This is a genomic window from Leuconostoc fallax, from assembly GCF_004354645.1.
Taxonomy (GTDB): domain Bacteria; phylum Bacillota; class Bacilli; order Lactobacillales; family Lactobacillaceae; genus Leuconostoc_B; species Leuconostoc_B fallax.
On sequence record NZ_PUFI01000016.1, the window covers coordinates 2,501 to 60,171 of the forward strand.

Consider the following 57,671-nt stretch of genomic DNA (forward strand, 5'->3'; position numbering starts at 1 on the left):
TCATTCTACAAAAGGCACGCCATCACTCATTAACGAGCTCTGACTTCTTGTAGGCGTCATGGTTTCAGGAACTATTTCACTCCCCTTCCGGGGTGCTTTTCACCTTTCCCTCACGGTACTGGTTCACTATCGGTCACTAGGGAGTATTTAGCCTTGGGAGATGGTCCTCCCGGATTCCGACCGGATTTCACGTGTCCGGCCGTACTCAGGATCCTGTCTAGAGGTAATCATATTTCGGTTACGGGATTATCACCCTCTTTGATCAAGCTTCCCAACTTGTTCACCTATATCATTACTTGGTAACTCAACGACAGTCCTACAACCCCAACATGCAAGCATGCTGGTTTGGGCTCTTCCCACTTCGCTCGCCGCTACTATGGGAATCGATTTTTCTTTCTGCTCCTGCTGCTAATGAGATGTTTCAGTTCACAGCGTATTCCTCTAATACACTATGTATTCATGTATTAGTAACATCCTAAGATGTTAGGTTTCCCCATTCGGAAATCTCCGGATCATAGCGTACTTACCGCTCCCCGAAGCTTATCGTAGTTAGTCACGTCCTTCATCGGCTCCTAGTGCCAAGGCATCCACCATGCGCCCTTATTAACTTAACCGGATAACACCTCACAGTGCTATCGATCAGTTTATGAGTTGGTTGCTTTAACACAACCTGCGATTAAACCGTTCTTTATTAAAGAACTTGATGTTGTTTCTCGGTTCAATTTTTTTGATATCTTTCGATATCTTTCAAAAAAAGAATTTGTTACTATTCAGTTTTCAATGTTCATCACGCCAACATCTTACGACATCGGCTATGGAGAATAGCGGGATCGAACCGCTGACCCCCTGCTTGCAAAGCAGGTGCTCTCCCAGCTGAGCTAATTCCCCATAGGCATTCTTGACTATGATACCTATTTAAAAGTACCACACTCAAAACTAAACAAAACTTTTGATTACAAATTTGACATTTAAGTCAGCGTCGGTTTCCGTTTATCCTTAGAAAGGAGGTGATCCAGCCGCAGGTTCTCCTACGGCTACCTTGTTACGACTTCACCCTAATCATCTGTCCCACCTTAGACGGCTACCTCCCGAAGGTTAGCCCACCGGCTTTGGGTGTTACAAACTCTCATGGTGTGACGGGCGGTGTGTACAAGACCCGGGAACGTATTCACCGCGGCATGCTGATCCGCGATTACTAGCGATTCCGACTTCATGTAGTCGAGTTGCAGACTACAATCCGAACTGAGACGTACTTTAAGAGATTAGCTTACCGTCGCCGGTTCGCAACTCGTTGTATACGCCATTGTAGCACGTGTGTAGCCCAGGTCATAAGGGGCATGATGATCTGACGTCATCCCCGCCTTCCTCCGGTTTGTCACCGGCAGTCTGTCTAGAGTGCCCAACTAAATGCTGGCAACTAAACATAAGGGTTGCGCTCGTTGCGGGACTTAACCCAACATCTCACGACACGAGCTGACGACGACCATGCACCACCTGTCACTTTGTCTCCGAAGAGAACAATATTATCTCTAACATCTTCAAAGGATGTCAAGACCTGGTAAGGTTCTTCGCGTTGCTTCGAATTAAACCACATGCTCCACCGCTTGTGCGGGTCCCCGTCAATTCCTTTGAGTTTCAACCTTGCGGTCGTACTCCCCAGGCGGAGTGCTTAATGCGTTAGCTCCGGCACTAAGAGGCGGAAACCTCCTAACACCTAGCACTCATCGTTTACGGTGTGGACTACCAGGGTATCTAATCCTGTTTGCTACCCACACTTTCGAGCCTCAACGTCAGTTACAGTCCAGCAAGCCGCCTTCGCCACTGGTGTTCTTCCATATATCTACGCATTCCACCGCTACACATGGAGTTCCACTTGCCTCTACTGCACTCAAGTTCGCCAGTTTCCAAAGCCATTCCACAGTTGAGCTGTGGGCTTTCACTTCAGACTTAACGAACCGTCTGCGCTCGCTTTACGCCCAATAAATCCGGATAACGCTCGGGACATACGTATTACCGCGGCTGCTGGCACGTATTTAGCCGTCCCTTTCTGGTATGGTACCGTCACATTAACATCATTTCCTACATTAACTATTCTTCCCATACAACAGTGCTTTACGACCCGAAAGCCTTCATCACACACGCGGCGTTGCTCCATCAGGCTTGCGCCCATTGTGGAAGATTCCCTACTGCAGCCTCCCGTAGGAGTTTGGGCCGTGTCTCAGTCCCAATGTGGCCGATCAGTCTCTCAACTCGGCTATGCATCATCGTCTTGGTAAGCCTTTACCTCACCAACTAACTAATGCACCGCGGATCCATCTCTAAGTGAGGCCGAAGCCCCTTTTAAACACACTTCATGCGAAATGCGTTGTTATACGGTATTAGCATCTGTTTCCAAATGTTATCCCCTGCTTAGAGGCAGGTTGTCCACGTGTTACTCACCCGTTCGCCACTCTAGCCATATGCTTTACGTCTCACCGAAGTGATCAGGTCCGCGACTAGCGTTCGACTTGCATGTATTAGGCACGCCGCCAGCGTTCATCCTGAGCCAGGATCAAACTCTCATTTTAAAAGTTTGAAGATTGCTCTTCAATGTTAACTGACTTGCTATATTGCTATAGCGTATCCGTTTATTGTTTGTTACGAATTGACTTCGCAAATTGTTTCTTTACACTATTTCGTAAAATAGTGACCCGACACATTTGTTTATCAAAGTTTTGTTCAGTTTTCAATGTGCTACCTGACATCTTGCGATGTCGTTGTTTCCTTACGAAACAACTTTTATATCTTACCATCTAATCAAACGCTTGTCAACACCTTTTTGAAATGTTTTTGCATTTCTTGGTGCGCCCTAGTCGCTCAATCCGTTGGCCTGCTTGACGTTTCCGCCAAACAACATATATTACTATACCAACCCTGTGCGCTACCGTCAACACCTTTTTTCCCTTTTTTCGCCCTTTTTACCCCCTTTTCTTTTTTACTCGATAATCGAATTAACTAGCTACTCATCAATCGCCTTTTATCATTTAAAAACACCATCAATAACTCTATTGTTCGTGTATTTATTATTCTTCAAAACCAATAAATGATGACATTTGTACTGTTTCTAGTAATGTATGTAACTTATTAGCTGGTACAAACTTCAATTTTTCATGAAAAGCAGTTGTAATTAAATGCATATTTTCTGGTTCAACCTCAAATGAATAAAAAGACATAGGTCCCTCATGATCACTTTCTAGTGTACTAAGTTCACCTAAACGCCAATTATCAAAATCAATATCGCCGTCTTGTTGTAATCCTCTTAAAACTGCACCTAATGATGTATCTTGCTTGTGCTTATGCATCTTTGTGGTATAAAAACGATACCCATTTTCAATTGGTTCAACCAAGAAATAAGGCATACTATCTTTGATGGCTATTGCTGTTGCTGCTACTAATGACATAATTTCCTTCTATCTAATTTAAATTCTATCCAAAGCTTCAGTGATCCATTCACCTTGCTTATTTGCAATTGATGTAAAACCATATTCTAAATGATAATTCGTCCAATAACGCTTCCGTATATTATGATACTTAACTGGTAGTTGATCATCGTGTCGTTGCATTTGGCTCTGACGTAATGACAAACTGATTTTTCCATTGTATTGTTCTATATCTAATACAACCACATCAACTTCTTTACCAACTGCCAATTCATTAGCAAGGTTTTTGACAACACCAGATTTACATTCCGATATATGAATCAACCCTTGTTGATGATTATTAAGCATTACAAAAGCGCCGTATGGTTGAATACCAGTAACTTTTCCTCGTAATTTTTGGCCAATCTTATAATTCATTTCTCACCTCCAATATCTACATCTTAAATTATATCAAAAAAAGCAGGCATAACGCCTGCTTTTCACTAAGCTTCAATTGTAATTGTTTTAACGACAATGTCCTGACGTGGTCGATCGTACATGTCCACCTTTGCCTTAGCAATATCATCTACAATGTCTAATCCTTCAATAACTTGCCCAAACACCGTATGTTTACCATCAAGCCAAGGTGTTCCGCCATCTTTCCGATATGCTTCAGCAATTTCAGCAGGTACATTTTTCAATGCGCTTGCCATCTGTGAGGGGAAATTAGCAGCCTGCACAATGAAAAATTGACTACCATTCGTATTGGGACCAGCATTAGCCATTGACAATGCACCACGTAAATTAAATAGTTGGTCACTAAATTCATCTTCAAAACTGTTGTTCCAAATACTCTCGCCACCCATACCAGTACCAAGTGGATCACCACCTTGAATCATAAAATCTTTGATAACACGGTGAAAAATACCGTTGTTATAATAGCCATTTTTAGCGTGTGTTATAAAATTTTCTACAGTCTTCGGTGCAATATCAGCGAATAATTTGATGCGAACATCACCCTTATTCGTTGTAATTGTTGCAACTGGTCCTGTATAGTTTTTAGCATCTAGTTGTGGATATATCATCTTATTCTCCTAATATAATGAAAAGCGCCTGTTGAGGCGCTCATAATTGGCTTAAACTTTATCTTCAAAAACAGGATCGATAATGACGTTGCCTTCTTCAATTTCTTCAAGCGCTTTACCGACAGACTTATTAGATTCAAAGACCTCTTCTGTTGCAGGTAAGCCAGCATCAAGTTCACGCGCACGCTTTGCTGCTAAAGCGATCAACTTATATCTTGAATCAACCTTTTCTAATAATTTGTCAACTGATGGATATAGTAACATTGTTCTCTCCTTAAAAGGTTTTTTCTACAACACGGCCTACACGTAAACGCTCAGCTGTAATAATAGCTTTGATACGCTCTACTGCCTTACTGACTTCATCATTTTCAACAGCATAATCATAATTAATCATCATCTTGAGCTCTTCACGCGCTGCATCAACACGTTTGTTGATTACTTCTTGTGAGTCAGTACCACGACCCACTAAACGTTCTCTAAGATTAGTTAGATTAGGTGGTGTCAAAAAGATATAAATACCTTCTGGCATTTTTGACTTAACCTGCAATGCACCTTGAACTTCAATTTCTAAGAATACATCACGCCCACTGTCTAGCGTCTGGTCAATAAAGCTTTTGGGTGTACCATAATAATTATTGACATACTGAGCATACTCAAGCATATCACCATTGTTGATTTTGTTCTTAAATTCTTCTTCACTTATAAAAAAGTAATCGACCCCATCTACTTCACCTGGGCGGGGTTGGCGTGTCGTCGCTGAAATTGAATACTGAAAGTCTACACCTTCTTCTTCAAAAATCGCCTTACGGACTGTTCCCTTACCAACACCAGAGGGACCGGATAATACAATTAATAAACCACGTTGCGTCACAATGCAAACCTCTTTATGAATTCAATAAATTTATCATACCAAGTTACTACTAATTATTCAAACTGAACATGATGTCTCTTTGAAATTAATCAAATCAATGTACGAACAAATGTTCAAGAAAATGTTAAATACAATTTTGGACCTTGCGCTTTTGAACATTTGTTCGTATGATTACATTTGAAAGATCCGTTAGATTGAGAGGTTAAAAAATGCAGAATTTCATCATGCGCCGTCAACCAAATAATCCATTTCAAGTCATACATCAATACTTTACTAAGTTATTTTCTAGACGACCATTCAACCACTATCCCATTCAAAGCCAGTTAACTGCGGAAGAGATTATTACGCGCCTTGAATATGGTATAAATTCTCGTGAAAATATTATAATCCAACTCAATCAAAACAATATAAGTGAGTATGTGATGAACTACCATGGTGTCATATACCAAACACATACCAATCATCTCATCGTCAAATCTTATGATTCACATCACATTTGGCAAATTAATCCGCAAATGATTCGCCATATTACGCTAAATTAAAAATTAGTCTTTATTCTTTTCTTCTTCAATTACTTCTTGTAAAAACATCTTTTCCTGATCATTCAATTGCTTACTGTGAATTAAATCTGGACGTCTTAGATACGTTCTACGAATTGATTCTTTTAAACGCCACTTAGCTATTTCTGCGTGATTACCACTGGTCAATACTGGTGGCACTTCTCGATCACGAAAATTTGCTGGGCGGGTGTATTGTGGGCTTTCTAACAAACCATTTTCAAAAGAATCATCGACTGCACTCACTTGATTACCTAACACATCAGGCAAGAAACGGACCGTCGCATCAATAATGACCATGGCACCTAATTCACCACCAGTTAATACATAATCCCCCAAAGAAATTTCATCGTCTACTAACTCACGAATTCGCTCATCATACCCTTCATAATGTCCTGCAATAAAGGTCAGATGATCATAATGAGATAATTCCTGTGCTACTTGATGATTGAATTTGCGTCCAGCAGGATCCAAAAGAATAACATGTCCTTTATCTCCAGCCTCTTCTTTAATGTGGTCCACAGCATCAAATATTGGCTGAGGCATTAATAGCATACCTGCACCACCACCAAAAGGATAGTCGTCAACATTATTATGCTTATTATTCGTAAAATCTCTGAAATCCGTTACATTAAAAGACAATGCTCCACGATCAATAGCTTTCCCAATGATGGATTGGCGCATTGGTGAAAACATATCAGGAAATAAGCTTAGAACATCTATTCTCATTAGTCCAATAACCCTTCCATTTCATCAATCGTGATAATTTGATTTTCAATATCAACAGCTTTAATCACATCATCAATAACTGGCAAAAGGGCATCTTTTTTATTGTCTCTTGCTACGACCCAGACATCATTGGCACCTGTTACCATAATTTCTTTTACTGTACCAATTTCATCATGCGCCATGTTGATAACTTGGCTACCAATAATTTGATCATAATAATATTGACCTTCCGTCAATGTATCTCTTTGTTCAGCACTAACTAGTAAATCAGACTGCTTATATTTCTCAACTTCGTTAATATTATTAAATGCTTCAAAAGTCAACAAATACATACCTTTATGAACTCTGGTACTTTGAATAACCACAGGAATTTTTTCATCGTTAAATTGAATAAAAAGTGTATTGCCCTTTTGAAAACGCTGTTCAGCAAAATCGGTTATCGCAGCAACCTTTACTTCTCCACGAATACCATGCGTATTCACAATAGTTCCAACTTTATAATATTCCATGATACTCCCTTATATACGTTGCCATAATCAGTCGGTTAATCGTCAAAAGAAAAGGTCATAACAAGACTACTTGTTATGACCTAAAAAATGAATTAAACCAATGCTAACAAATCTGCCTTCTTTGCTGATGAAGGATATGCAATACTTTGTGCATCCAAATATGCTTTGATTTCAGCAACAGTATTCTTTTCTGTTGGCTTCTTAGCTGCAGAAGCTGTCTTTGTTGTAGCAGCTTTCTTACCTGACTTGCTTTCAGCATGCTTTGCAATAATACCAGCATTACTTAACAAGTTACGTACTGTATCTGATGGTTGTGCACCATTAGCTAACCATGACAAAATCTTTTCTTCATCCAACTTGATTTCTGATGGTTGTGTAACAGGGTTGTATGTTCCCACGATTTCGATAAAACGGCCATCACGTGGTGAACGTGAATCAGCAACAACAACACGGTAGAAAGGACGCTTCTTGGCACCCATGCGCTTCAAACGGATCTTTACTGACATAATAAATTCCTCCAAATAATAAACTTTTTAAGTTATGCTAAACTCTAAATTACTTAACTACTACAGTATGCCATTTATCAAAAACAATGTCAAGGTTTTTCACTTGACATTGTTTTTTAAAAAATACCATAACAATAAGTAACTCAATAAATAGATAAAACCACCAAGTAATCCAGCTACTGCAATAGCCCAAATATAATCTATAGGCTGATGATGATGCATATTCAACAAATTAGATAATAAGACAACAATAAAAACAAGCATGGATAAACTAATACCTAAACGTTTCATCATTACTTACGCTTACGCTTCTTTTTGGCCTTTTGTAACTTACGCGCCATTTGCTTCATGGCAAACTTCTGAACCTTTTGTCCAAAATTACCTTGAGGGAGACCACCGCCACCCATGCCATTCATCATACTACTCATATCCATACCAGTAGCACCCATCATCTTTTCCATACCACCAAAGTTACCATTAGTCGCTTGACCCATCATTTTTCGCATTTGGTCAAATTGCTTAATCATGCGATTCACTTCTACAATGGGGCGACCGGAACCAGCAGCCAATCGTCTTCTCCGAGATGGGTTAATCAAATCTGGATCTTCACGTTCTGCTGGTGTCATTGATTGCACAATAGCCTCTAAGTGAATAAATTGTTTCTCATCTACATTGAGATTAGCTAGGGCTGGGTTATTCGCCATCCCTGGAATCATCTTTAAGATATCTTCCATGGGCCCCATATTTTGGACTTGTTTGAGTTGTGCCACGAAATCATTAAAGTCAAACGTATTTTCACGAAGCTTTTCGAGTTGTTTCTCGGCGGCTGCTTCATCAAAATCCTTTTGCGCTTTTTCAATCAGCGTTAACATATCCCCCATACCGAGGATACGGCTAGCCATACGATCTGGATAAAAGACATCTAAATCAGTTGGCTTTTCTCCTTGTCCGACAAACTTAATGGGTTTACCGGTAACGTCACGAATTGAGAGTGCTGCACCACCACGTGTATCACCATCTAATTTCGTCAAAACGACACCTGTTAGATCAAGTGATTCTGAGAATCCCTTAGCCGTTTCAGTCGCATTTTGACCTGTCATAGCATCAACCGTTAACAGAATCTCATCAGGATGTGCAATCTCTGCAATATCCTTTAATTCTTGCATCAAAACTTCATCAATTTGCAAACGACCAGCCGTATCGATAAAGACATAATCATTACGATGTTGCTTGGCCTCCTCTAAACCAGCTCTAACAATATCGCGTGGATCAGTATCCGTCCCCAAGCTAAATACCGGAATATCCAAATCTTTTCCCAGAATTTCCAATTGGTCAATAGCGGCAGGACGATAAATATCCGCCGCAATTAACAAAGGTCGAGCTTTATTTTCCTGCTTCAACTTGTAGGCTAATTTAGCAACTGTTGTTGTCTTACCTGCACCTTGTAGCCCAGCCATCATAATAATCGTTGGAATTTGTGGTGATTTGTTCAAGGGAACAGCTTCATCCCCCATCATCTTGGTTAATTCTTCATTAACAATCTTAACAACTTGTTGTGGTGCATCCAGCCCTTCAAGAATGTCTGCGCCACTGGCTTTACCACGCACATTAGCAACAAAACGCTTAACTGTACCATAATTAACATCAGCTTCCAATAATGCTAAACGGATTTCACGCATAGTTGCATGTAAATCTTCTTCACTGACACGGCCACGGCCTGTCAGATTTTTCATTGCCTTACTTAGGCGTTCGGTTAAATTTTCAAAGGCCATTTTTATCTCCAAATTTATGACATGCTATAGTTAAGACCGATTGCATTTAATCCGTCTCTTCATAATTAATTAACATATTTAATCGTTGTTTTAGTGTGGCATCATCATTATAATGCGCGTCAATCCAATGTTCTAACTGATGTTCCATACCACGTCGTGCCACGTAATCTCGTTGCAAATGCAAAATAGTTTCATAATGCTTTAGTAAATCCACGCCACGATGAATATTGTCTGAAACTGCTTGGCGACTCACTTGCTCATTTTCAGCAATTTCAACAATGGAAAGATCGTCTGCAAAGTAAGCAACCAAATACCGACGTTGCTTTAACGTCAGTAGGCCACCATAAAAATCTAACAGCGCATTGACATCATTTTTCTTTGTAATATCCATAATTATGATTCGACCAAATCCTTGAAGAGACCATATACAAATTCTTCTGGTTTAAATACTCTCAAATCAGTTGCTTTTTCACCAAAGCCAATCCATTTAACAGGTAAATGCATTTCACTACGAATAGCAAATACAATACCACCCTTGGCTGTACCGTCCATTTTCGTTAATACAATGCCCGTGACATCAGTTGAATCCTTGAATAATTTTGCCTGTTGAATAGCATTTTGTCCAGTCGTTGCGTCCAGTACCAGTAAAACTTCATGCGGTGCATCAGGGATTTCACGCTGAACAACGCGCTTCATCTTCTCTAATTCTTGCATTAAGTTAAAATTATTCTGTAAACGACCGGCTGTATCAATAAAGAGGACATCGTACGCTTCATCCCGTGCTCTTTTCACGGCTTCAAAAACCACACTCGCCGGATCAGATTTATCCTTACCAGCGACAACTGGTACTTGCGCAATGGCTCCCCACTCCTGCAACTGCTTTGTTGCGCCAGCTCTAAATGTATCCGCTGCAGCTAACAAAACCCGCTTGCCAGCCTTTTGATACTGACTTGCTAATTTACCGATCGTTGTTGTTTTACCAACACCATTAACGCCAACAAACATAATGATTGTTGGCTGACCAGTAGGGGCAAAATGCATTTGGTTATCTTCGCCACTACCTTCTTCTTCGTAGATATCAACTAATTTCTTAATGATAACATCACTAACATCTTCTTTACGCTTAGCATTCTTAAGCTTCACTTCTTCACGAAGCTCATCACTAATTCGAATCACCATATCAAAACCAACATCAGAACCAATTAACGTTTCTTCTAAATCGTCAAAAAAATCTTCATCAACTGTTCTAAAATTGGCCAAAAAACGATTAAACCGTTCCGCAAATCCACCACGGCTCTTCGTTAATCCTTTATTATAAAGAGCTTGCTCATCGGTTGATGTGTGCGCTTCATCATCAGAAGTTGTGCTAACAATATCTGCCTTGTCAGCAACTTCTGACACATCAGCGTCATCGGTATCAATCGTTGGCGCAGTAGTAGCAATAGTTTCATCAGCCACTACTGTTTCGTTTGTTATATTTTCATCTGATGTTGCGGTGTCATCTGATACTACAGTGTCATCGACTGTCTCTTCCTCAGACGTTGTGCTAACGATATCTGTCCCATCAGTAACTTCTGATACATCAGTGTCATCGGTTATTGGTGCTTGCTCCTGAACATTCTGCTGCTTATCAGCCTGTTCTAAATTATCTTGTGTTGCTTCATTTTTTTCGTCCGTTTTCTTTTTACGAAAAATATCAAATAATCCCATTGTTCACTCCTTTAACTGGCATCAATGTGATCTAAATCAATAGCTACCATCTTGGAAACTCCCGCCTCTTGCATTGTCACACCATACAAAAGATTAGCCTGCATCATTGTCCCTTTACGGTGTGTAATGACAATAAATTGGGTATGTCCACCAAAATCATGCAAATAACGTGAAAAACGTGCAACATTTGCTTCATCCAAAGCTGCCTCCGCCTCATCCAAAACGACAAAGGGAACAGGACGAACATGCAGAATAGCAAATAACAAAGTGATAGCAGTGAGTGCTTTTTCACCACCGGACAACAAGCTCATCTGCTGGAATTTTTTCCCTGGTGGCTGTGCAATAATATCAATTCCTGTTGTCAATAAATGTTTAGCATCTGTTAACTGAATTTCTGCACGACCACCACCAAACATTTGCGAAAATATTTTAGAAAAATGATGGGAAACAGCATCAAAGGTTGTTTTGAAACGCGTTTGTACCTCATCGTCCATTTCTTCAATGGTTTGCATTAAATTATCTTTGGCAGTATTCAAGTCATCACGCTGTTGTGTTAAGAAATCATAACGTTGCTTAACCTGCTCATACTCTTCAATCGCACCAATATTAACATGACCTAGTTCATTAATGCTCTTTTTCAAAAGCGTCAGCTGTTCTTCAATATCTGAAATAGTCTGTGTGACCCGCTCAATTGGTACTTGGGTGTATTTAACATTATACTCGGCCATTAGTTGTTGCTCAAAATGCTCTATTTTAGTCTGTAAACTCGCTTGTCGCGTCAAGATAGCGCCTTGTTCTTCTGTTGCTAATCTGACGTTGCCTCGTGCAATCATTAACTGCTGTTCAATCTTTTGTATCGTTACTGCTAACGTCGCTGTTGTCGCTTGCAATCTTTTTTGCTTACCTTGCAGTGTCTGTAATTCATGACTAATCGTTGAAACCTTATCCTCAGTTAAGGTTTCAGTTAAAATACGCATATTATTTTGCAATGTATCAATATGTACTTGCAAACGCTCTTTTTCTGCTTGTTGCTGCACTTGTTGTTGCACTAACTGCGCAGTTTGCTCTGAAAGATTTTGTGATTGGGCTTGATACTTTGTCCATTCAGAACGAGCCGTCACACGCTTTTCTTGTGTTGAATGATAATTTTCAGATAATTGCGTAGATTGCTGTGTTAATTCATTATAAGCTAATTCTGTCTCAGCCTGTTTCTTAGATAACTGTTGCAGTTCACTCTGAGACGTATCATATTCTTGCTGTCTTTCAGCCAACAGTTGTATCAAATCAGATTGTTCATATTCTAATGCCTTAAGTTGTCGTTCATGTTCAGTAACGATACTCTGATATTTTTCCAGTTCATAATCAGTTTGATTTGATTGTGATTTTGCTGCTTGTAATGCTTGCTGTGCAGTATCTAAATCTTGTGTTGTTACTGTGATTAAATCACGCTGATTTTGTAATTTTTTTTCTTGAGTATCTGCTGTATGTTTTAATTCAGTTAGCTTATTCTCTAATTCTGAGAGAGCTTGTTGCCGGCTCAACAATGTATGGCTTTGTTTATGTTGCATACCACCCGTCAAAGAACCGCCGGCATTAACAATTTGCCCATCCAAGCTAACTACTCGAAAATGATATTGAGCTGCTTTGGCAATCTGTGTCGCTGATTCAAGGTCTTTTGCAATGACCGTTGTCCCCAAAATATTATATTTAATTGCCGTCATATCTTTTGGCATCTTGACAAGATCTGCAGCAAGACCAACAAATCCCTCCAGATGTTCTACCATACTAGTATCAATGTGACGTGATTTAATAGCTTCTATTGGTAGCAATGTTACACGGCCAGCCTTATGTTGCGATAAATACTTAATAGCATGTTTAGCTGTTGTAATATAATCAACCACCACGTGCTGTAAAGTACCACCTAAAGTGATTTCAATTGCATAGGCATAGTCAGCTGGAACCGTTATCAAGTCTGCAATGACACCTTTAATGCCCTTGAATTGTTGCCGAACATTATCCTGCATTAGCGTTCGAACACCTTGATAAAAGCCAGCGTATTCATCCAATGCTGTTCTAGCTTGAAGATCTGTCTTAACCCGACTGACTGTTTTTAATGTCTGATACCAAACCTGCTCTTGCTCATGATAATCTTTTTGCTGTTGCTTTAATAATTGATCATGCTTCGTAACAGTTGTTGTTAATTGTTGCATATCAATCAGCTCACCATGTTCAGCTTGATAAGTCTTTAATGCTTGCTGATGTTCAACTAAATCATGTTGTACTTGCTCATATTTAACGACTAACGTTTTTTGGCGTTGCTCTAGACGTTTTATTTCTTTTTGCGTCGTTTGGCTGTTATTATGTGCCCCAGCAATCGCTTGCATAATTTCAATATAAGCTGCCCGATTACTGTTAATTTTGGCTTGCAAAGTTTCTTGCTGGTTTTCACTAGCTTGTTGATCTAATTGAGAGACTGTTTGTGACAATTCTTGATACTTTTGATCTGCAGTTAATTTGCGCTGCTCTAATGTTTCCAAATATATGGCATTGGCATCTAGTGTTTCAGTTAGCTTTTCTAAACGAGATTGCGTATCATGCAGTTCACTCGTTAAATTTTGATATTGCTGTTGTTTTAAATTTTGTGCGCCAATGAGTTGTTCTTTTTTTTGTATTAAAGTCACAACCTGCTGTTGCGCCTGTTCTTGTTGTTGACTCAAATCAGCTTGCTCTTGACGCTGATCTGCTAATCTGGTTTCTAAATCGTCTGCTGCTTGCTTTGCTGACTTAACTTGTGTCTGCTGATCTGCCAAAGCTCGTTCAGTTGTCACCTGCTTATCATTTAACTGTTGAATTAATAACGCTAAACGAGATTGATCTAATAATTCATAACGTTCTTTTTGAGATAAATAATCTGTTGCTTGTGCACTTTGCTGCGCCAACCCGTCTAAGCGTTGTTCAATTTCATAGATAATATCACCCACACGAGACAAATTATCATTCGTTTGTTCTAGTTCGCGTTGTGCTTTATCTTTATTTTGCTTATATTTATGAACACCTGCCACTTCTTCTATAATGGCACGACGTTCCTCAGGCTTAGCATTAAAAATACTCTCTACACGTCCTTGGCTGATAATGGAAAAACTTTCCTTACCTAAACCAGTGTCTGTAAAGAGATCTTGAACATCACGTAAACGGCTATCAACCCCATTAATCTGATAAACGCTTTCCCCTGAGCGATATAATTTCCGTGTAATTGTCACTTCGCTAAATAACGTATTCAAATACTGGTCATCGTTATCAAAAGTCATGGATACTTCAGCACGATTCAATCCATGCCGAATATGTGTACCACCAAAAATAACATCACTCATTTTCGTACCGCGTAAATCCTTGGCACGTTGTTCGCCCATTACCCATCTTATCGCTTCAATGATATTGGACTTACCAGAACCATTAGGGCCAACAATGCCTGTCATACCAGGCATAAATTCAATTGTTGTTTTATCAGCAAACGACTTGAAGCCACTAATTTCTAGCGTTTTAAGTTTCATTCGGTTGTATCATCTTCCAAAGAATTTAAAGCTTTTCTAGCCGCAGCTTTCTCGGCATCTTTAATTGACTTACCTGTGCCACGTGCTAATTCACGGTCATCAAGTGATACACTTGCCTCAAAACAAGTTGAGTTGTCCGCCAAAATCGTTTCACTAATTGTATTATAGTCAATATCTACAGGACCATTAGCCTGTAATTTTTCTTGCAATCGGCTTTTAAAATCAATAAAGTGATCAAAAAAGTCCGTATCAACTGCTGCAAATAAAGTCGCATCCAAAAAACGCTTTACAGTATCAGCACCTTGATCTAGATAAAGTGCCCCAATAAAAGCTTCCCAAATATCTTCCAATAAGGAATCTCGGTCTCGCGCACCATTCATCTCTTCACCTTTACCAAGTCGTATCGCTTCATTTAAGCGGACTTGACGGGCAAAGTGAGCAAATGAACGCGTCTGCACCATTGCAATACGCATTTCAGTCAATTGGCCTTCATGCCATTTTGGATAACGTCTGAATAAGTATTCAGCGACGGTTTCCTGCATGACTGCATCGCCAAGAAATTCTAATCTTTGATAATCTCGACCTGTTTCATCTGGATGTTCATTCAAGTAGTTACGCTGTGTTAATGCCTCTAATAACAACGTTTCATTATCAAATGAAATGGCAAAAGTTTGATTTAAATATTGTTTAAAACTGTCTACTGACACATTAAACTCCCGTATTTTTAATTTTGTACTTTGTTAATTATACCAAATTTATATGAATAATTTGCTAAATAAAAAACAGCCGAAGCTGATTTTTGTCTTGATTATTCTTGATGTGCCGCAATATACTCGACAGTTTGTTGTAATGTAATTAAATTTTCGGCATCTTCATCCGGAATTTCAACATTAAACATATCCTCTAGCTCTAAAATTAATTCAACAAAGTCGATGGAATCAGCATCAACATCCGTTAAAAAATTCAAGTTGGGCGTGATACTTTCGCGTTTTAGATTAAAACGTTTTGAAATTTCGTCAGCCATCATATTATAAATTTCGTCTTTATTCATTGCCATGATTCATCTCCCAAAATCATATTATTAATTATTTACTTTCTGACTCATTTTGAAGATCAGCTTTCACTGATTGTAAATCGTCATGATGCTTTGACACATAATCTTGAATGTCAGGAATCAGGTTGTGCTCAATCATAATTCGAATTTGTCCCATAGTATTGGCGACAGCACTAGCTTTTGCAGAACCATGTGTCTTCACGACAGGCGCCTTAACACCTAAAATAATTGCTCCGCCGGCTTCATTGTAGTCCAATTTTTTCTGGATTTCTTTAAAGGCTGGTTTCAACAATGCACCGCCTATTTTGCCTTTTAAGCCAGAATTCAAAATAGCTTTTTTCATTTGCTTTAATAACATTAAAGCGGTACCTTCTGTCGCTTTTAGCGCAGCATTTCCAGAAAAGCCATCCGCAACAACGACATCAGCGGTACCTTCTAATAATTCTCTTGACTCAATATTACCTAAGAAATTAAAAGCAGCAGTTGATTTCATTAATTGATGCGCAACTTTATGCGTCTCATCCCCCTTGTCTTCTTCTGCGCCATTATTTAATAAGCGAACACGCGGATTATCAAATCCTAGAACATGTGTCGCGTAAAAGCTACCTAAAATACCATATTGGTAAAGATGAACGGGCTTATTTTCAGCATTGGCACCCAAATCCATAAAGACAAACTGATCATTAGGTCCATCAAAACTAGGCAATGCCGTTGCTAGTGCTGGTCGATCCACGCCCTTAATACGCCCAACAATAAAAATAGCGCTTGATAGCAACGCACCCGTATTACCTGCGCTAAATAATGCATCTGCTTCACCTGATTTAACAGCATTAGCAGCACGCACTAGTGATGAATCTTTTTTACGTCGCATTGCTTTAACGGGTTCATCACCCATTTCAATAACTTCAGTTGTCGCAACTAAAGTCATACGCTCCCAGTTTTTAACTAAGGGTTTTACTTTTGATTCAGTACCAAAAAGGTAAAATTCAATATCTTCGTAACGATCACGCGCTAACTCAATTCCCTTGACAATTTCTTGTGGGGCAAAGTCGCCACCCATTGCATCAACTGCTATTTTCATTATAAGTCCTCAATTAATTTATATTCACCAATCCACCTAGTCAAAGTAACGATAGTTTGCCATTGTACGCGACAAATAATCAACTAGTGCCTGGTTATCCATTTGCGCATCCCATTTTGGTGTATCAACCGTTGCAATGGCTTCTTGTTGCGCAATCTCCATCATGGTCAAATCTTTAATTGGATCACCAACCATGAATTCTGGCACACCCGATTGCTTAACACCCAAAATATCACCAGGTCCACGCAATTCAAGATCTTTTTGTGCTAGAACAAACCCATCAGTTGTGGCCACCATTGCATCTAAACGTTGCTGACCATAATCCGTTTTTGGATCGGCAACCAATATTGTATAAGATTGTCGCTTACCTCGACCAACACGACCTCTTAATTGGTGTAGTTGCGCCAAACCAAATCGATCTGCATCTAATATTACCATAACTGTTGCATTCGGCACATCTACACCGACTTCAATAACCGTCGTCGCGACTAAAATCTGCAATGTGTTTTTTTGAAAATTAGCCATCATTTCAGCTTTTTCATCGTTACTTAAGCGTCCATGTAATAAACCAATTTTAAATTGTGGTAATGACAACTGCAATGACTCATACATAGCTTGCGCATTTTGAACATCTAGCGCCTCTGATTCTTCAATAAGTGGGGTCACGATATAGGCTTGTGCACCCGAGGCAACTTGTTCTTTCACAAATGCAATAGCTTGATCTAGTTGATTGTGCGATAAGCGTTTGGTCTCGATTGGTTTACGCCCATTCGGTAACTGATCGATAATTGACACATCCATTTCACCATACGCTGTAATCGATAGCGTCCGTGGAATCGGCGTTGCCGTCATAGCTAAAATGTCCGGATTCATACCATTTTCACGTAGTTTGGCACGTTGGGATACCCCAAAGCGGTGCTGTTCATCAATCACTGCCAATGATAGATGATGAAACAAGACATCGGGCTGTAACAAAGCATGCGTACCAACCAATATATCAATATCACCATTCACAAGATCTTCAAGCAAATGTCGCCGGGCAGCGACTCTCATGCCACTAGTAAGTAATTCAACGCGAACCGAAAGGCCAACTTGTTCAAATAGATTGGCCAAGTTAATCGCATGTTGCCGCGCTAATATTTCAGTTGGCGCCATCATGGCCGCTTGTCTTCCAGCGGTGACAACTGCATACATGGCTAATGCTGCGACGATTGTTTTACCTGATCCCACGTCACCTTGAAGTAATCGATTCATATGTATCGGTCGCTTCTGATCTTGCAAAATTTCTCGACTAACCTTTTGCTGTGCTGCTGTCAATGTGAAGGGTAATTTCTGGGTAAATGCTTTGAGTGCTACAACATCGTAATCAATACTTTCACCAGAAAATTGTTGATCTGCTATCTTTAAAAGTTGTAAACGCATTTGAAAAAGGTAAAACTCTTCAAACGCTGCACTGCGACGGGCTGCTTTTGCCCAATCTGCATCCTTTGGAAAATGCATCTCTTCAATTTGCTTTTGACGTGTTAATAAATGGTATTTTTTTCGGATTGGTTGCGGTACTAATGACGGGATATGCTCTCTCACGTCCGCCCAAGCTACTTCAATCAAATGTCGAATTGTTTTAGCATTAATCTGTTTAGAAGCTGGATAAATTGGCGCCAATTCATCCGTACTAGCAGAAATCATTTTAATACCATTTAATGTCTGCCGATTACGATCGTAAGTACCATAAACCGCTACTTCCTGACCAATATCGATTTGTTTTGCTAACCAAGGCTGATTAAAAAAACTCACACCAATATTGTCATGTTCAACCAATAAACGGAAGAGTAAACGTGTTTTTTTGTACCCATAGCGACTTAAAACCGGCGGCGCACTAACAACACCCTTAAAGGTTGCCTTTTCACCATCCAGCGTTTCACTAGGTAAACGCGCTCCCAAATCATCATATCGATAGGGATAATAGCTGACCAAATCTTCAATTGTAAAAATATTTAGGGCATTAAAGGCAGCTTCCCGTTTGGGTCCAACACCATCTAATGCCGTTATACTATCACTTAACTGAACCATATATCATCATTATAACAAATATACTTTTGTATAAACAAAACAGCATTGATGTCACCATCAATACTGTTTTATTAGCAATTAATCAGCTGTTGTGTAGACAGCCAATACGTCTTCATTGTCTTCTAATTCGTCGACCAACTTATCAAGTTTCTCTTGATCATCATCTGACAAATCCGTCATCGGATTTTGTGCAATCATTGTCACTTCTGATTCTTCAAAACTATAACCAGCTTCGGTCAAAGCAGATTCTATCGATTGGAAATCTCCAGGTTCTGTATAAATTTCAAATGCTTCATCTGAAGTTTGGACATCTTCTGCACCTGCTTCTAATGCCGCCTCTAAAATAGTATCTTCATCTAGCTCTGGGAACGCTGTACGATCAATTGCTAAGTAACCCTTACGGTCAAACTGAAAGGCAACTGAACCAGAGGTACCTAAAGAACCACCATAATGCTTGAATGAATTACGAACTGTAGAAACTGTACGATTAATATTATCAGTAGATGCTTCTACCAAAACCGCGACTCCAGCTGGTCCATAACCTTCATATGTCACTTCTTCAAACTTTGCGCCACCAGCACCAGATGCTTTATCTAAAGCACGCTGAATGTTGTCTTTAGGCATGTTAGCTGCTTTAGCCTTATCAACAACTAAACGAAGTGAAGCGTTCATTTCTGGATCTGCACCGCCAGCCTTTGCAGCAACATACAAATCGTGCGCTAGCTTTTGGAAAATCTTTCCACGCTTAGCATCTTGGGCATTCTTACGGCCCTGGATGTTATGCCATTTACTGTGTCCTGACATTGTGTCATCTCCTTAAATTTAAACAATATTCAATCCATTTTATCAAAAAAAACACGTCATTGCACGTGTTTTTTTAGAAATGAAAGGACTATTTTTTTAAATTATTGACCAATTGCTTCAAAATATTTTCATCACTATACGACAAGACGTTTCGTGCATATACGCGTAAACCAAAATACCCTAGTACGATAATAGCCACAAAAGTCAACAATAAACTCATCATTGCACCCAACCAATCTACTTGGGACAGCGCCAAACGTGTTGGCATTGTGCTTTGGGCAACAAATGGTACAAAACTCGATATCTGGATAAACAAATTATTTGGCATTGCTGTCAAAAAGAATGACACAAGATAACCAAACATTGCTAAATACGTCATCGGTTGAATCGCTTGTTGCACTTGAGATTGATCGTTAATTAAAGCTGCAATAATTGCTGTTAAAATCAAATAAAGCAAAACTGCACTTAAAATAAATACAACTGCGTAGCTCACAAATGGTACCGTAACGCCATCTAATGTTTTTTGTAGCATCTTGACAATATCATTATCGCTCAGCACCTGAATCGCAGCTGTACCACTCACAACATAAATGACCACTTGCGTTAATACAAGTGCAAATATACCCAGTATTTTACCAAAATACTGTGCCGCTGGACTTGTAGCAGCTAACAATATTTCCATAATACGCGAACTCTTTTCGTTAGCAATTTCTTGTGCCATCATCGACACATACATCATTACTAATGTCATTGTTACAATGCCAATACCAACGGACAAGCCATAGTTAGCACCTTCATTGTTACCCGATGTCTTACCTGGTTGATATACCTGCGTTTTGATTTCAACTGGACGTAAAAGATCAGCAGTTTGAGCAGCATTCAACCCTAAATTGCGTGCTTTTAATTGAACTTGCTGATTTTTCAAAATCGCACTCAATACTTGAGTATCAATTTGCTCACTCTTAGGTTGCGTCAATAATTGATAGCCTGAATGAGTGATTAATAACGCACCATCAATTTTTTGTGATTTTAATGCTTTTTTAGCATCATCTTCATTCTTAATATCACTAATATTCACTTTAAGTGTTTGCTTATCAGCTTTTAAAATACGCGAAATATCTGGACTATCAACAACAGCAAGATTGGGTGTTGTATTACTTTGCATACTCACAACAGCATAGGCAATACCAATAAATACAGCAGCCATAAGTAATGGTGACAAAACCATTAACCAAAAGCCTCTGGTCTTAATATGGGAACGATAAGTCTGTTTAGCAACTAAAATAATTGGTTTAAACATCAGCAGCCACCTCCATACGGAAAATATCATCAAGTGTCGGTGGTTGCTGTGAAAAGGCCGGAATATAACCATTGGCTGTGGCTTTTTCAAAAATCACTTTACCCACATTTTCATCAGCAAGTTCAACCAATAAGCCGTTTTCTTGCGCTGTTACTTGAGTAACACCCGGAATTGATCGCAATTGTGACATTGTCAACGGTGATTCAATGTATAGTTTTGTTCGACCGTATCGTTCCCGGATTTCTTTAAGTCCGCCTTGCAATACCGTCTTGCCTTTTTTCAACATCGTTAGATCATCTGAAATATGCGACACATTGTTCATGTCATGACTAGAAAATATAATCATAGCGCCTTGATCACGTAAACGTTGAATTTCAGACATCATGATACTCATATTCACTGGATCCAAACCAGAAAAAGGTTCATCTAAAATAACAAATTCCGGCTGAAAAATAACACTGGCAATTAATTGCACTTTTTGTGCATTACCTTTGGATAACTTTTGTACCTTGTCCGTCACTTTACCAACAACATCAAGACGTTTCATCCATTCCATGAGTGCTTGACGAGCATCTGAACGTCGCATGCCATGTAATTCAGCGAAATATAAAATTTGTTCTTCAACGGTAATTTTTTGATATAGACCACGTTCTTCAGGTAAAAAGCCAATGCGTTGCTTAGCTTTCAAGTCAATCGGTTGATTATTCCATAAAATACTGCCAGATGTAGGTTGAATAAAATCCAAAATCATCCGAAAAGTTGTTGTTTTTCCGGCACCATTTTGACCAATTAACCCCATCACACGCCCTGGCTCTAGTACCATATTTAAATGATCAACAGCTATATCGTTACCAAATTTTTTAGTAACTGCTTTGATTTCTAACATGATTCCCCCAAATAAAATTAATAAGTATTTCCGCCGCCTAGTTCAAGATATACCATTGCCGCACTCGCAATTAAAGCAGCCAATATATCATCCAAATAAACATTAATGCTGTCTGTCTTATCGTTAATCTCACCAATCAACCCTGGCTTCAAATCATCTAATAAACCGTAATGAACCGTTGCAGCAGCTGAGAATTGTTGCGTGATACCAATTGCCAAAATCTCATCAACATTGTGTCCATTAGCATCACGTCGTAGACGCGCCTTAAGTGGTTGTGTATCAGGCATAATTGCTGCCTGTTCATCTAAATATAATGCCGTTAGAATAATATCTGCTACTTCATCTTTATGTAATACATGTGCCACAGCTTGTTCTAACTGTGTGTCATTAATAGCATCATGGTACTTATTTGTTAAAAATTCTTTTGTACCAAATGCAATATCTTCCATGCGAACGTCATGTTCTGCTAACTTTTGAATAGCAGATGCTTGTAAATCTTGGCCCATAAATTTTCTCCTTTTGCTTATTGATATATTATAACGGAAATCAAGCTACTCTTGTACTATTCATTCAATCCCTAGTCGGGTACTTGGATTAATCAGTGCCTCATGACAATATGGTGTTAAGTAGCGCCGAAGTTCAAAATGCAGATGAACACCAAAAGCATTCCCTGTTTCACCCATTGTACCAATAACCTCGCCCTGACTCACACGTTGGCCAATGACCACCTTTTTGTGTGCTAAATGGGCATAAAAAGCGTAATTCCCATCGTCTTGTTGAATCATCACCATGTTACCACCACCACCATTGGGGCCAACCCACGACCAGCCTAAATCAGAAACCACACGTCCCCCTAATGCAGCATAAATATTTAAATCATTCGTCTGGCTAATGATATCAACGCCCATATGAAAACCATCAAAACTTCTAGGTCCAAAACCAGAAGTAATGTAAGGCTGACTAACAGGTGTACGGTAGCATTTATTGCGAACCGACTTACGTTGCTCACCAACATATAATTGCTGTCCGACAAAAATCAAATGAGGATTTTGTAAATGATTTTGTCGCATAATGGTTGCCATATCCACATGATATTTTTCAGCTATTTGGCTTAAGGTATCCCCCATTTTAACGTTATATATTCGCTCGGATGGTATGTTAATTTTTTGACCAGGTATAATTAGATGTCGATTCATCAATTGGTTATAATCTGACAATGCTTCAACCGATATATCGTAGCGCTGTCCAATCGCACTTAGTGTATCGTTAGGCTGTACCATAACTGTCGTGTCGGCAGCAATCGTTTTTGTACTTAGCATTATGCCAATACATGCCAGACTAAAAGTAGTAACCATACGTTTATTAAACATTTGTTTCCCCCATTTCGTACTGCATTATACGAAGTGCACTGCAAAAAATGATTAATTTGTGTATAATAAAGTGGTTCATGATTGGCCGTCGTGGCGGAACTGGCAGACGCGCACCGTTCAGGTCGGTGTGGTAGCAATACCGTGCAGGTTCGATTCCTGTCGACGGCATCATAAAAGCCCTCAGTGATTTGATTTAACACTGAGGGCTTTTTATTACTAACAAAATATTATTTGATAACTGTCTTGACGATTAATGTGATTAATATTGGAATCATGCTGATACCGTTATTTAACATATGAACTGCAATATTATCTTGTAATCTGCCAGTTCTTTTATAAATATAAGCCAATATCATCCCCATCGACATATACATTAAATAATCAATAAATGTTGCGAGGCTAGTCGGTATGAAAACATGCGGTAATGCAAATAAAAATCCAGACAGAATAATATTTGACCACCACCATTGATGACGGAAGAAGTAATTTAAAATGAGACCACGAAAAATAATTTCTTCCACAACAGGTGCTAAAAACACACCATAGATAACCATTGTTACCATCGGTATACTGAGCGTCGACATTAACATCTCAATGGCGTGTTGATTGTCAGTTGTTTTAACACCGGTTAAATGCATATTTAACATCCTAAACACCATAACAATCGCCATCATCAGTAGCCACATAAAGAATAGCCACCAGACTTTACGCCAATTGCGCAAATTAAAGTTAGAGAAAATAGGTGTTACAGCTGCATTCTTCAGTAAATGATAAGCCCAGTAACCCGCTAAGGCATAAGTGGCGCAAAATAATATGGCTAAAATAACTTGAATCCACCAACTGAGTTTAGCACCTGGTAATATCATCACTGATAAAAATATTTGTGGTACATTCATCGCAATCAGCACTGCAATAAAAATACTCACCCTTTTAATCCAAGAACTCGGTCTTGGCTCATTTGTTAAGTTTAAAATCGTCCTGATCCTCCAACAGTTTTCTTTTATGTCCTAACCAATAAAGCCAAGCATATCCAACATTGAAAATGACCAATAGTACAATTGTCAATGTTATGCTCAACCACAGCGGCCAATGCCCCACATAGCTTGCAATAAAGAGCAACACAAATAATACTAGTATAACAATACTCAAGATGACACGTAAAATTAAATTTTTCATGTGTCAGGCTACCCAATAAATCGTTCAATAAAGTCTGCAACCGCTGCTTCATTATTCGTTTTTTGAAGCACAATGTTAGCAGCCTCTTTAATTTCTGGACGAGCATTACCCACGGCAACACCTGTACCAGCTGCCGTAATCATCGCCAAATCATTTAGATTATCACCCAGAGCTGCAACTTCATCACGATGAACATTCAAAATATGGGCCAGAGATAACCCTGCCTGTCCCTTATCCGTTCCCTTAAGATTGAACTCAACATAACGACCTGAACTAAAAGTCACCACCACTTCATCGGATAATTCAGCCATCACTTTATGTGCAATTGCCTCTCGAACTGCTTCTTCTGGATGTTCAAAAATCACCTTAGCAATGGGCTGTTCTTTTTGAAGAAAAACTAAATCAGTGCCATGAATTTCTGTATAAGGGACTTGTCGTTCTAACATATAAGCCTTATCAGATGCTGAAATATTATGAATGAACAGCTGATCTAAAGTATAAATATGTGTGTCAATATCAGATTGCATTTGACCTAAATCAAAAACTTTTTTGGCTAACTGCCAAGGTAAGGTCTGTTGATCTAAAATATCCACTGTCTCATCAGGATGTAACGCAACAATAGCACCGCCATTATAAGAAATGACATACTGTGGATTGTTTTTATCCAATCCCAGCGTTTTGAGTAACGGCAAAATAGACTTGTACGAACGCCCTGTGTTGGGCACAAAGTAGCCACCTTCAGCGACAAAATGTTGAATCGCCGTGACATTATTTTGATGAACAGTGCCATCATCATTCAGTAAAGTTTCATCTAAATCGGATAAAATAAGTTTAATCATTTCTTAAATTGCTCCTTTTTTGGTCAAATCATAATTTATTATACTATGATAGATTATAGTTTATGGAGGTTTTTTATGTTATCAGAATTTAAAGCATTTATTATGCGCGGCAATGTTCTTGACTTAGCAGTTGGTGTTATCATTGGTGGAGCTTTCACAAAAATTGTTACATCTGTGGTAAATAACTTGCTTAGCCCATTAATCGGCTTATTTACACGCGGTATTAATTTTAAAGATTTGGTTTGGCGACCATTCGGTGATTTAACTTTCAAATATGGTGCCGTCCTCACAGATATCATTCAATTCGTGGTTACTGGCTTTGTTGTCTTTCTTATGATTAAAGGCATTAATCGTATTTTTCAACAAAATAAGGCAGATGAAGCTAAAGCTAATCCTGAATTAGAAGTATTAAATGATATTCGTGACTTACTTGAAAAGCAGAATCGTGCATCTTAAATTTAAAGTAATACCATTTAACAAGATGGTATTTTTTATTTGTTCGCAATTTGCAATGAACTAGTAAAATGATATCTCTTGTTGTTTGCTTCATTTTTTTGTACACTGGATAAGCTAATAAATTAAAGGAGGCCGTCATGGTGATTATTACAGCAGGCATGATTGGCGTTGGAAAAACAACATTAACAGGACTCATTGCAGATCATATGGGTACCAAAGCATTTTACGAACCTGTAGGGGATAATCCGGTATTACCGCTTTACTATTCAGACCCTAAACAATACGGCTTCCTACTACAAATCTATTTTCTGAACCGGCGCTTTGATATGATTAAGCAAGCGCTAGCAGATGATAACAACGTTTTAGATCGTTCAATTTACGAAGATGCACTCTTTACTGAAGAAAATCATAAAGATGGTAATATTACGGATGCCGAAATGCATGTTTATCGTCAACTTCTTGATAATATGATGTCAGAACTTCAGCAACTACCCAAGAAAGCACCTGATCTAATGGTCTACGCTGAAACTGATTTTGAAACTATCCTTTATCGGATTAAAAAGCGTGGCCGTGATTATGAACAATTCGATGATAACGATGACCTTCGTAAATACTATTATAAAATGTGGGCGGCTTACCAAAATTGGTTCGACAGTTACGATGCTTCGCCAAAAATTAAAATTGATCTTCAAACTTATGATTTAGAAGATCCAATCAACCAAAAAATCATTTTAAAACAAATTGATCAAGCGTTAGAAAACATTCGTTAATTAAAAGACGATACCTAATAGGTATCGTCTTTTTAGCGCTCAAATTGACGTGTTAGCGTTGTTAGCAATTGATGTTGTCGATTATAGAACTGCACGGTAAAGGTCGATGCGGTAATATCCAAAATAGCATAAGTACCACCTAAATTAGCATACTCACCTTTGGGCAATGTCGTCGATCCAGGATTAATAAATAACTTTTGATGATACATTTCTGCACCTAATTTGTGCGTATGACCAAATAACACAATTTGTGCTTGAGCTTCATCGGCAGCTTCATCCATCAACGCTAAATTAGCCCAACCAGTTAACACTGTCGCACGATATAAATGCCCGTGTGTTTGAAAAATCGTCACATCATCAATTGTCGTACTCCGCCCATCAGCGAAATCAGGATCATCATCCATATTACCAATAACTGTTGATACCCCATCAAATACCGAATCATCTGCCGATAATTCTGAGTCACCATTATAAAAAATAGCTGTAACGTCTGCTTGCCACTTTTTTATAATATCAACTAGAATGTCACGATCACCATGAATATCTGAAATAATTAAAATTTTCACAATATTGCCTCCTGTTCAACTACTTTTTATAACCACTCCGGTAATGCTTCTGCTAATTTTTGTAAAGCCAAACCTCGATGTGATACTTCATTTTTTTCTGCAGCTGTTAATTCTGCGAATGTTTTATTAAACTGCGGTACATAAAATATAGGGTCATATCCAAAACCATTATCGCCATGCTTCTCAGTTGTTATTCGTCCTTCAATATCGCCTCTCACCACAAGATTAGAACGGTGCGGACCAATTAAAACAATCACACTAGAAAAACGTGCTTGACGCTGTTCAGTTGGTACATCAGCCAATTGTGTTAAGACTTTTTGAATGTTAGCTTCATCATCATGGTCACCGGCATAACGCGCTGAATAAACACCTGGTGCACCATTTAAGGCTTCAATACTCAAACCTGAATCATCTGCCAAAATAAAATCATTTGGTGCGATTTTTTGGATAGTTTTGACCTTTTTCGTTGCATTTTCTTCAAAAGTTGTGCCGTCTTCAATAATCTCAGGTACGTCCTGTAATTGATTTAAGGTTACCAGTGTTAAATCAATATGATGCGCTGACAGAATAGATGCCAACTCTGTTACTTTATGAGCGTTGTTACTTGCAATAATTAAGCGTGGCATTATGCTTCCTCCAAATGATTTTGTGTAATCTTTAAATGACGAACATCTAATGGAGCTTGATTATCAAGCCATTGTGATGCAATCCTATCAAACTGTTGCACATCACCAGTTGTATAGTAAGTATGATGTGGTCTTGTACGCTTTTGTGCGCTTAAATCATGTGCTTTCAAATAATCATCCACTGTATCAACAGTCACTGCACCCGCATCAATTAAAGTCACATCTAATTCACCAAAAGCTTCGACAATAAAAGGTCGCAATAAAGGAAAATGTGTGCACCCTAATATTAGCGTATCAATATTTGCCTGTTTTAATGATTGCAGATGTGCCTTTACTTGATGTTGTGCAACCGGTAAACGATATTGATTATCTTCAACTAACTTAACAAAGTCTGGCTCTGCTTGTGAAAAAACCTCAATCTGTTGATTAAGTGCTCTAATTTTATGGGTGTAGATTTGTGATGCAATAGTGCCTTCTGTTGCAATAATACCGATTTTTTGGTTATGTGTAGCTTGTACTGCACGGCTGGCACCAGAATTAATCACGCCAATAACCGGAATCGGTAACATTTCTTGAAGTGGTATCAATGCACTTGCTGTTGCCGTATTGCAAGCAATTACTAATAATTTAATATCTTTTGTTGCAATAAGAAAATCAGCCATCTGCTTGGTAAAAGCAATGACTTCTTCGGGTGTACGTGGTCCATACGGCATACGTGCTGTATCGCCAATATAAATAATTTGTTCATTGGGTAATTTTTCAAGTGATTCTTTAACAACGGTTAAACCGCCAATACCAGAATCCACCATACCGATAGGCTTGTTTTTTATCATAATTATATTATCGTCGCTCTGGTCATGTTATGCAATTAAAACATTATCAAATGATAGAACAAATACTATTTTAAAGCGTCATTTTCAAGTATAATAATCATGAAAGGATTCTTAAATATTATGGACATCAACGACTACGACAAGATTTTACAAACTAATTTTCAGGTCAACAGTTTCGCACTTGAATTATTACGTGATGGTTTACTATCTAATTTACTTCAAGAAGATTATCCACATATTTTATATTGGGCTGGAAAAGAAATCGCACGTCAATTTCCAACTGATACTTTGGATGATGTTAAGGAATTTTTTATCAACGCTGGTTTTGGTGAGTTAACAATCATTTCTCAAGATAGTAAAAACCAACGTTGGCAACTTAAAGGTGATTTAGTCCAACAACGTATCCATTTAAATAAACAAACAACTGATTTTAGTCTTGAAGCTGGTTTTTTGGCACAACAGTTAGAAACACAAACCGGTGCTATTGCTGAAGCAACTTTTAAACTTAATCGTAAGAATAATGACGTGAGCTTTGAAGTTGTCACTGATTTAGATCAATTAGTTGATGTTGAAGATATTCAAGCGCGTGTCGCTTCTCGTGAAGCCTTTTTGAAAAAAACACATGATACGGTCGAAAAAGCTAGCATCATTACAGCACGTAGCGAGGATGATATCTCAAAAGAACAATCGATTACTGATTCACTATTAGCGTTTAATTTTGACGATACTGTACTCCCTCAAGACGAACAGAATAATTTAAGCGCCTTATCTGGCAACGAAGAGATTGATCCTTTTAACGTACCAACACATCACAATAAACCTCTTAAATAAAAAAGCGTTGACATTAGTCAACGCTTTTTTATTTGATTTCTGCAATTGTTGCACCGTCACCACCAGCATTCGCATTAGCAAAATGATAACCTTTTACTCGTCGATCAGAGCGTAAAAATTCTGTGACACCTTTCCTCAATGCACCAGTACCTTTACCATGAATAATTTCAACCGTCCCAATATTGGCTAAGACAGCCGTATCCAAAAAGCGGTCCAATTCTTGCAGTGCCGCTTCATAACGAATACCGCGCAAATCCAACTTTGAAGTTGCGCTCGCACGTGACGATATCCCTTGCTTAGACGTTGTTCGTACAATTTTTTGCTGCTTAACTTTAGCCTTTTTATCTTGTGCACGAACTGTTGCCTCAGTCTTAACAATATCCTCTTCATCAACCAGCATTTTTAAAATGCCCATTTCAACTTCCCATTGGCCATTGGAATGTCGTTTGATTAAAGTGCCTTGTTGACCATATGACTTAACGGTGATTTCATCACCAGTTGCCAAAGCTTTTGCTTTCTTAGCCTTCTGGAGAATCTTATTTTTCTCCAAGCTCACATTTTGTCGAAGGCCTTCTAACTTTCCCTTACGTGATTGAAGCTCTTGTTCCTTCAGTCCGCCAGTACCAGAACCAGCCCTCAAGCGTTCTTGACGAATTTCACTAATCAGCTGCTCTGCTTGCTTCTTAGTTGCACTTACAATATGATTGGCTTCATTTTTAGCAGTCAAAATAATTTGTGATTGCTCTTTTGCAAGCTTCTCTTGTTGTGCAACTAAAGCTTCTTTTTCTTGTGCAGTGGCTTCTAATTCGGTAGTTAAAGCCAGATTTTTGCTTTTCACCTCATCACGTTGCTTCACCAAGTCCATAATCATATTATTCAAATCTTGATCTGATTCTTTAGTTAAGGAAGTGGCGGCCCCAATTACATCTTCACCCAGACCTAATCGCTTAGCGATAGCGAGCGCATTAGATTGTCCTGGGACACCAATCAAGAACTGGTACGTTGGTTTTAATGTTTCAACATCAAACACCATAGAAGCATTAACTGTATCCGGACGATCATAACCATATAGCTTTAATTCAGGATAGTGGGTCGTTGCAATGGTGTATGCTCCTAAACTCGCCACTTTATCAAGAATCGCAATAGCCAATGCGGCACCTTCTGCCGGGTCAGTTCCTGCACCTAATTCATCAAAAATAACAAGTGAATGCGCATCAATATCGTCTAACATGGAAATAATATTGGCCATATGCGAACTGAATGTGGATAAGTTCTGTTCAATACTCTGCTCATCCCCAATATCCGCAAATATTTCATGAAATAAGCCGACTGTACTTGGTCGCTTAGTCGTGATGAATAAACCGGATTGCGCCATCAGTTGCAATAACCCAAGTGTCTTGATGGTAATCGTTTTACCACCAGTGTTAGGACCGGTAATAATGATTGTCTTGTAATCTTGCCCCATCGCAATATCATTAGCTACTGCAATGTGTCGATCAAGTAACGGGTGCCACGCCTGTTGCAAATCAATATGATTATTTTCATTTACTACCGGTTGCATGGCGTCCATCCGACTTGCTAATCTTGCTTTCGCATTAACAAAATCAAAATGACCAAGTATCTGTGTATTATGTTGAATTTCTGCAACATAAGGCTCTAAATCAGTAGATAAGCTTTGCAAAACGCGTTGCTCTTCTGCTTGTTCCTGAACACGTAATTCACTCAAGCGATTATTCAAATGAACAGCGGCTTGTGGTTCGATATATAATGTTAACCCGGTTTGGCTTTGATCATGAACGACACCACCAAATTGATGCCGATATTCAGCCTTAACCGGCAACACATAACGTTCTGAACGAATCGTTACAATAGGATCACTCAAATACTGTGCTTGCTTACCACGTGTATATTCCTGCATTTTATTTTTGACAGCATTTTCGTTACCAACTATCTTACGCCGAATCGCACCCAAATCGTATGAGGCTTCATCATTAATACGTCCGGTGCTATCAATCGACATGTCAATGCGTTGCGTGATATCAACTAAAGTGGCTAAACTTTCAGCCTGCTCAGGCAACACTTGCAAGGACGTCCCAATTTTTTCATCCGCCATCTGCTCAAAAAAATTCGCGATGGCACGCGTATTCCGCAAAACGGCGCCGACCTCAGCCAATTCCAATGCACTTAAACTGGCATGGATGTCGAGTCGTTTAAGATGTGGCTTAATATCTGCTAACTTAGCAAGCGGAATGCCGCCTTTTAAGCGGTCAATCAAAACAGCATCTGCCGTCTCCTGTAGCCACTGGTTAATCTGCACGATATCAATACTAGGTGCTAATTGTTCCGCTTCTTGTCGCCCTAATGGCGTTTGTAAAAAATCAAGTAACTGTTGTGTTATCTTGTCATATTCTAATGTTTTTAAAACTTTTTCATTCATTTTATTTTATAACCACCAATTATAAATTTGCTGTGCAAAGAATGGTAATTTATCCAAAATATAATCTAATTCCGGTGTATTCATGAATTGATCTTGTAACCATGAATTAGGGATGACAGATAATAGTTGAAGGATAAAGAAAGCAATCGTTATACCAATCAAACCACACACGACGGCACCTAAAATTGCATCTAAGCTACCCAATAATGGAATACGACGAATAATTTTAAATTGCCGTAAAATCATAGTTGATACAGTACCACCAATTGCTAATATTAAAACAAAGACAATACCCGATGCCAAAAAATTCGAACCATCACCCGCAACAGCTTGGGGAATGGTTGTTCTAACAAAATCGCCATTCACAATATTGGCGATTGCACCACTTAATGGTTTAGAAAATTTAATCGCGATATACCACGTGCCAATGAAAAAAATGAGACGTAGAGTCGCATTAACCAAACCCTTACGCCAACCATAAACAAACCATAGTAATACAAATATGAGTGTTCCTATTAATAAAATCATCCGCGCTCATCCTTTTTAGTATGGAATAAATTATTAGAAGTCTTCGCACGACTATCCGTTTTTGCTTGAGAAATAATACTGTTTAAAGAACTTTTAGGTACATGCTTGTTAGCCTTTAAATTTTTGATTTCTTCTTGTAGTTCAGATACTTTATCTTGTAACTTTTCTAATTCATTTTGTTTATACAATTCATCAGAAAGTGCATTAAAAGTAAGTAACATACTTTGATCAAAACGATTGAGTTGTGGTGAAATGACTTTAATTTGTTCAAATTGCTGATTAACCAACTTCTCAGTTGCTCTAAAATGAGCCAGTGAAGCTGCCCCAGAAATTGTATATTGTTTACCGCCTAAAGTTGCTCGATATTGACGCTTTTCTTGTTGTGCCATAATGGTATTCTTTCTAAAATATTCAAGGAGTATTATAACGCACTTAAGTATAGTTTATCATAAACCAAAAACTGATATAATTAACTCTATGCAAACTGTTATTCAAGCCACACCTCATCAACTCAATCAACTAAAAAAAGCATATACTACTGCCATTAAAAACCCGCCACCTGCCTATGCCTTATTTGCAGCTAAATTACCCGACGTATCTATTACAGCCTATCGATCGGGTAAAGTACTTTTTCAAGGTAAAGGGCATGCACGTGAAAGTGCAAAATGGTCAAAACTATTCCAACCCCAACGACCTAAAAAGCATCGCTCATCGTCTGCTGCAACCACTAAACCACTGCTGCCACAAGGTTTGAAAGATTGGAGTGTGTTAGGCTCTGATGAAGTTGGTGCCGGCGCTTATTTTGGCCCATTAACCACCGCTGCCGTCTATATTAGTCAAGATAACCTAGATTGGGTACGTCAATTAGGTGTTGCAGATTCAAAAACACTCACTGATCATGACATGATAAAAATGGCCCCGAAAATCATTGCCCATTTACCACATCACGTAGTCAATTTATTACCGGAAAAATACAATGCCATTCAACCACAAAATAATGTGAACCAGATGAAAGCCATCTCCCACAATTTTGCCTTACATAAAGTATTAGAAAAAATTGCGCCCCAAAAACCTCAAGCTATTTTGATTGATCAGTTCGCACTGCCTCAAACCTATTATAAACACTTAACCAACGCTAACCAGCAACCGATTGTTCGAGAAAATGTTTATTTCACAACAAAAGCAGAACAGTACCATCTTAGTGTCGCTGCTGCATCTATCTTAGCGCGTTATGTTGAACTACAGACCATGAAAAAGCTCAGTGCAGAAGTTGGCATTACCTTACCTATTGGTGCTGGAAAAGCGGTCGATTTGGTTGCTGCTGAATTACTAAGACAACAAGTTGATTTACGTCAATATGCCAAATTACATTTCGCTAATACACAAAAAGCACAAAAATTAGTTAAATAAAAAGATGCTAATCAATAGCATCTTTTTTTGATGAGTTATTTACTCTCAGCATCATCTGTTGTTGGCTTAGCTACCTTATCAGCAGCCTCACTCACTTCATCAACAACATCATCTTTAGCTGACTGGGCGTCTTCCTTTAAGTCTTTAAGCGCTGACTCAAGTTCAACATCGTCTTGTGTTAGTTCAATATCTTCATTCACAAATTTATTACGTAAATCAACGATGACATCCTGAGCTTTGTCAACGTATGGTGTTGCCATATCTTTGGCTTTTTCAACATACGGTGTTGCTTGATCAGTAACGTCCTTTACTTTATCTGTTACATTATCAATTTGGTCACCGTACTTATCTTGTGCCTTATCTTTCAAATCTGACGTTGTCGCTTTCGCTTTTTCTGTGACATCACTTGCCATATCTGCAGCAACATAAGCGGCGTCATATGCCTTTTCTCGTAGCGTTTCACCGGCTTGTTGTGCCTTTGATTTCAGTTCATCTTGCTTTTCTTTTGGTAAAGATTTAAAGGCCACCACAGCGGCAGCTCCTGCTAAAATACCTGCTAGTAAACCTGTTGCTTTTGACATTGTTACGTCCTCCTATTTCACCAAACTAGGCTTGATCTCGGTTCTTTTTGTTACGCTTCTTAAATCGCTTTACAGCTGATTTGGCAACGGTTTGCGCAGCTGCTGCAGCCATACCACTGGCACCAGCAGAGGCTGCCATTTTACTACTTGAAAAGCGATTTGTAACATTTTGAACCGACGCATTAAGTTGAGATACGGTTACGGATAAATCAGCCATTGCCTGAAATGTTGGATCAATTGTTTTTACTTTTCCATTCACATCATTCAACAATGTATTCGCATTAGCTAAAATCTCATTCGATGAATGTACAATCACATCAACATCTGAAGTAATGACTTTTAAAGATTGCGTTGCCCGCATTAAGAACATCCCAATAAACAATACTAAAGCGAGGAATGCAATAGCAAAAATAAGTAGTGCAATTTCTCCTGGTGTCATAATCAAGCCTCCGTTTCTACTATTTATTATACCCGAAGTAACGAAGGATACCAAAAATTGATATAGAAATCGTCTAGTCTTGCTGCATACGCCATTCTAAGAAGCCAGTCATTGCTTGGACACCTTTTTCCAATGCCGTTTCTTTAGGCGCCAAATGAGAAGAATGGAGTGCATATGGTGATTCAACGCCGAGCCAAAACATCGTGCCTGGTATTTTGCTCAAGAGGTAACCAAAATCCTCACCCGTCATGGCTGGACCAACAATCTGAAAATCAACATTCTCATTTTGCGTCATATAGGTGATAAATTGTTGTGTTAAATCCGGATTATTTTCAACTGGTAAATAACCATCTTGTCGTAATTCTAAATCAACCGTCACACCGTAAGTCACACCAATACCTTTTGCGATTTGTCTAACTTGCCCTTGAATCAGTTCAATAGTATCTTGTTGCAACCCACGAATCGTTCCATCTATATGGGCTGTTTCGGCAATGACATTACCAATCGTACCCGCAGTAAAAGTCCCTAGCGTTACCACCCCACCCTTAATAGGGTCGACACGGCGCGACACAATTGTTTGTACTTGCATCACAAAAGCACTTGCGGCGATAATTGCATCATTAGCGCGATGTGGAAAAGCAGCATGTCCGCCCTCACCCGTAAATGTGACATGAATTTCAGTGGTACCAGCAAAAAGTGTTCCTAAACGTGTTGCAATGACACCACTAGCTAATTCTGGATTATCATGCAAACCATAAATTTCTTCAGGTAGAAATTCATCGCTTAATGCACCACTTTTATAAACACGCTCACCACCAGAAAAGTTCTCTTCAGCTGGTTGGAACAAAAAGACTAAATTGTCCTTTGGTTGATGATTAGCAAAATGGTTTAAAATCCCTAAAGCAACCGTCATATGCATATCATGACCACAGGCATGCATAATGCCTGAATTTTGAGATTGAAAACTCAAATCTGTTGCCTCAGTAACAGGTAATGCATCAATATCTGTTCGATAACCAATTGTTCTTTGAGGCGCCGATCCGGCAATACGTACCAATAATGCTGTTGGTACGCTTTCAACCTCACGATATGATATATGCGTTTGATCAAAAGCCTGAATCACCCCTTTTAGGTAAGCCTTTGTTTCAAATTCTTTCAAACTGAGTTCCGGATGAGCATGAAGGTGGCGACGAATAGCAATTAATGCTTCATTTGTTAAATCAGTAGCATCAGACATGAATGATCACCTTTTATAAATGACGTAATTCAGCCAACAATGCTGTTTTGCTTGCCGTCTGATCGTCAATGGTCTTAATGATTTTGGCAGGTACACCTGCCACTAATGTATTTGCCGGAACATCCTTGGTCACAATGGCACCAGCCGCAACGACTGAACCCTTACCAACATGCACACCTTCAATAATTACCGCATTGGCACCAACTAAAACATCATCTTCTACAATAACTGGTGTTGCGGAAGCTGGCTCAATGACCCCTGCCAAAACAGCACCGGCACCAATGTGAGCATTTTTACCAACAGTAGCACGTCCACCTAAAATAGCACCCATGTCAATCATCGTCCCCGCACCGATAACCGCGCCAATATTAATCACAGCGCCCATCATAATAACAGCATTATCACCAATTGTGACTTGATCTCGAATAAATGCACCTGGTTCAATTCGTGCATTAATCGTCTTCTTATCCAATAATGGTACCGCAGAATTACGTGCATCATTTTCAACAACATACTGGTCCGTCTCTAAGTCTGATAATAATGGGGCGATTAATGCCCAATCACCATACAAAATGCCAAAATTATCATTAGCAAATTGCTGCACATCCGCCGGTACACTGGCTGATAATGTCCCCTTATAAGTTACCTTGACTGGTGTTACTTTCTTGGCTGTACTAATATAATTAATAATTTGCTGTGCATCTAGTTCTGACATTTTAATCATTCTCCTATAATTCGTTTATTATATTATAACAAAAAGCACCTATAAATTATAGGCACCTCATAGTTATAGGTATTTTGCATCAAAATCAGCATCTTGACTCGTTAAAATTTTTGGACCGTCCTTAGTAATCGCTATTGTATGTTCATATTGTGCCGATACTGAACCATCTGCGGTTCTAACTGTCCAACCATCTTCTGGCGTCTGGTCGGTATCAACTTCCCAACCACCAATGTTTACCATTGGCTCAATGGTAATCGTCATACCTTCTTTTAAACGTAAGCCATGCTCTGCTTCACCGTAATGTGGCACTTGCGGCTCTTCATGCATCGTTGGCCCGACACCATGCCCAATGTATTGACGAACATTACCGTAATGATGTTCATCGGTAACGTACTGATCAATAGCATGACCAATATCACCAATACGATTACCAATAATTGCTTGATCAATACCTAAATATAATGACTTCTTAGTCACTGCCATTAATTGTTCCAATTCAGGACTGATGTTGCCAACTGCATAGGTCCATGCAGAATCTGAAACCGCACCATTAAGGCCAACAACCGTGTCAACTTTAACTAAATCGCCATCCTTCAATTTCAAACCTTTACGTGGAAAACCGTGTGCCACTTCATTGTTCACACTAACAGTTGTTGCATATTTAAAGCCTTCAAAACCAATTTGTAGTGGGACTGCACCATGGCCTTCGATATAAGCACGCGACTGCTCTTCAATTTCCCAAGTATCCAAACCGGGCTTAATTAAATCACGTAACATATGATGCATACCGGCAATAACCGCACCAGATTGGCGCATTAATTCAATTTCTCTTGGTGATTTTAATGTAATCATACTCTTCTTCTTTCATTATTACTCATCGTCTATTATACATTTTTTAATTTCGAAACCAATATTTGATAAAAATAAAAAGAACTAGGCTTAGCCCAGCTCCTTTATTTTAACGTGCATAATCAACAGATCGTGTCTCTCTTACAACAGTCACCTTGACATGTCCAGGATATTCCAAACGCTCTTCGACTTCTGACTTGATATCATGTGCCAAAACAGTCGCTTGAATATCTGAAATTTGTGTTGGTTCAACAATCACACGTATCTCACGTCCAGCTTGAATAGCATAGGCAGTTGATACACCTTGATACTTATGTGCAATCGTTTCCAAATCCTTCAGACGTTGCACATAATTTTCAAGAGACTCACTACGAGCTCCTGGTCTAGCAGCACTTAACGCATCTGCTGCTGTTACTAATTCTGTAATCGGTGATGTTGATTCAACGTCACCATGGTGAGCAGCAATGGCGTTAATAACTTGTGGCTTTTCATTAAACTTTTCAGCTAAACGAACGCCAAGCTCAACGTGAGAAGCTTCCACTTCTCCATCAACTGCTTTTCCAATATCATGTACTAATCCAGCGCGCTTCGCAAGCGCGACATCCATTTTAAGCTCTGCTGCCATCATTCCCGCAAGTTTTGCGACCTCGATAGAATGTTGCAGGACATTTTGACCGTATGATGTTCGATAATTCATACGTCCAATCATTTTAATAAAATCAGGGTGTAAGCCACGCAATCCCAAATCAAAGACTGCTTGCTCACCTTTCTCACGAATAATCTCATCCATCTGTCGTTGGGCTTTCTCGACCATTTCTTCAATACGAGATGGATTGATCCGGCCATCATTAATCAATGCCTCTAATGCCCGTTTTGCAATTTCTCTACGTACAGGATCAAAGCCACTTAAAACAACAGATTCTGGTGTATCATCAATAATTAAATCAATACCAGTTAATGATTCTAATGAGCGAATATTTCGACCTTCACGACCAATAATTCGACCCTTCATTTCTTCATTTGGTAGGTTTACAACAGATACTGTCACATCTGCTACTGTATCAGCAGATGAACGTTGAATAGCCTGTACGATAATATCACGCGCACGCTTTTCAGCTTCACTTGTTGCATCGTCTTGTGCTTCTTTTACTAGCACAGCACGCTGTCTCACCAAACTTTCTTTCGTTTCGCTTAAAATTTGTTCTTTTGCTTGATTGACACTTAATTGTGCAATCTCATGCAATTTGTCTTGTTGTGTTGTCAACAAGGCTTCTGCTGCATTTTGCTTATTAGCAGCAGTATCTAAACGCTGTTGCACTTGATTTTCTTTTTGAATCAACGATGCATCACGTTGATTTAAGGCCGCATCTTTCTTTTCGAGGTTTAAAATACGGTCTTCAAGCCGTTGTTCTTGCTGCTGTAGTTGCTTTTGACGGTCTTTGTAAGCCTCATCAACTTCATTACGATAGGCTAATGCCATATCTTTAGCATCAACATCTGCAGCACGCTTCAAACTTTTAGCTTCTTCTTTTGCTTTATCAAGAATGTTAGTAGCAATTTGCTTGGTTGCTGTAATTTGTCGTTTGTCTGCTGAGACACGAAGAAAATACCCAAATCCAATACCAATTGCTATTGCGAAGAGCACTGAAATAACAAATAATCCTATCGACATATTGTTTCCTTTCAGTGTTGTGAAATAGTTTTCACATTTATTAGTATAGCGACATTTGTGTAGTGGGTCAAACAAAAGTTCTCCCATTATATCAGGGATTGAGCATATAAAAAGCACGAAAATAATCGGTCATTCCGTGCTTCCTTTTATTTTAGTAAGTGTCACCATTCAAAATCGAATTCTTCACTACAACATAGTCAACACGTTTCAAATCAGATAATTGACGACCACCCGCATATGAAATAGCAGATTGTAAATCTTCTCGCATTTCTTTTAGTGTATGATCGATACTACCACGATAAGGGACTAATAATTTTTTACCCTCAACATGTGTATAAGCGTTCTTTTGAAATTGTGACGCTGAGCCAAAGTATACTTTATATTGTTGACCATCCTGATCCGTTATTTCTCCTGGTGTTTCATCATGCCCCGCAAATAGAGAACCAATCATGCATAACGTTGCACCAAAACGAATCGACTTCGCAATATCGCCATTATAGCGGATGCCGCCATCAGCAATAATTGGCTTACTAGCTGCTTTACCGCATAATCTCAGCGCTGCTAATTGCCAGCCGCCAGTCCCAAAGCCCGTCTTAAGCTTCGTAATACATACTTTCCCGGGGCCGACACCTACTTTCGTTGCATCGGCACCAGCATTTTCAAGATCACGAACTGCCTCAGGTGTTGCCACATTACCTGCAATCACAAATGTCTCTGGTAGCTTTTCTTTGACATACTGGATCATCTCAATAACTGCATCTGAATGCCCATGCGCCACATCAATCGTTGTATATTCCGGCATAATACCTTGAGTATGTAGTTGCTGTACAAATTCGTACTCTTCTGGCTTAATACCAATAGAAATAGATGCAAAAAGATGCTGATTATGCATTTTTTGAATAAAAGGCAATCTTTTTTCAGGTTCAAAGCGATGCATGATATAGAAATAGCCATGACTTGCTAAATGTTGTGCTAATGATTCATCAATAACCGTCTGCATATTAGCTGGTACCACTGGTATTTTAAACGTACGTGTGCCAAGTTTAACAGTTGTATCAGCTTGTGAACGTGAAGATAAAATTCCCTTATTGGGTACTAATTGAATGTCTTCATAATCAAATACTGGGGTATCATTCATAGGCTATTTACGCTTTCCATATTAAATCATGTGCTTTATAACGTTATTTAGGGATGGACAGGTACTGTAATTTTACCGTCTTCAATTTTTTGTTGTGCTTTTTGAACAGCTTCCCAAGTTTCGTTAGAAGCAGAGTTCTTAACTAAACCAACACCCTTTTCTTTAAGGCCATAAGTGATAACCTTATTACCTGGGAATTTATTATCAGCTGACTTTTTGGCGATATCTTCGACAGCTGAATCAACACGCTTAACTGCTGAAACAAGTGTGAAATTAGCTGATTTACCATTTTTATCTTTATATTGACCATCTGTGTATTGATCACGATCAACACCAATCACCCAAACTTTTTTATCAGAACTGCTATCCAACTTCTGATTATCTGCTTTTGCTTCAGCAAATACGCCATTTCCAGCACCACCAGCAGCTTGGAAAATGACATCTGCACCCTTAGAAATCATTGTTGCAGCAATCGTCTTCCCCTGCGCAGCATCTGTAAATGAATTCGTGTATTGATTCAAAATTTTGATATCAGGATTAACAGACTTAGCGCCCGCAGCAAATCCAGCATCAAATGTGTCAATCACATCTCCATGAATACCACCCACGAAGCCAACTGTATTACTCTTGGTTGTTTTAGCAGCTGCGACACCTGCTAAATATGAAGATTGTTCTGAATGGAAAGTTAGTGAAGCGACATTCTTTTGTTTCACAACATCATCAATAATAGCAAAATTAGTTTTGGGGTTATTCTTAGCTACTTCTTTTAAAGCTGGTGAAGCTGCAAAACCAACACCGTAAATTAATTTATAACCACCTTTAACCGCTGTTTGGAAATTAGTCTTGATATCAGAAGCAGTGTTACTTTGGAAATAATTATAGCCATTCTTACCTTGCTTTAGATCGGCAGACTTACCATAAGCCTTTAAACCTTCCCAGGCAGATTGGTTAAATGAGTGGTCATCAACACCACCGCCGTCTGTTACTAAAGCGACAGTATGTGCTGATGCCTTACTATTTGACTGTCCTGCTGTCGCTGCATAAATACCAGCACCAACAACGACCACAATCCCTAAACCAATACCAATTTTCCCTGAACGTTTCATGTGTTCCTCCAAAAATAATTTATTCACACATTTATTATCCGTTATTTAATATTAATTTTCATTTTATTTTAGTTAAAAATACGTGTTTAAAATTAAAAAAATACATCCAATTCGCTATTATTTATCCAAAACACGAACAACGCGCACAAAACGTTCGTGTTTTATATAATAGACCTATGACAAATTACGTAACCCATACAATCGAACCTTGGATGCCACTCGGCGCTCTAAAAGCTAAACAAGATATTATTGATATTGCTTTAACTCAGCATTGGCAAGTACTCCCCTTGGCACGTTACAATGATAGCCGTGACACTATTAGTCAGCGACAAAATAATATCAACTTGTGGTGTGATGCTCTGCGGGAGAATGATACTGTTGTGCACCAATTCCCCACTTATATGAGTGCCGCATTTGAACAACAATTCATTGCTACTTTGAACCAGCGTCGTGTTCACAGCGTCATTTTAATTCATGATATTGAGCCGTTACGTTTAACAAAGCAACAGCCCTGGGAGTTTGATTTATTGAACGCTTATGATTTAGTTGTTGTGCACTCACAAGCTATGGCTGATATTTTAGCTCACAATGGCGTTATGAGTGATATGATCATTCATGCTTTCTTCGATTACTTAGCACCTACGCCGTCAATTGCTAACTACAGTCATCAAATTAATTTTGCTGGCACTTTTCAAAAATCACCGTGGCTCCAGACTTATAATGGTCAATTGCCCATTACCTTATTTGGTGCTAAACCGCGTAAATGGCAACATATCGACTGGCCAGAACATGTTCATTTCCAAGGCAATCTCGACCCCATCGCTATTGTAGCCGCCTTTCAATCTGGCTTTGGTTTACTCTGGGACAGTGACTTTGAGGGTAAAACTTATCAAACTTATACGCGATATAATGCACCACATAAGGCAAGCCTGTATTTACGTGCTGGTCTACCCTTAATTGCTTGGTCTCAAAGCGCTATTGGCCAAATTATCCAAAAACATCATTTGGGTATAACGATTGATAATCTATCACAATTAGATCAAGTGGCTACTATCTCTAAAGATGACTATTACGGCTTTCAAAAGCACCTGAGCCCCTTTCAATTACGGCTTCAAAATGGTGACTATACGAAAAGTACACTTCAAAAAATAAATGCTGCTTTTTCTATTGACGAACTATAAATTAGTCTGTATAATTTATTCTTGTTGTGGCCCCATGGTCAAGTGGTTAAGACGTCGCGTTCTCAGCGCGGAATCGAGGGTTCGACTCCCTCTGGGGCTATACTTGCGATGAATCAATTAGTATTGGTTTATCGCTTTTTGTTTGGTTAAATCCCAATATATTAACGTTTAAAGCGTGTTTTTAGTTTATTCAATTTTATGTGTTGTTTATTTTGTATATGCTAAACAAACTTTATGCTAAAATGAAGACATAGAAAAAGCCATGCGCTAGAGACACATGACCTTTTAGAATTTCAAACCCGTGTTAGCGATGGCAGTTGGATAATTGTACAGATATTCTTAGACCCCTAGAACAGGCCAAAGTTAAGGGGTTTTTATTTGGCTATTTTTTATCTCTTTAACTAGCTTAATAGCGTATACTCACGCACCTATATCAAAGAACAACTTATAGGTATTAATAATACTCATAAGTTCACTTTGTGAGACCCTATCTACTATTCTATAACCTCTGTTTACTATATCTAAAGCTCTAGTCTGGTCTAGCAATACTTTACCAGTGGTTTCACTAGGTGTCTCTAGAGGGTAATACAGGGGAAAGTCTCTGTTAGTAGTACTAATAGGGGCTACAATAAATAACCCTGATATGTCTGATACTTGTATACTACTGAGTATTACAACAGGCCTACGGCTCTGTTGCTCATGTCCTTTAGTTGGGTTTAAGTCTACCAAGGCAATATCGCCTTGTTTTAATATTACCATTATAATTCTTTACCTTGGCTCTCTCCCCAATCAAGTTCACCAGTTCTGACACCATCATCTTTATAGTTGGCCAAAAGCTCTGATAAAGTCTTAGGTTGGCTGTTAACAGGAGTCAGAATAATACTCTCCCCATCAACAATAATGTCAAACTATTGGTTATCTAAAACATTAGCTTTACCTAGCACTTCTTTAGGTATTCTAGTCGCCTTCGAATTGCCCCAAGATGCTAATTTTGTACTTGCTACAGGTGCTGCTTGCATAAGATTGCCCCTTTCTATGTATCTACTTATGTATACACACATTTCACCATATATCAGATACTACACACAACAATATTCATGTATTGACAATTCCGTATATATCAACTTGAATTGGACTATAAAGCCAACAAAAGGAGCAAAAAGGGTTAAAAAGGAGCAAAATGTGGTTCTCAAAGGCCTTAATGTGCTAAAATGAAGACATAGAAAAAGGACACGTACTATCAATACGCATCCTGAAGCCAAACCATTATGATGGTGACGGTGCAATAGCCTAATAATAATCAGCCACTACAACCCGCAAAAGTTAGAGTGGCTTTTTATTATCACTTTTTTAGGTGCTTGGCTTTATACGTATCAAATGCGTACTTGTCCAAGAGCCTTTGACCAGCGTGAGTAAGTATACCTACCACAACCGTTATCAAAGCTGATAATAATATCATCAACTGACCAAACCTCTGTTAGATTTTCCATAGGAAACCTCCAGTATCTTGTCTGGTCACCACCCTAACTTATTGGCATACAATCAGTATAACATCAAGTTAACAGTAGCAGTGAATTTTGACAATAACTTTGTATAGCAAACTCGTGCCTAATCTAGAGCACAAAAAAAGACCCTACCCCGGTTAAAGGATAAGGTCTTTTAATTTACGGTTAACTAATAGTGTGCACCAAACCAATTAGGACAGAAGTGATAGTTAACCGCAATTATCACTTGTCTGCTACAGCATACTTTGATTGAATAGACACCGGCTCACCAGCTAATTCAATAACCATAATTGAACCATAATGATGCAATACCTTGTAGTGACCGTTCATGCGGAAGTATTCACGCTGTGGGCTACCAATCTGTGCATATTGATTAGACAACTTCTTACCATGCTTATCAGTCATTGTAATAGCTGATAGTGGAATGTAGTTGTTGTAATCTGTTACAGGAATACTCAAGCCCTCATTAATAGCGTCCCACTTACCATTCCAGTAATCGTAGTATGAAACTTCAAACGTACGGTTAAAGTGAACGGTCTTAGCCTTTTGCACTGCTTGTGTTGGCTTAGTTGGTGTCTTAGGCCCTACATAACGATATACGTAGTTATAAGGGTAACCATCTAGACTAGCAAAGTAGTTATAGTCTAAGTCTTGAACAGCTGTTCCTACTTGACCACCTGTATAGTAGCAAGTACTAATAAAGATAGCATTAGGATCACTCTTTGAGATAACACCAATATGACCAAAGGCACCTGCGGATTGACCCTGCTGACCCCATACAACAATATCGCCCTTCTTAGCATTCCAGCCAGCATTTTCAGCAACTAATTGATAGTTGTTAGCCAGTAGATAGTCGTGAATGGTTTCAGTGCTGTATAGAGCATTGTAAGGTGTGCCACCAGCTTCATAAATAGCCTGTGTCATACTACCAGAACAGTCAGCAGTACCATCAGCACCGTTACGTGAGCCATACATGCTATAGGTTAAATTACCCTTGCGTGAGTCAAACCACTGCAGTACACGTTGTTGGTCAACTGTGCCATTGTGTTGCGTTGCTGCACTTGCATGTGTTACCCCAAAAGTAAAAATGGCAACCACAGAGGCTACCATCAAGAATAAATATTTAATTGTTTTCGTCATTTAGTCACCTCACTGTCTAACTTCTTGAGTTCCAGTAATGCAAGTTCTATTTTTGAAGATACTTGTTCTGCAGTAAATAATTTTTCAATATGAAGGGCAGATAAAGCCTTGTTAATAAAATCTGTCGCTACTTGCTTCTGTTCAGCTCCTGACTTGCTTCCTGCTACCTGTTCAGCATATTGAACTCCTTGCAAGAAAATATCGCCTGCATTTTGCAAGGAAACATTCTTAACATGTGAGCGTCCATACTTCCAGGCAATAGATGTAAGAGTACTAAATGCCCCTAGTGATGCTAGCCATAGGATGATATTAATTGTTGTGTTCATCATGCTCCTCTCGATATTCCAACACTTTTAAACGTGTGTTATGATCATTAACTTCCTTTTGAAGTGCCTCGATTTTATCAAGACTTTGATTAAGCATTTTGGTCTGTGAGGCTACGTTATTGGACAATCCATTAACGGCATTCTTCAATGGTTCAATAGCATCTGAAAAAGAAGCTTTAAATAAAAATTGGAAGAGGGCATAAAATACACCACAAACACTTCCAATTTCAACTATTTAGGATAAGGATATGTTCCATTTACTATCCCTCCTCATTACCTAATTCATTGAATGCCTTAATCTGTTCTTGAAGTAACTTTACTTGTTCCTGTAATGCTACTAACTGTGTCATTAGTATCACCACTTAAGTCAGCTGTAGTAGATTTGGCCATGATACACATTAAATTCGTTATGTCCTGTTCCCTAAGGGCTATACTTGCGATGAATCAATTAGTATTGGTTTATCGCTTTTTGTTTGGTTAAATCCATGCGATAGTTACTTTACAGATTGCCTGATTTTGCATAAACTATATTTATGTTTTCAGGAAAATTTCTGAAAACAAATCTAAACACCAAATATAGGAAAATATAATGATGTCCACCACTAATTTTCTCTTTTTTACTTTAATTTCAGTGATAATTATTACGAATACACCACAATATAAAAAGTCAAAATTTTATCAATTTATCTTACCTTATCGTGGTATAGTCCTGATTATGACGGGTATTGCACTGTTCATCAATGCGCTATTAACTACGCATGGTGTTATTTTATTCATGTTTCCAATGATGTTTATTCTATTAGGTGTCATATACACCATGATAGACAAGCAAAAACATAAAACAAAATAAAAAAGCAACATCTTAATTTTGAGATGTTGCTTTTTTATCCATTATTTATCAATTTCTTTCTGACTATCTTCGCGGGCGCCCTTAACAAAGCCCTTAGCAGAATCTTTTACATTATCTGCTGTCTCTTCAATATTTTCCTTAGCATGAATGGCATTATCTTTTACTTTGGCCATCATACTTTGCGCCTTACCTTCTGCCTCACGTTCTTTATTGCCAGTAACCTTACCGCCAATTTCTTTGGCTTTACCTGCAACACGATTCTTGGCATTATCCATCTTTTCTTCAAATGACATTGTAACGCCTCCTATTTTATAATTTGTACCGCTAGTTTAACAAAACGTTCCTTCATATGCACATATTTACTATGCTGAACGCGACTAATGTATAATAATAAGTAAGTTAAACAGTATCTCGTTTAGAGATAACCGCTTAGTTACGCGATATATTTTTAATCACTAAATTGCGCGCAACATATTAAAAATAAAGGAGAAAAACTGATGGAGTTAGATGAAACTAATCAAGTAACCCCTGCCGAAATTAAAGGTTGGAGTTGGGGTGCATTCATGTACAATATTTTCTGGGGTATTGGTAATAAAACATATTTACCATTACTTTGTTTAATTCCAATATTCAATATTGTTTGGGTCTTTGTTTGTGGCTTTAAAGGTAATGAGTGGGCTTGGGAAAAAGGCGATTATAAAGATGTCGAAACATTCAAGGCAGTCCAGGCAACTTGGAATCGTGCTGGCTTCGTTCAGTTTATTATTTCAATTATTTTCATCGCCGTTTACATTTTGTCTCTCATTCTGATATTCAGTACGATGTCACACAACTCGACATACTAATCAATAAAAAGTAGCAACGTGGTTAATCACGTTGCTACTTTTTAGTTGATTTTAAAATGAACGAACGACTTGGACAATTCCGAATAAGGTTAAATACATCGCAACAATCGCGACACTTAATGACATGGCAAATGCAGGACTAAATAATAGAATGATGCCCACAATCAAACCGATAACAGCTAGTACAGTATGAAAACCGTAATAACCCTTTTCAGAACTTCTCACAAAGCGCCCAACCCACAATTCAAAAATAGAATCAAATATAAACCACATAGCTAGGGAAATCCAAATATAGGCAGCCCCAAATTGTGGGACATAAATAATAACTAGCCCAAGGATAATATCCAAAATCGCACTAATCGTTCCCCATCGTGTATTAACTGGGACAAGCCAATGTGCAAAACGAATACCTGTCCATTTTAGAATACCTTCAATAACGGAGAAAACACCAACAATCGTTATAAATGTTGAAAAAGCATTTATCGGGTTATCCAAAATCACAAAGGCCAATATTAACGACAAAATACCAGTAATTAACGAAAAAGGATCGAATTTCTTTGTCATGTCCATCACACTTTCTTTCTGTTTAACTACGTCCGTTATAACATGTTGTCAATATTCGTGCAATTTCCCTATACGATTGTTCACTCAAACCTTTTTCTTGAGCAACAGACTCACACCAACACATAGTAATAAGTTGATAGCAGCTACTACCAAATTACTCCGTAATGTTATGGCAATGCTCATCTGCGATAGCATTCCCGTCATAATGGGCACCGTAAAGGATGCTACACTACCAAATGAAAAGAATATTGCTGTAATTCGGCCCTTCATATTTGGGAATAATCGTAAGAAAATGTTCAAACCAATTTGCATCACACCACTAGCCGCTGTAGCACCAAAAACAAAAGCTGCAATATTCACAACCTGATGTTGTGGCACGAAACAAATAATACCTAATGATAGCAAAGCAAGTGCATTGAGAATAATAATAAGGTAACGGTCGGGTACCCATTCTTTTTGCATCACCATAAACATCACTAACACACCAATAATGGATCCAACGCTATATAAAGATAAAACAAAATGTGCAGCTAAGTGCGACATATTCAAGACGTTAACCGCAAATAATGAAATCCATTGCGTAAAATGTATCATCAATGCCATTGCTGTAAAGCCATAAACAGACAATAATGTCATCAATGCAATTTGTGCAGCCTTTAATTTTGACGATTTTTGATTATCTTGAACCGTCATTTTAACCATTTGCTTTGGAAATTTCAGAGGTAATAACATCATAAAATTTATCGCTAAAATCATTGCGCCAACAATAAAGCTCCAACCGTACCATAGTTTAGATAACTCTAAGAATCCAACCATCAAAGGCAAGATAAACTCACCAAGCGACATCATGGACTTAATTAAAACAGTTGCAGCACCTTTCCCGTGATTTAATTCTAAAAAGGTCGGATATGTCGCAGAATCCAATGCCGAATTAGCAATACCAGCTAGTATTGTTAGGCCGTAGGCCATTTTAAAATCATTAACAAATGGCATAGCTGTTAAAAAAATAGCATAAGTAATCATGCCAAAAGCTAGAATCGGCTTACGACCGTACCGATCAGATAAAGAACCTAATAAATAATAAGCGATAATACGGCCAATACCGATACCTGAAATAACATAAGATACCGTCGCTAATGGTTGATCCCAACTTTTGCTCAGATGTAGCATGTTTTGTGTCAAAATAAGTAAGCCAATACCGTGTACTAAATAATTCAGGTAAAGCACTATGCTTAATCGAAGCTTGTTACTTACTGTTACTTGATTCATCTCTTATCTCCCTCATACAACAAACAAAAAACGACTAAATGTTAATAACATCTAGTCGTCACAATCATTCTTTGTCAACAGCCCGAGGAAGCTGGTTCAATATCAGAATATATGGTTTCAACTAGATTACTATTGTGCATCTAGTTGAACACCTTAAATAATGGCTTCAGCTTTAGATGCGAACTATTGTGTCCGCATCTAAAGTTGAAACGGACACTACCTAAAGAAAAAACCATAATAATAATTTGAATTAACTGATAAATGTTGAACCATTATAAACCCTTTCTGTGAATCGATTAATTATTTTTTTATTAAAACACAGCGTATTCTCTTTGTCAAATGGTCATTAGCCTTTGTATGAATTATTCGGCATCATGAGTTTTGTAATTTCTCCTGAATTAATTGTTATCGTGCCCGTACCATTATCAATCACTAAACCACCATCATCATCAATTGAGATAATTTGACCTATTATTTTTTCTTGACCGCGTTGTATTTCAACGTTTTGTCCCATACCAACAACTTTCTTTCGATAAGTTGCCATATACTGACCATCTTGATAATTCTGATACATAGCAAAGAAATGATCGATAAGACTCGCAACCACAACATTACGAGACACCTTTAAATCATCAACTAAAGCCCCTGCTTTTTGTGCAATGGCGTCGGGAAAGCCTCCTGCAGGTGTTGCCAAATTCATCCCCACACCAACAATTAATGACGAAAAATGTTGACTCTCAAAATCAATGACTGCTTCAGTTAAGATGCCCCCTACTTTTTTGTCACGATACAACAAGTCGTTAACCCATTTAAACTGTAAATCAATATCAAAAATACTTTTTACCATCTCAGCCACTGCAACCGCTGTACTCGTCGTCAGGCGTCCTGGATTAACCTGCGTACCAATTGGCAATGGCAAAGCAAACGTCACATATAAGCCTGTATCTTTTGGTGAAAAAAATTGTCGACCTAATCTGCCAACGCCGGCCGTCATTCTCTCACTAATAATCACAGTATTTTCTGTAATCTTCCCGGCTGATAGCATTTCTTTAGCATATATGTTGGTTGAATCAATCGTTTCAAAAACTTGTAGGGCGACATCATGTTTTAGATAACGCTGAATTGCCACCGCTGCAATTTTATGGCCAGGTAAATAACGATACCCTTGTCCACGATTACTTTCAATCGTGTAACCTTGTATTTCTAATTTCCGGACCGCCTTCCATATCGATGTTCTCGTTATATTGAGTTGTGTTGCAATCACTTCACCCGATACCCATTTTGCTTCTTGATCAACCAGTAACGCCAACAATTTATCAGCCGTGCTCATTATTTACCCTCCACATTAGTAACCTTGATTTTAATTAATAGTTAACTGATTTTACCATGTCAAAGATGAATTAAAAAATATAAAATATGAAATTACTATTGACAAATCATTATAAAAATATAAACTATAGTTAATAATTTAATATTAGCTTTTATCGAAACCGCCATACCATTTGTTTTGTTAAGAAAGTATTCTACTTGATGCGATGAATACCAAAACAGGCTATGACAACACATTCGATCGGCTTAGTATTGAAACGCAGTAGGTACTAACGGTTTGGTCTCACGTTATCGAGAACACCTGTGTTAGCAGGTTATGAGGACTCATCTTAATAGATGAGTTAAAAGTAAGGTGGGACCGCGATGAATCGCCCTTGCAAGCAATTAAGTTTGTTTGCAGGGGCGATTTTTTTAGTTAGTTAATACTAGCAAGGAGGCATTTATGGAAGGATTACCCGCAACAAGCCGTGATGAATTTGGTGAGGAATTGTTAATTAAACAAAGCATCGAACATCACTTTAATCTCATTTTAAATCAAGCACATTTTTTACCCATTGCCACCCCTTTTCTAGAAAAAGGTGAAACACTTCGTCCAGATAGCATGTATTTATCCGGAAAAGATGGTGAACTATTCACATTAAAATCTGATATGACACGCCCCTTGTCACGATTCTTAGCAACTAATCATATCAATTACCCTACTCATCTTTATTACTTTGGCGAAACTTTCACACCGCCAACACAATTATCGGGTCATTATAACCAACAGACACAGGCTGGTTTTGAAATTATTGGTGAGACCAGTTGGGCTGCCGAACAAGAAATCCTGCAACAGACATTGAATCTCATGGCAGAGCTAGATGTAACTGATTTGGAAATTGAATTGAGTGATGCAAAATTAGCAGATGCTGTACTGGCAACCTATCAGTTATCACCACAACAAATCACTTGTTTGAAGGATGCTTTATTTAATAAAAACATGACGCAATATCGTCAAAAGCTCAAAGCCTATCATCTTATCGACGATACTTTCTTAGTCAATTGGCCAATGGCCTTTGGATTACGAGGAGATGCGTTACTACCACTGCTACCCGATTCTCCCGAAATCAACGCAATGAAAACACACTGGCAAGAACTCATCAACAGCGTTAAAGCTTTCAACAGCAATATTAAAGTCCATGTTGATTTAGCTGCTCGACCACTAAAATCGTACTACACAGGAACAACGATTCGGACGTTTTCACAGCATGTTAGCGAGTATATCTTTAGCGGTGGCCGTTACGACCAACTACTTCAAGATCATCGTGGTTGCTTACTACCTGCTGTTGGTATCGGTATCAATGTTGATGCGCTAGCAACACTCAAAGCGCATACAAATAAGCAACAACCTGAAAAAGATAACTTAACCTTTGTTTTGGCAAAAGGCCGCGTTGAAAAGGCCGTTCGTCCGTTATTAAAAAACGCTGGCATTGACAATAGCGCACTAGAAAATCCTGAACGTAAATTAATTTTCCACTCTAACGATAACAAATTGACTTTTATTTTAGTTAAAGCCGATGATGTCGTGAAATATCTAGATGCCGGCATTGGTGATATTGGTATTGTCGGTAGTGATACGATGGCAGAACAACCTTTTAACCACTATGATTTATTAGATTTAAACGTGGCCCGTGCCCAGTTCGTCTTAGCCAGTACACATGACTTTCGCCATCATATTAATATGCGACCAAAAATTGCGACGAAATACCCCACGATTACACGACAATATTTCGATAAGCAAAACAAAGATATACAAATTATAAAACTCACTGGCAGTGTCGAGCTGGCACCGTTAACGGATTTAGCTGATGCCATTGTTGATATTTCACAAACTGGTACGACACTGAAAGAAAATAATCTAAAAGTGCTAGATGAACTCAACGATGTTTCAGCACACCTTATTGCTAATAGAATTAGTGTTCGACAACAACGCGCATTCTTTAATGAATTAATTTATAACCTATTAAATATATTGGAGCCTAACGATGAAAATTTATCAAAATCAATCAACTGATTCACTTATTGCAGATATTTCAAGTGTCACTAATCAAAGTATCCCTGAAGAAATTAATCGACGAGTTGCTGAGATTATTACTACTGTTCAAGCAAAAGGTGACCAAGCCCTTTTCGATTATTCACAGCAGTTTGACAACGTCACCTTAGACACACTACAAGTTGCCAAAGCAACGATACAAGCAGCATATAATGAAGTTTCTCCTACTGTCATTAGCGCTTTAGAAAAAGCAGTGATCAATATTACGAGTTTTCACGAACAAGAAAAGCGCAGTGGCTTTGTTGATATGCCCAAACCAGGTGTCATTCGTGGTAGCAAAGTAACACCCCTTAGCGCAGTTGGTGTTTATGTTCCTGGTGGTACTGCTGCTTATCCATCAAGTGTACTCATGAATGTTATTCCAGCCAAAATTGCCGGTGTTAAGCGTATTGTCATGGTGACACCACCGCAAAAGACAGGCATCGATCCCGCTGTTTTGGTTGCTGCTGATTTAGCTGGTGTGGATGAAATTTATCAAATTGGTGGTGCTCAAGCTATCGCTGCATTAGCTTATGGTACTGAAACGATCCCACAAGTAGATAAAATTACTGGTCCTGGTAATGCTTATGTTGCTGCTGCTAAACGTCTTGTTTATGGACAAGTGGCCATCGACATGATTGCTGGTCCATCTGAAATTGGTATTTTGGCTGATGATAGTGCAGATGCAAATGATATTGCAGCCGATCTATTGTCTCAAGCAGAACACGACGTGCTAGCACGGGCTATCCTAGTAACCAACAGCACAACATTAGCAAATAATGTTGAAGTTGCATTAACTGAGCAGCTCAAAACCCTACCACGAAAAGCCATTGCCCAAGAAGCTATCGATAACCGCGCTAGTATCATCATCGTACCAACTGTTGCAGAAATGTTCACCATTATGAATGCCGTTGCACCTGAACACTTAGAAGTTCAATTACCAGATCCTATGCAATATTTAGGTGATATCCAAAATGCCGGTTCTGTCTTCTTAGGTCGTTATGCATCTGAACCATTAGGGGATTACTTAGCCGGTCCTAATCACATTTTGCCAACTAGTGGTACCGCACGCTTTTCTAGTGCTTTAAGTGTCAGTGATTTTCAAAAACACATCCAATTCACACAATATGATCAACGTGCCTTGCAAGAAGATTATCAAGATGTTGCAGCTATTGCACGCCAAGAAGGTCTCGAAGCGCACGCCCGTGCAGTTGAACAACGCTTTAATTAAAGGAGAATAACATGCGCACAGCAACAATCACACGCCAAACCGGTGAAACAACCATTACAGTTCGTTTAGATCTTGATAATCCCGAAACAATTCAAATCAATACTGGTATTGGCTTTTTAGACCACATGTTAACCTTATTTGCAAAACACGGTCGCTTTGGTTTATCTGTCGAAGCAACTGGTGACTTGTATGTTGATAGCCATCACACAACTGAAGATATTGGTATCGTTTTAGGGCAAGCTTTCCGCGAAGCACTGGGTGACAAAGTTGGTATTGAGCGTTACGGACAACAATTTGTGCCAATGGACGAAACACTCAGTCGTGTGGTTATTGATCTATCCGGTCGCGCCTATCTTGTCTTTGAAACACAATTCACTGCGCCAGTACTCGGTACTTTTGAAACAGAGGTTGTAGAAGATTTCTTCCAATCATTTGCTGATAATCTAAAAGCAAATCTACACATTAGTGTCCTTTATGGCCGAAATACACACCACCAAATTGAAAGCATCTTCAAAGCTACTGGTCGTGCATTACGCCAAGCTATTACTATTAACCCAGAAATAAAGGGTGTTAATTCAACTAAAGGAGTCATTTAATGGCAAAAACTAATATCGCTGTCATCGATTATGGTGCCGGTAATATTCTCAATGTTCTCAAAGCCTTGTCATATATCGGTTTAGATGCAACATTCACCCAAAATCCTGATGATATTGCCAATGCCGATGCCATTATTTTACCTGGTGTCGGTGCCTTTGCCCCAGCAATGGCAGCGTTAAATCAACGCCAATTGATTGCACCAATTCAATCAGCAGTTCAACGTCAAATACCACTATTAGGTGTTTGTTTGGGTATGCAACTACTATTTGATAGTTCAACAGAACATGGTGACACGAAGGGCCTTGGTCTGATCCCCGGTGATGTTGTCCCCATCCCCACAGATTTAGGCGTCAAAGTACCACATATGGGTTGGAATAAAAACCACGTTACGCAATCTCACCCACTAGCTAACCCTATTGATGATGAATATACTTATTTCGTTCATTCTTACTATGCCAAAACGCAAGCAAAATATATTCTATCTGAAACCAATTATGGCATCGCCATCCCTAGTCTCGTTGGCTACCAAAATGTTTTTGGGGCACAATTCCATCCAGAAAAAAGTAGCACCATTGGCTTGGAAGTATTACGTCAATTCGGCCAATATGTTAACGCAAATAAGGAGTCCATATGATTATCCCTGCTATCGATTTATATCAATCTAAATCTGTTCGCCTCTATCAAGGCGATTTTGACCAACTGAGTATCATCAATGACAATCCCGTACAACAGGCAATGGATTTTGCCAATGCCGGCATTCAAAAATTACATCTTGTTGATTTAGATGGTGCCAAAGCAGGTCGCCCCATTAATCAAAAAATTATTGAAGCCATTGTGCAAACTACATCTTTGAAAGTCGAAATTGGTGGTGGTATTCGCGATGAAGCGACAGCTGATCAATGGCTATCAACAGGCGTTGATCGTATTGTATTAGGTTCGGCTGCTATTCAAGACCCTGATTTACTGTCTACTTTAATCCAAAAATACGGGCCAGATCGTGTTGTTGTTGGTGTCGATGGTAAAAACAACTTAGTGGCCACTGATGGTTGGCTTAAACAATCTCAACTCAGTTTCGGTGATTTAATTGCTGCAATGTTCGCACGTGGCGTTCGTGAATTTATCGTTACAGATACAACGAAAGATGGTACATTATCCGGTCCTAACGTTGCACTGTTGCAATCACTTAATATGCAATTCCCCAATGCTAATATTATTGCCAGTGGTGGTATTAGTAACATTGACGATATTATTACCCTTCAAAAAGCTGGCATTAATGATATTATCGTTGGGAAAGCTTTAGCTACAAATAATATCACCTTAGCTGAAATAACAGCCCTATCTAATCCCATTTCAGGGGGAAAATAAATGACATTAGCCAAACGTATTATTCCTGCCTTAGATGTCAAAGATGGTCAGGTTGTCAAAGGTATTCAGTTCCTTAATCTCACAACAATTGGTGATCCTGTTGAAATTGCGAAAGCCTACCAAGATCAGGGCGCGGATGAATTAGTTTTCTTAGATATTACAGCAACTTTTGAAAATCGAAATATTATGACATCAGTCATCCAAGCTGTGTCAAAAGAAGTTTTCATTCCTCTCACAGTGGGCGGTGGATTAAGAACGCTAGATGATATCAAAGCTATTTTCCATGCCGGTGCAGATAAAATTTTCTTAAATTCTGCTGCCATTCAAAACCCAACTTTAGTTCAAGAAGCGGCACAATTATTTGGTAACCAAGCAGTTGTTGGTGCCATTGATGCTCGCTTCAATGCTGAAAAACAATTTTATGAAGTCTATCGTGTTGGTGGCCGCCAAGCAACTGGAATCAATGCGTTAGATTGGGCTGAACAGCTTGTGTCATACGGTGCTGGTGAATTGCTTGTCACAAGCATGGATGCTGACGGTACCAAAAACGGTTATGATATTACCCTATATGATCTGCTCACCCAACGTGTTAATGTCCCCATCATCGCTAGTGGTGGTGCTGGTAAAACTGATGACTTTATTGATGTTTTTCAACAGACTAATGTCGATGGTGCTTTAGCCGCTTCTGTCTTTCATTATGGCGAAATTACTATTCCAGAGCTTAAGACCACACTACTAAAAAAGGAGATCCCTATTCGTGTTAAATAATCCACAACCAGACTTTTCAAAAAATGGCGGTTTACTACCAACTATTATTGTTGATAACAACACACAACAAGTACTGACCCTTGCTTACATGAATCAAGAAAGTTTTGAAAAAACACTTGAGACACAACAAACATGGTTTTACTCACGTTCTAGACAAACACTATGGCATAAAGGTGAGACTTCTGGACATACACAACAAGTCGTTTCATTGACCTTAGATTGTGATCAAGATACGCTGTTGGTCAAAGTAATTCCTAATGGTCCTGCATGCCACACTGGTAGCACATCATGCTTCAATCAATCTATTCCAATAAAAAAGGAGTCTTAAAAAATGGCACAACAAACATTATCGGAACTTTACGATCTCGTACGCTCACGCAAAGAAAATCCAATTGAAGGCAGCTATACGGACTACCTTTTTAACAAAGGACTTGATAAAATTCTTAAAAAAGTTGGTGAAGAAAATACCGAAGTTATTATCGGTGCGAAAAATACCAATGATGAATTAATTTTTGAAACAGCTGATTACCTTTATCATCTAATGGTATTATTAGTGGCAAAAGATATCCCACTTTCCGCAATTGAAGCTGAACTTGGTAGCCGTCTTGACCAACAATCACGTTTACACGAGCGCCCTAATATCGATAATCTTTAATCAGGAGTAGAGCCAATTATGAAACCCACCATTAAAAATATACAACCCTATGTAGCCGAAGCACCTGTTCAAGCTATCCAACAAGCCTACCATCTAGACCACATTGCGCGTTTATCAGCTAATGAAAACGTCTATGGTGCCAGTCCGAAGGTATATGAAGCACTACAACAACTTAATCAAGATGTCCTTAACTATTACCCTGATGGTAACGCCAATGATTTACGTCAAGCGCTGAGCCAATTAACTGGCATTGCTGATGAAAAATTCTTATTTGGTAATGGTGCTGATGAACTGATTAGTTTGATTAGCCGCGTCTTCCTAACATCTGATAGTAATATCGTTATTCAGGCGCCTACTTTTGGTGCTTATCGTACCGAAGCCAATATTGAAGGTGCTGAAGTACGTGCCATTCCCGTTTTTGAGCAAAATGGTCATACTGATTTTTCTGGGATGCTGGATGCCATTGATGAAAAAACTAGTTTAGTTTGGTTAGTTAATCCCAAT

At 38.7% G+C, this 57,671-nt stretch carries 63 protein-coding genes, 3 tRNA genes and 2 rRNA genes (2 of these 68 running past the window's edge); 19 read left to right on the forward strand and 49 right to left on the reverse strand.

What is annotated here, in order from left to right; all coding sequences use genetic code 11:
- The 8 genes from C5L23_RS08065 to gmk form a co-directional block, all read right to left on the reverse strand.
- A 23S ribosomal RNA gene (locus tag C5L23_RS08065) occupies window positions 1-614 on the reverse strand (it extends 2,295 nt beyond the left edge of the window).
- 201 nt (window positions 615-815) lie between these two features.
- Window positions 816-888, reverse strand: a tRNA-Ala gene (locus C5L23_RS08070).
- Between the two features lie 112 nt (window positions 889-1,000).
- A 16S ribosomal RNA gene (locus C5L23_RS08075) occupies window positions 1,001-2,567 on the reverse strand.
- Together the 16S and 23S rRNA genes with 1 tRNA gene alongside form the textbook arrangement of a ribosomal RNA operon.
- 495 nt (window positions 2,568-3,062) lie before the next feature.
- Window positions 3,063-3,440, reverse strand: a complete 378-nt coding sequence (locus C5L23_RS08080; RefSeq protein WP_010006635.1) for a hypothetical protein — start codon at window positions 3,438-3,440, stop codon at window positions 3,063-3,065.
- A gap of 18 nt (window positions 3,441-3,458) precedes the next feature.
- Complete coding sequence (locus C5L23_RS08085) at window positions 3,459-3,836, reverse strand: CvfD/Ygs/GSP13 family RNA-binding post-transcriptional regulator (RefSeq protein WP_010006637.1); 378 nt, start codon at window positions 3,834-3,836, stop codon at window positions 3,459-3,461.
- A gap of 65 nt (window positions 3,837-3,901) precedes the next feature.
- The gene (locus C5L23_RS08090) at window positions 3,902-4,483 is read right to left on the reverse strand and encodes a peptidylprolyl isomerase (protein WP_010006639.1); all 582 of its coding nucleotides are present in this window, start codon (window positions 4,481-4,483) and stop codon (window positions 3,902-3,904) included.
- A gap of 51 nt (window positions 4,484-4,534) precedes the next feature.
- A complete protein-coding gene (rpoZ, locus tag C5L23_RS08095; RefSeq protein WP_010006641.1) occupies window positions 4,535-4,747 on the reverse strand; it encodes a DNA-directed RNA polymerase subunit omega in 213 nt (70 codons plus the stop codon).
- Between the two features lie 10 nt (window positions 4,748-4,757).
- On the reverse strand, window positions 4,758-5,354 hold the full coding sequence (gene gmk / locus C5L23_RS08100; protein ID WP_010006642.1) for a guanylate kinase: 597 nt from the start codon (window positions 5,352-5,354) through the stop codon (window positions 4,758-4,760).
- Window positions 5,355-5,563: 209 nt separating this feature from the next.
- On the opposite strand from gmk, the gene C5L23_RS08105 reads away from it, so the two are divergent.
- Entirely contained in the window at window positions 5,564-5,896 is a 333-nt protein-coding gene (locus tag C5L23_RS08105) for a hypothetical protein (RefSeq protein WP_010006643.1), read from the forward strand.
- 3 nt (window positions 5,897-5,899) lie between these two features.
- On the opposite strand, the gene trmD is transcribed toward C5L23_RS08105, so the two are convergent.
- The 17 genes from trmD to C5L23_RS08190 form a co-directional block, all read right to left on the reverse strand.
- Window positions 5,900-6,640 carry a tRNA (guanosine(37)-N1)-methyltransferase TrmD gene (gene trmD, locus C5L23_RS08110; RefSeq protein ID WP_010006645.1) on the reverse strand — a complete coding sequence of 247 codons (741 nt, stop codon included), beginning with the start codon at window positions 6,638-6,640 and terminating at the stop codon, window positions 5,900-5,902.
- Window positions 6,640-7,149: a ribosome maturation factor RimM gene (gene rimM / locus C5L23_RS08115; RefSeq protein WP_010006646.1), complete on the reverse strand. Its 510-nt coding sequence runs from the start codon at window positions 7,147-7,149 to the stop codon at window positions 6,640-6,642. Before rimM ends, trmD begins: the two co-directional genes overlap by 1 nt.
- Window positions 7,150-7,241: 92 nt before the next feature.
- Window positions 7,242-7,655, reverse strand: coding sequence for a 30S ribosomal protein S16 (gene rpsP / locus C5L23_RS08120; RefSeq protein WP_010006647.1), 414 nt, complete (start codon window positions 7,653-7,655; stop codon window positions 7,242-7,244).
- A gap of 99 nt (window positions 7,656-7,754) precedes the next feature.
- A complete protein-coding gene (locus C5L23_RS08125) occupies window positions 7,755-7,949 on the reverse strand; it encodes a hypothetical protein (protein WP_010006648.1) in 195 nt (64 codons plus the stop codon).
- Complete coding sequence (gene ffh, locus C5L23_RS08130; RefSeq protein WP_010006649.1) at window positions 7,949-9,427, reverse strand: signal recognition particle protein; 1,479 nt, start codon at window positions 9,425-9,427, stop codon at window positions 7,949-7,951. Before ffh ends, C5L23_RS08125 begins: the two co-directional genes overlap by 1 nt.
- A 46-nt stretch (window positions 9,428-9,473) precedes the next feature.
- Window positions 9,474-9,818 (reverse strand): YlxM family DNA-binding protein, encoded by a 345-nt coding sequence (gene ylxM / locus C5L23_RS08135; RefSeq protein WP_010006650.1) that lies wholly within the window; start codon window positions 9,816-9,818, stop codon window positions 9,474-9,476.
- Between the two features lie 2 nt (window positions 9,819-9,820).
- Window positions 9,821-11,137: a signal recognition particle-docking protein FtsY gene (gene ftsY / locus C5L23_RS08140; protein WP_133264687.1), complete on the reverse strand. Its 1,317-nt coding sequence runs from the start codon at window positions 11,135-11,137 to the stop codon at window positions 9,821-9,823.
- Between the two features lie 11 nt (window positions 11,138-11,148).
- Window positions 11,149-14,688 (reverse strand): chromosome segregation protein SMC, encoded by a 3,540-nt coding sequence (gene smc / locus C5L23_RS08145; protein ID WP_133264689.1) that lies wholly within the window; start codon window positions 14,686-14,688, stop codon window positions 11,149-11,151.
- Window positions 14,685-15,395 (reverse strand): ribonuclease III, encoded by a 711-nt coding sequence (rnc, locus tag C5L23_RS08150; protein ID WP_010006654.1) that lies wholly within the window; start codon window positions 15,393-15,395, stop codon window positions 14,685-14,687. The genes smc and rnc overlap by 4 nt, the downstream gene beginning before the upstream one ends.
- Before the next feature lie 101 nt (window positions 15,396-15,496).
- Window positions 15,497-15,745: an acyl carrier protein gene (gene acpP, locus C5L23_RS08155; RefSeq protein WP_010006655.1), complete on the reverse strand. Its 249-nt coding sequence runs from the start codon at window positions 15,743-15,745 to the stop codon at window positions 15,497-15,499.
- Window positions 15,746-15,773: 28 nt separating this feature from the next.
- Window positions 15,774-16,823, reverse strand: coding sequence for a phosphate acyltransferase PlsX (gene plsX / locus C5L23_RS08160; protein WP_010006656.1), 1,050 nt, complete (start codon window positions 16,821-16,823; stop codon window positions 15,774-15,776).
- 36 nt (window positions 16,824-16,859) lie between these two features.
- Window positions 16,860-18,893, reverse strand: coding sequence for an ATP-dependent DNA helicase RecG (recG, locus tag C5L23_RS08165; protein WP_133264691.1), 2,034 nt, complete (start codon window positions 18,891-18,893; stop codon window positions 16,860-16,862).
- Window positions 18,894-18,971: 78 nt separating this feature from the next.
- Window positions 18,972-19,697 (reverse strand): YebC/PmpR family DNA-binding transcriptional regulator, encoded by a 726-nt coding sequence (locus C5L23_RS08170; RefSeq protein WP_010006657.1) that lies wholly within the window; start codon window positions 19,695-19,697, stop codon window positions 18,972-18,974.
- Window positions 19,698-19,785: 88 nt separating this feature from the next.
- Window positions 19,786-20,997: an ABC transporter permease gene (locus tag C5L23_RS08175; RefSeq protein ID WP_010006658.1), complete on the reverse strand. Its 1,212-nt coding sequence runs from the start codon at window positions 20,995-20,997 to the stop codon at window positions 19,786-19,788.
- Window positions 20,990-21,883, reverse strand: coding sequence for an ABC transporter ATP-binding protein (locus C5L23_RS08180; RefSeq protein WP_010006659.1), 894 nt, complete (start codon window positions 21,881-21,883; stop codon window positions 20,990-20,992). The genes C5L23_RS08175 and C5L23_RS08180 overlap by 8 nt, the downstream gene beginning before the upstream one ends.
- A gap of 17 nt (window positions 21,884-21,900) precedes the next feature.
- Window positions 21,901-22,389 carry a phosphatidylglycerophosphatase A family protein gene (locus C5L23_RS08185; protein ID WP_010006660.1) on the reverse strand — a complete coding sequence of 163 codons (489 nt, stop codon included), beginning with the start codon at window positions 22,387-22,389 and terminating at the stop codon, window positions 21,901-21,903.
- 60 nt (window positions 22,390-22,449) lie between these two features.
- Window positions 22,450-23,253 (reverse strand): LysM peptidoglycan-binding domain-containing protein, encoded by an 804-nt coding sequence (locus C5L23_RS08190; protein ID WP_010006661.1) that lies wholly within the window; start codon window positions 23,251-23,253, stop codon window positions 22,450-22,452.
- 84 nt (window positions 23,254-23,337) lie between these two features.
- Between C5L23_RS08190 and C5L23_RS08195 the strand changes: the two genes are divergently transcribed.
- Window positions 23,338-23,421, forward strand: a tRNA-Leu gene (locus tag C5L23_RS08195).
- A 59-nt stretch (window positions 23,422-23,480) separates the two neighbouring features.
- Here C5L23_RS08195 and C5L23_RS08200 read toward each other — a convergent pair.
- Window positions 23,481-24,179: a CPBP family intramembrane glutamic endopeptidase gene (locus tag C5L23_RS08200; RefSeq protein ID WP_010006663.1), complete on the reverse strand. Its 699-nt coding sequence runs from the start codon at window positions 24,177-24,179 to the stop codon at window positions 23,481-23,483.
- Window positions 24,180-24,437: 258 nt separating this feature from the next.
- Window positions 24,438-25,268, reverse strand: a complete 831-nt coding sequence (locus C5L23_RS08210; RefSeq protein ID WP_010006666.1) for a Cof-type HAD-IIB family hydrolase — start codon at window positions 25,266-25,268, stop codon at window positions 24,438-24,440.
- Between the two features lie 75 nt (window positions 25,269-25,343).
- Between C5L23_RS08210 and mscL the strand changes: the two genes are divergently transcribed.
- Both mscL and C5L23_RS08220 read left to right on the forward strand, forming a co-directional pair.
- Complete coding sequence (mscL, locus tag C5L23_RS08215) at window positions 25,344-25,724, forward strand: large conductance mechanosensitive channel protein MscL (protein ID WP_010006667.1); 381 nt, start codon at window positions 25,344-25,346, stop codon at window positions 25,722-25,724.
- A gap of 137 nt (window positions 25,725-25,861) precedes the next feature.
- Entirely contained in the window at window positions 25,862-26,494 is a 633-nt protein-coding gene (locus C5L23_RS08220; RefSeq protein ID WP_010006668.1) for a deoxynucleoside kinase, read from the forward strand.
- 32 nt (window positions 26,495-26,526) lie between these two features.
- Here C5L23_RS08220 and C5L23_RS08225 read toward each other — a convergent pair whose 3' ends face one another.
- Genes C5L23_RS08225 through racE form a run of 3 tightly spaced genes read right to left on the reverse strand, consistent with a single transcriptional unit; the run spans window position 26,527 to window position 28,519 of the window.
- Window positions 26,527-27,063, reverse strand: a complete 537-nt coding sequence (locus C5L23_RS08225) for a YfcE family phosphodiesterase (RefSeq protein WP_029508563.1) — start codon at window positions 27,061-27,063, stop codon at window positions 26,527-26,529.
- A 23-nt stretch (window positions 27,064-27,086) separates the two neighbouring features.
- Window positions 27,087-27,686 carry an XTP/dITP diphosphatase gene (locus tag C5L23_RS08230; protein WP_010006670.1) on the reverse strand — a complete coding sequence of 200 codons (600 nt, stop codon included), beginning with the start codon at window positions 27,684-27,686 and terminating at the stop codon, window positions 27,087-27,089.
- Window positions 27,686-28,519 carry a glutamate racemase gene (gene racE / locus C5L23_RS08235; RefSeq protein WP_010006671.1) on the reverse strand — a complete coding sequence of 278 codons (834 nt, stop codon included), beginning with the start codon at window positions 28,517-28,519 and terminating at the stop codon, window positions 27,686-27,688. The genes C5L23_RS08230 and racE overlap by 1 nt, the downstream gene beginning before the upstream one ends.
- 120 nt (window positions 28,520-28,639) lie before the next feature.
- On the opposite strand from racE, the gene C5L23_RS08240 reads away from it, so the two are divergent.
- Window positions 28,640-29,350 carry a YslB family protein gene (locus C5L23_RS08240; RefSeq protein WP_133264717.1) on the forward strand — a complete coding sequence of 237 codons (711 nt, stop codon included), beginning with the start codon at window positions 28,640-28,642 and terminating at the stop codon, window positions 29,348-29,350.
- A gap of 28 nt (window positions 29,351-29,378) precedes the next feature.
- Here the strand turns inward: C5L23_RS08240 and C5L23_RS08245 are convergent, their stop codons facing one another.
- The 3 genes from C5L23_RS08245 to C5L23_RS08255 are packed head-to-tail and all read right to left on the reverse strand — an operon-like array spanning window position 29,379 to window position 32,704.
- On the reverse strand, window positions 29,379-31,787 hold the full coding sequence (locus C5L23_RS08245) for an endonuclease MutS2 (protein WP_133264693.1): 2,409 nt from the start codon (window positions 31,785-31,787) through the stop codon (window positions 29,379-29,381).
- A gap of 6 nt (window positions 31,788-31,793) precedes the next feature.
- The gene (locus C5L23_RS08250) at window positions 31,794-32,315 is read right to left on the reverse strand and encodes a CvpA family protein (RefSeq protein WP_010008267.1); all 522 of its coding nucleotides are present in this window, start codon (window positions 32,313-32,315) and stop codon (window positions 31,794-31,796) included.
- Window positions 32,312-32,704: a cell division protein ZapA gene (locus C5L23_RS08255; RefSeq protein ID WP_010008269.1), complete on the reverse strand. Its 393-nt coding sequence runs from the start codon at window positions 32,702-32,704 to the stop codon at window positions 32,312-32,314. Before C5L23_RS08255 ends, C5L23_RS08250 begins: the two co-directional genes overlap by 4 nt.
- A gap of 88 nt (window positions 32,705-32,792) precedes the next feature.
- On the opposite strand from C5L23_RS08255, the gene rnhC reads away from it, so the two are divergent.
- On the forward strand, window positions 32,793-33,725 hold the full coding sequence (rnhC, locus tag C5L23_RS08260; protein ID WP_133264695.1) for a ribonuclease HIII: 933 nt from the start codon (window positions 32,793-32,795) through the stop codon (window positions 33,723-33,725).
- Between the two features lie 35 nt (window positions 33,726-33,760).
- Here the strand turns inward: rnhC and C5L23_RS08265 are convergent, their stop codons facing one another.
- The 8 genes from C5L23_RS08265 to C5L23_RS08300 form a co-directional block, all read right to left on the reverse strand.
- Window positions 33,761-34,306 (reverse strand): hypothetical protein, encoded by a 546-nt coding sequence (locus C5L23_RS08265; protein WP_010008272.1) that lies wholly within the window; start codon window positions 34,304-34,306, stop codon window positions 33,761-33,763.
- A 25-nt stretch (window positions 34,307-34,331) separates the two neighbouring features.
- On the reverse strand, window positions 34,332-34,745 hold the full coding sequence (locus C5L23_RS08270; RefSeq protein ID WP_010008273.1) for a DUF948 domain-containing protein: 414 nt from the start codon (window positions 34,743-34,745) through the stop codon (window positions 34,332-34,334).
- 73 nt (window positions 34,746-34,818) lie between these two features.
- The gene (locus tag C5L23_RS08275) at window positions 34,819-35,982 is read right to left on the reverse strand and encodes an N-acetyldiaminopimelate deacetylase (protein WP_010008274.1); all 1,164 of its coding nucleotides are present in this window, start codon (window positions 35,980-35,982) and stop codon (window positions 34,819-34,821) included.
- 13 nt (window positions 35,983-35,995) lie between these two features.
- A complete protein-coding gene (gene dapD / locus C5L23_RS08280) occupies window positions 35,996-36,697 on the reverse strand; it encodes a 2,3,4,5-tetrahydropyridine-2,6-dicarboxylate N-acetyltransferase (protein WP_010008275.1) in 702 nt (233 codons plus the stop codon).
- Window positions 36,698-36,769: 72 nt separating this feature from the next.
- Window positions 36,770-37,558: a type I methionyl aminopeptidase gene (gene map, locus C5L23_RS08285; protein ID WP_010008276.1), complete on the reverse strand. Its 789-nt coding sequence runs from the start codon at window positions 37,556-37,558 to the stop codon at window positions 36,770-36,772.
- 106 nt (window positions 37,559-37,664) lie between these two features.
- Window positions 37,665-39,227 (reverse strand): ribonuclease Y, encoded by a 1,563-nt coding sequence (gene rny / locus C5L23_RS08290; protein ID WP_010008277.1) that lies wholly within the window; start codon window positions 39,225-39,227, stop codon window positions 37,665-37,667.
- Window positions 39,228-39,378: 151 nt separating this feature from the next.
- Window positions 39,379-40,365: a GMP reductase gene (locus C5L23_RS08295; protein WP_010008279.1), complete on the reverse strand. Its 987-nt coding sequence runs from the start codon at window positions 40,363-40,365 to the stop codon at window positions 39,379-39,381.
- Between the two features lie 47 nt (window positions 40,366-40,412).
- Window positions 40,413-41,471, reverse strand: a complete 1,059-nt coding sequence (locus tag C5L23_RS08300; protein WP_010008281.1) for a BMP family lipoprotein — start codon at window positions 41,469-41,471, stop codon at window positions 40,413-40,415.
- Window positions 41,472-41,647: 176 nt separating this feature from the next.
- Here C5L23_RS08300 and C5L23_RS08305 point away from each other — a divergent pair, with 176 nt between their 5' ends.
- The gene (locus C5L23_RS08305) at window positions 41,648-42,652 is read left to right on the forward strand and encodes a sugar transferase (protein WP_029508689.1); all 1,005 of its coding nucleotides are present in this window, start codon (window positions 41,648-41,650) and stop codon (window positions 42,650-42,652) included.
- 28 nt (window positions 42,653-42,680) lie between these two features.
- A tRNA-Glu gene (locus C5L23_RS08310) sits at window positions 42,681-42,752 on the forward strand.
- Window positions 42,753-43,072: 320 nt separating this feature from the next.
- Here the strand turns inward: C5L23_RS08310 and C5L23_RS08315 are convergent.
- From C5L23_RS08315 to C5L23_RS08330, 4 genes are all read right to left on the reverse strand, one after another.
- Complete coding sequence (locus tag C5L23_RS08315) at window positions 43,073-43,411, reverse strand: type II toxin-antitoxin system PemK/MazF family toxin (RefSeq protein ID WP_010008284.1); 339 nt, start codon at window positions 43,409-43,411, stop codon at window positions 43,073-43,075.
- 149 nt (window positions 43,412-43,560) lie between these two features.
- On the reverse strand, window positions 43,561-43,671 hold the full coding sequence (locus C5L23_RS08685) for an AbrB/MazE/SpoVT family DNA-binding domain-containing protein (RefSeq protein WP_010008285.1): 111 nt from the start codon (window positions 43,669-43,671) through the stop codon (window positions 43,561-43,563).
- 708 nt (window positions 43,672-44,379) lie between these two features.
- Window positions 44,380-45,297 carry a peptidoglycan amidohydrolase family protein gene (locus C5L23_RS08650; protein WP_010008287.1) on the reverse strand — a complete coding sequence of 306 codons (918 nt, stop codon included), beginning with the start codon at window positions 45,295-45,297 and terminating at the stop codon, window positions 44,380-44,382.
- On the reverse strand, window positions 45,294-45,626 hold the full coding sequence (locus C5L23_RS08330) for a phage holin, LLH family (protein WP_081458732.1): 333 nt from the start codon (window positions 45,624-45,626) through the stop codon (window positions 45,294-45,296). The genes C5L23_RS08650 and C5L23_RS08330 overlap by 4 nt, the downstream gene beginning before the upstream one ends.
- Before the next feature lie 586 nt (window positions 45,627-46,212).
- Between C5L23_RS08330 and C5L23_RS08335 the strand changes: the two genes are divergently transcribed.
- Window positions 46,213-46,473: a hypothetical protein gene (locus tag C5L23_RS08335; RefSeq protein WP_133264697.1), complete on the forward strand. Its 261-nt coding sequence runs from the start codon at window positions 46,213-46,215 to the stop codon at window positions 46,471-46,473.
- A 41-nt stretch (window positions 46,474-46,514) separates the two neighbouring features.
- Here C5L23_RS08335 and C5L23_RS08340 read toward each other — a convergent pair whose 3' ends face one another.
- Entirely contained in the window at window positions 46,515-46,766 is a 252-nt protein-coding gene (locus tag C5L23_RS08340) for a CsbD family protein (RefSeq protein ID WP_010008294.1), read from the reverse strand.
- A gap of 204 nt (window positions 46,767-46,970) precedes the next feature.
- On the opposite strand from C5L23_RS08340, the gene C5L23_RS08345 reads away from it, so the two are divergent.
- The gene (locus C5L23_RS08345; protein ID WP_010008296.1) at window positions 46,971-47,318 is read left to right on the forward strand and encodes a hypothetical protein; all 348 of its coding nucleotides are present in this window, start codon (window positions 46,971-46,973) and stop codon (window positions 47,316-47,318) included.
- 51 nt (window positions 47,319-47,369) lie between these two features.
- On the opposite strand, the gene C5L23_RS08350 is transcribed toward C5L23_RS08345, so the two are convergent.
- The 3 genes from C5L23_RS08350 to C5L23_RS08360 form a co-directional block, all read right to left on the reverse strand.
- On the reverse strand, window positions 47,370-47,882 hold the full coding sequence (locus tag C5L23_RS08350) for an HdeD family acid-resistance protein (RefSeq protein WP_170168018.1): 513 nt from the start codon (window positions 47,880-47,882) through the stop codon (window positions 47,370-47,372).
- 84 nt (window positions 47,883-47,966) lie between these two features.
- Window positions 47,967-49,151, reverse strand: coding sequence for an MFS transporter (locus tag C5L23_RS08355; RefSeq protein ID WP_010008298.1), 1,185 nt, complete (start codon window positions 49,149-49,151; stop codon window positions 47,967-47,969).
- A 346-nt stretch (window positions 49,152-49,497) separates the two neighbouring features.
- Window positions 49,498-50,481, reverse strand: a complete 984-nt coding sequence (locus C5L23_RS08360) for a biotin--[acetyl-CoA-carboxylase] ligase (protein WP_010008299.1) — start codon at window positions 50,479-50,481, stop codon at window positions 49,498-49,500.
- A gap of 441 nt (window positions 50,482-50,922) precedes the next feature.
- On the opposite strand from C5L23_RS08360, the gene hisG reads away from it, so the two are divergent.
- The 9 genes in view from hisG to hisC are tightly spaced (at most 18 nt apart) and all read left to right on the forward strand, a layout consistent with a single transcriptional unit that may run on beyond the window.
- Entirely contained in the window at window positions 50,923-52,533 is a 1,611-nt protein-coding gene (gene hisG / locus C5L23_RS08365; RefSeq protein WP_010008301.1) for an ATP phosphoribosyltransferase, read from the forward strand.
- Complete coding sequence (gene hisD / locus C5L23_RS08370) at window positions 52,505-53,782, forward strand: histidinol dehydrogenase (RefSeq protein ID WP_010008303.1); 1,278 nt, start codon at window positions 52,505-52,507, stop codon at window positions 53,780-53,782. Before hisG ends, hisD begins: the two co-directional genes overlap by 29 nt.
- A gap of 11 nt (window positions 53,783-53,793) precedes the next feature.
- A complete protein-coding gene (gene hisB, locus C5L23_RS08375; protein ID WP_010008304.1) occupies window positions 53,794-54,378 on the forward strand; it encodes an imidazoleglycerol-phosphate dehydratase HisB in 585 nt (194 codons plus the stop codon).
- Window positions 54,378-55,013 (forward strand): imidazole glycerol phosphate synthase subunit HisH, encoded by a 636-nt coding sequence (hisH, locus tag C5L23_RS08380; protein ID WP_010008305.1) that lies wholly within the window; start codon window positions 54,378-54,380, stop codon window positions 55,011-55,013. Before hisB ends, hisH begins: the two co-directional genes overlap by 1 nt.
- Entirely contained in the window at window positions 55,010-55,744 is a 735-nt protein-coding gene (hisA, locus tag C5L23_RS08385) for a 1-(5-phosphoribosyl)-5-[(5-phosphoribosylamino)methylideneamino]imidazole-4-carboxamide isomerase (protein ID WP_010008306.1), read from the forward strand. Before hisH ends, hisA begins: the two co-directional genes overlap by 4 nt.
- Window positions 55,745-56,512: an imidazole glycerol phosphate synthase subunit HisF gene (gene hisF, locus C5L23_RS08390; RefSeq protein WP_133264701.1), complete on the forward strand. Its 768-nt coding sequence runs from the start codon at window positions 55,745-55,747 to the stop codon at window positions 56,510-56,512.
- Window positions 56,502-56,840 (forward strand): phosphoribosyl-AMP cyclohydrolase, encoded by a 339-nt coding sequence (gene hisI, locus C5L23_RS08395; protein WP_133264703.1) that lies wholly within the window; start codon window positions 56,502-56,504, stop codon window positions 56,838-56,840. The genes hisF and hisI overlap by 11 nt, the downstream gene beginning before the upstream one ends.
- A gap of 3 nt (window positions 56,841-56,843) precedes the next feature.
- Window positions 56,844-57,167 carry a phosphoribosyl-ATP diphosphatase gene (gene hisE / locus C5L23_RS08400; protein WP_010008310.1) on the forward strand — a complete coding sequence of 108 codons (324 nt, stop codon included), beginning with the start codon at window positions 56,844-56,846 and terminating at the stop codon, window positions 57,165-57,167.
- Window positions 57,168-57,185: 18 nt separating this feature from the next.
- Window positions 57,186-57,671: the beginning of a histidinol-phosphate transaminase gene (gene hisC / locus C5L23_RS08405; RefSeq protein WP_010008311.1), read on the forward strand. The gene runs 597 nt beyond the window's last position; the window shows 486 of its 1,083 coding nt (coding positions 1-486); the start codon lies at window positions 57,186-57,188; its stop codon lies beyond the right edge, outside the window.

Coding starts and splice junctions, on each gene's coding strand:
- C5L23_RS08080 (WP_010006635.1), bottom strand. CDS start 3,440: ATGTCATTAGTAGCAGCAACAGCAATAGCCATCAAAGATAGTATGCCT.
- C5L23_RS08085 (WP_010006637.1), bottom strand. CDS start 3,836: ATGAATTATAAGATTGGCCAAAAATTACGAGGAAAAGTTACTGGTATT.
- C5L23_RS08090 (WP_010006639.1), bottom strand. CDS start 4,483: ATGATATATCCACAACTAGATGCTAAAAACTATACAGGACCAGTTGCA.
- rpoZ (WP_010006641.1), bottom strand. CDS start 4,747: ATGTTACTATATCCATCAGTTGACAAATTATTAGAAAAGGTTGATTCA.
- C5L23_RS08105 (WP_010006643.1), top strand. CDS start 5,564: ATGCAGAATTTCATCATGCGCCGTCAACCAAATAATCCATTTCAAGTC.
- trmD (WP_010006645.1), bottom strand. CDS start 6,640: ATGAGAATAGATGTTCTAAGCTTATTTCCTGATATGTTTTCACCAATG.
- rimM (WP_010006646.1), bottom strand. CDS start 7,149: ATGGAATATTATAAAGTTGGAACTATTGTGAATACGCATGGTATTCGT.
- rpsP (WP_010006647.1), bottom strand. CDS start 7,655: ATGTCAGTAAAGATCCGTTTGAAGCGCATGGGTGCCAAGAAGCGTCCT.
- C5L23_RS08125 (WP_010006648.1), bottom strand. CDS start 7,949: ATGATGAAACGTTTAGGTATTAGTTTATCCATGCTTGTTTTTATTGTT.
- ffh (WP_010006649.1), bottom strand. CDS start 9,427: ATGGCCTTTGAAAATTTAACCGAACGCCTAAGTAAGGCAATGAAAAAT.
- ylxM (WP_010006650.1), bottom strand. CDS start 9,818: ATGGATATTACAAAGAAAAATGATGTCAATGCGCTGTTAGATTTTTAT.
- ftsY (WP_133264687.1), bottom strand. CDS start 11,137: ATGGGATTATTTGATATTTTTCGTAAAAAGAAAACGGACGAAAAAAAT.
- smc (WP_133264689.1), bottom strand. CDS start 14,688: ATGAAACTTAAAACGCTAGAAATTAGTGGCTTCAAGTCGTTTGCTGAT.
- acpP (WP_010006655.1), bottom strand. CDS start 15,745: ATGGCAATGAATAAAGACGAAATTTATAATATGATGGCTGACGAAATT.
- plsX (WP_010006656.1), bottom strand. CDS start 16,823: ATGAAAATAGCAGTTGATGCAATGGGTGGCGACTTTGCCCCACAAGAA.
- recG (WP_133264691.1), bottom strand. CDS start 18,893: ATGGTTCAGTTAAGTGATAGTATAACGGCATTAGATGGTGTTGGACCC.
- C5L23_RS08170 (WP_010006657.1), bottom strand. CDS start 19,697: ATGTCAGGACACAGTAAATGGCATAACATCCAGGGCCGTAAGAATGCC.
- C5L23_RS08175 (WP_010006658.1), bottom strand. CDS start 20,997: ATGTTTAAACCAATTATTTTAGTTGCTAAACAGACTTATCGTTCCCAT.
- C5L23_RS08180 (WP_010006659.1), bottom strand. CDS start 21,883: ATGTTAGAAATCAAAGCAGTTACTAAAAAATTTGGTAACGATATAGCT.
- C5L23_RS08185 (WP_010006660.1), bottom strand. CDS start 22,389: ATGGGCCAAGATTTACAAGCATCTGCTATTCAAAAGTTAGCAGAACAT.
- C5L23_RS08190 (WP_010006661.1), bottom strand. CDS start 23,253: ATGTTTAATAAACGTATGGTTACTACTTTTAGTCTGGCATGTATTGGC.
- C5L23_RS08210 (WP_010006666.1), bottom strand. CDS start 25,268: ATGATTAAACTTATTTTATCCGATTTAGATGAAACTTTACTGAATGAT.
- mscL (WP_010006667.1), top strand. CDS start 25,344: ATGTTATCAGAATTTAAAGCATTTATTATGCGCGGCAATGTTCTTGAC.
- C5L23_RS08220 (WP_010006668.1), top strand. CDS start 25,862: ATGGTGATTATTACAGCAGGCATGATTGGCGTTGGAAAAACAACATTA.
- C5L23_RS08230 (WP_010006670.1), bottom strand. CDS start 27,686: ATGCCACGCTTAATTATTGCAAGTAACAACGCTCATAAAGTAACAGAG.
- racE (WP_010006671.1), bottom strand. CDS start 28,519: ATGATAAAAAACAAGCCTATCGGTATGGTGGATTCTGGTATTGGCGGT.
- C5L23_RS08240 (WP_133264717.1), top strand. CDS start 28,640: ATGGACATCAACGACTACGACAAGATTTTACAAACTAATTTTCAGGTC.
- C5L23_RS08245 (WP_133264693.1), bottom strand. CDS start 31,787: ATGAATGAAAAAGTTTTAAAAACATTAGAATATGACAAGATAACACAA.
- C5L23_RS08250 (WP_010008267.1), bottom strand. CDS start 32,315: ATGATTTTATTAATAGGAACACTCATATTTGTATTACTATGGTTTGTT.
- C5L23_RS08255 (WP_010008269.1), bottom strand. CDS start 32,704: ATGGCACAACAAGAAAAGCGTCAATATCGAGCAACTTTAGGCGGTAAA.
- rnhC (WP_133264695.1), top strand. CDS start 32,793: ATGCAAACTGTTATTCAAGCCACACCTCATCAACTCAATCAACTAAAA.
- C5L23_RS08265 (WP_010008272.1), bottom strand. CDS start 34,306: ATGTCAAAAGCAACAGGTTTACTAGCAGGTATTTTAGCAGGAGCTGCC.
- C5L23_RS08270 (WP_010008273.1), bottom strand. CDS start 34,745: ATGACACCAGGAGAAATTGCACTACTTATTTTTGCTATTGCATTCCTC.
- C5L23_RS08275 (WP_010008274.1), bottom strand. CDS start 35,982: ATGTCTGATGCTACTGATTTAACAAATGAAGCATTAATTGCTATTCGT.
- dapD (WP_010008275.1), bottom strand. CDS start 36,697: ATGTCAGAACTAGATGCACAGCAAATTATTAATTATATTAGTACAGCC.
- map (WP_010008276.1), bottom strand. CDS start 37,558: ATGATTACATTAAAATCACCAAGAGAAATTGAATTAATGCGCCAATCT.
- rny (WP_010008277.1), bottom strand. CDS start 39,227: ATGTCGATAGGATTATTTGTTATTTCAGTGCTCTTCGCAATAGCAATT.
- C5L23_RS08295 (WP_010008279.1), bottom strand. CDS start 40,365: ATGAATGATACCCCAGTATTTGATTATGAAGACATTCAATTAGTACCC.
- C5L23_RS08300 (WP_010008281.1), bottom strand. CDS start 41,471: ATGAAACGTTCAGGGAAAATTGGTATTGGTTTAGGGATTGTGGTCGTT.
- C5L23_RS08305 (WP_029508689.1), top strand. CDS start 41,648: ATGACAAATTACGTAACCCATACAATCGAACCTTGGATGCCACTCGGC.
- C5L23_RS08315 (WP_010008284.1), bottom strand. CDS start 43,411: ATGGTAATATTAAAACAAGGCGATATTGCCTTGGTAGACTTAAACCCA.
- C5L23_RS08685 (WP_010008285.1), bottom strand. CDS start 43,671: ATGCAAGCAGCACCTGTAGCAAGTACAAAATTAGCATCTTGGGGCAAT.
- C5L23_RS08650 (WP_010008287.1), bottom strand. CDS start 45,297: ATGACGAAAACAATTAAATATTTATTCTTGATGGTAGCCTCTGTGGTT.
- C5L23_RS08330 (WP_081458732.1), bottom strand. CDS start 45,626: ATGATGAACACAACAATTAATATCATCCTATGGCTAGCATCACTAGGG.
- C5L23_RS08335 (WP_133264697.1), top strand. CDS start 46,213: ATGATGTCCACCACTAATTTTCTCTTTTTTACTTTAATTTCAGTGATA.
- C5L23_RS08340 (WP_010008294.1), bottom strand. CDS start 46,766: ATGTCATTTGAAGAAAAGATGGATAATGCCAAGAATCGTGTTGCAGGT.
- C5L23_RS08345 (WP_010008296.1), top strand. CDS start 46,971: ATGGAGTTAGATGAAACTAATCAAGTAACCCCTGCCGAAATTAAAGGT.
- C5L23_RS08350 (WP_170168018.1), bottom strand. CDS start 47,882: ATGACAAAGAAATTCGATCCTTTTTCGTTAATTACTGGTATTTTGTCG.
- C5L23_RS08355 (WP_010008298.1), bottom strand. CDS start 49,151: ATGAATCAAGTAACAGTAAGTAACAAGCTTCGATTAAGCATAGTGCTT.
- C5L23_RS08360 (WP_010008299.1), bottom strand. CDS start 50,481: ATGAGCACGGCTGATAAATTGTTGGCGTTACTGGTTGATCAAGAAGCA.
- hisG (WP_010008301.1), top strand. CDS start 50,923: ATGGAAGGATTACCCGCAACAAGCCGTGATGAATTTGGTGAGGAATTG.
- hisD (WP_010008303.1), top strand. CDS start 52,505: ATGAAAATTTATCAAAATCAATCAACTGATTCACTTATTGCAGATATT.
- hisB (WP_010008304.1), top strand. CDS start 53,794: ATGCGCACAGCAACAATCACACGCCAAACCGGTGAAACAACCATTACA.
- hisH (WP_010008305.1), top strand. CDS start 54,378: ATGGCAAAAACTAATATCGCTGTCATCGATTATGGTGCCGGTAATATT.
- hisA (WP_010008306.1), top strand. CDS start 55,010: ATGATTATCCCTGCTATCGATTTATATCAATCTAAATCTGTTCGCCTC.
- hisF (WP_133264701.1), top strand. CDS start 55,745: ATGACATTAGCCAAACGTATTATTCCTGCCTTAGATGTCAAAGATGGT.
- hisE (WP_010008310.1), top strand. CDS start 56,844: ATGGCACAACAAACATTATCGGAACTTTACGATCTCGTACGCTCACGC.